The following is a 56,431-nucleotide window of genomic DNA, read 5'->3' as shown; positions in this document are numbered from 1 at the left end:
AGGCCGGCCAGGCGGGTGTGCATGTCAGCCGGGCGGGTGCTGCGACTTTCGGTCACGCACAAGGCGCCGAGGCTTTGCGGCGCAGAAGGCCAAAGCAGGCGCAGGGCCCCCTGGTAGCCGGCGAGGAAAGCCAGCCCCGGGGTCGCCGCGAGCCGGCCGCCGAGCACCGCCAGTTCGAAGGGCGAGGCCTCGCCCAGGCGCTCCAGCAGTGCGCCGTACCAGTCCTCCAGGGGGGCTGCGGGCAGGCGGTCGTTGATCTCCAGCAGGCGTTGCCAGGTCATTTCAGGCTCCTTTGGTCGCTGTCATTCAAGCATCACGGAAACGTCATGGTGGTGACACCGGGTCTCCCTAGCCTGACTTTGCACAACAAGATCGACCGGCTGCAACCGGGATCTAGCCGGCTAACGGAGGCTTTATTCATGACCCAGATCGCAATGACCCGCGACAACGCCGCCCGCGGCGAAAAAAGCCCACGTCGCCTGCAGGCCGAGCGCCTGACCGGCGTCGCCGCCCTGCGTGAAGCCCAGGCCCTGCGCTACCGCGTGTTCAGCGCGGAGTTCGATGCCAAGCTCAAGGGCGCCGAGTTCGGCCTCGACATGGACGACTACGACCCGCACTGCATGCACATCGGCGTGCGCGACCTGGACAGCGATTGCCTGGTGGCCACCACCCGCCTGCTGGACCACCGCGCCGCCAACGATATCGGCCGCTTCTACAGCGAAGAAGAATTCCAGCTGGTGGGCCTCGGCGAGCTGCAGGGCCCTGTGCTGGAGATCGGCCGCACCTGCGTCGACCCGGCCTACCGCAACGGCGGCACCATCGCCGTGCTCTGGAGCGAACTGGCCGAAGTGCTCAACGAAGGCGGCTATCGCTACCTGATGGGCTGCGCCAGCATCCCCATGCAGGACGGCGGCATCCAGGCCCAGGCCATCATGCAGCGCCTGCGCGAGCGCTACCTGTGCACCGAACACCTGCGCGCCGAACCGCGCACCCCGCTGCCGGCGCTGGAGCTGCCCGGCAACGTCATCGCCGAGATGCCACCGCTGCTCAAGGCCTACATGCGCCTGGGCGCGAAGATCTGCGGCGAGCCCTGCTGGGACCAGGACTTCCAGGTCGCCGACGTGTTCATCCTGCTCAAGCGCGACGAGCTGTGCCCGCGCTACGCCCGTCACTTCAAGGCGGCGGTCTGAGCGGAGGCGACGGCATGAGCAAACTGCGCCCGTACCTGCGCATCGCCCGCCTGCTGGCGGTGGTGGGCCTCGGCCTGCTACTGGCGTGCTGGGTGGTGGTGCTGGAACGCCTGTTCCGCGGCCGCGACATCATGGTGCGGCGCCAGCGCCTGACCCGCTGGTTCCTCGCCCGCCTGGCCGGTGCCCTGCCCTTCCGCGTGAAGGTGACGGGCGACGTACCGCGCCAGCCGATGCTGTGGGTGTCCAACCATGTGTCCTGGACCGATATCCCGCTGCTGGGCATGCTCGCGCCGCTGTCGTTCCTGTCCAAGGCCGAAGTGCGCGCCTGGCCCATCGCCGGCTGGCTGGCGCACAAGGCCGGCACGCTGTTCATCCGCCGGGGCGCGGGCGACAGCAACCTGGTGGGCCAGCAACTCGCCCGCCACCTGGGGCTGGGCCGGCAACTGGCAATCTTCCCCGAAGGCACCACCACCGACGGCAGCCTGCTGCGCACCTTCCACAGCCGCCTGCTGACCAGCGCCTGCGAGACCAGCGTGGCGGTGCAGCCGGTGGCGATCCGTTACCTGCGCAACGGCCAGCGTGACGAGATCGCGCCCTTCATCGGCGACGACGACCTGCTTTCGCACCTGCTGCGCCTGTTGGGCAACGAGGTGGCCGAGGTGGAGATCCACCTGCTGCAGCCCATCCCCAGTGCCGACCTGAGCCGCACGCTGTTGAGCCGCCAGGCCCACGGCGCGATCCAGACGGTGCTGTTCGGTGAAGAGGCCGCCGAGGAGCTGGCGGCCTGAGCCTCAGTCCCGCATCGGCGGGACGGCGAGGATGTCGCACTCGAATTCGCGCAGCGCCGCATCGGCGACGCTGCCGATCAGCACCCGCTTGATCCCGCCCATGCCCCGAGTGCCCAGCACCAGCAGGTCCGGTGGCGAGTCGGCCATGACCCGCCGCAGGATGGTCATCGGCAGCCCCTCTTCCACCCGTTGCTCCCCCACCACGCCCAGCAGGCCCTGCTCTTCGAGGAAGCCGGCCAGGTTGAGCCGCGCATTGCGCTCTTCGCTGGAGAGGTGATCGTCGAGCATCGGGGTGGTGATGCCGGCGTTCATCAGCATCACCCTGGCGAAGGGTTCGTAGGCGTGCACCGCCCGGCAACGCGCGCCATCCATCAGCCCCAGCGCCTTGGCCGCGCGTACGGCGCGGGCCGAGGTGGGCGAGAGGTCAAGGGCCAGCACCAGGTCGCGGTAGGAGGACTCGGGCTCGCGGTTGACCACCAGCACCGGTTTCTCGCAGGTGCGCACCACGCGCTCCAGGGTGGTGCCGACGAAGACGTCGCGCAGGGCGTTGCGTCGGTGAACCCCCATCACCAACAGGTCGATATCGCCCCAGCGCGCGCATTCGGCGATGCGCGGCGCCGGGTCACCGGCCTCCACCCAGATTTCCGGGGCACGCCCAGCGCGTTCGGTGAATTCGCCGAGGCGCGCCTCGAGGTCGCGGCGGATCTGCTCCACCTCCAGCTCGACGCGCAGCTGCGGCTGGTCGCTGTCCACCACGTGGAGGATGAACCAGGGGCAGTCGAACTGCCGCACCAGGCTCGCGGCGCGCAGCAGGGCACGCTCGGATCGCGAGGACAGGTCGGTCGCCAGCAGCAGGGATTTCATCGGGCACCTCCGTAACCAGTTAGCTACTGATATTGCACGCCGGTACGGGGTTGCAGCGCTTGATGCAGGTCAAGCCGGGCGGGATGCCTCGCGGGCGAAGCCCTGCAGCTCGGGGTAGAAACGACGGAAGGTTTCGCTGAGTGGCTGGTACAGCTGTTCGATCTCCTCATAGGCGCCATCCAGCAGGCCGGGCCGGGAAAAGCGTCGCGACATGCCGACCAGCACCTGCTCGATGATCGCGAAGTCTTGGTAGCTGCCGAGCCAGTCCTGGGCGGCCATGCGCGGGGCGATGAAGGCCAGCCTCTCGGGCAGCGCCGACTCCTCGGCCAGCACCCGGTAGACCTGGCCGGTGAAGGCCGGTAGCGGCACCTCGGCATAGCGCCGCCAGTCCCGCGCCAGGCAGTGGTCGAAGAACAGGTCGAGGAGGATGCTGGCGACGCGGCGGCGCGAGGCCGGGAACAGTGCCTTGGCCTCGGCGGTGAGCGGGTGGGCGTCGGTGAACACGTCGATGCGCCGGTGCAGGCGGATGCCGGCCTCGATGTCCGCCGGCCAGCGCCCGTCCAGCGGCCCCTTGACGAAATCGCCGTAGAGGCTGCCGAGCAGTTGGGCGGGCTGGTCACCGCCGAGGTGCAGGTGGGCGAGGTAATTCATTGGCCAAGCTTACGCCTCTAGCCGAGGGCGCTTCCATCAGCCGGCGTGATGAAGACTATCGGCACAAACGATCCTGTATCGTTTTTAGCCGATATATAGTTCGTCCATTCCCGATATGGCTTCACCCGGAACCACGAAGCAATGACCACGCCCATCGACATCGACGAAATCATCAAGGCCCTCGCCCACCCGGTGCGGCGCGAGATGCTGCAGTGGCTGAAAGACCCGCACAAGCATTTCGTCGAGCAGGACCACCCGTTCGAGATCGGCGTCTGCGCCGGCAAGTTCGACCAGCGCACGGGGCTTTCGCAGTCCACCGTTTCGGTGCACCTGGCGACCCTGCAGCGTGCCGGCCTGGTCACCAGCCGCAAGGTCGGGCAGTGGAACTTCTTCAAACGTAATGAAGCCGTAATCAGTGAATTCCTTCGCCAGATGAGCGACCAGCTCTAGGCCTTCGATTACCTGCCGCCACCCACAATCTTCCAGGAGCAGGCCAATGCCGACTTCGCTTCTCGTCCTCGCTTTGTCCGCGTTCGCCATCGGCACCACGGAATTCGTGATCATGGGCCTGCTGCCCGACGTCGCCGCCGACCTCGGCGTGTCGATTCCCGGCGCCGGCTGGCTGGTCACCGGCTACGCCCTGGGCGTGGCCGTGGGCGCCCCGTTCATGGCCATGGCCACCGCCCGCTTCCCCCGCAAGGCCGCGCTGCTGGCACTGATGGGCATCTTCATCCTCGGCAACCTGCTGTGCGCGGTGGCCGCCAACTACGAGCTGCTGATGCTGGCACGGGTGGTCACCGCCCTCTGCCACGGTGCCTTCTTCGGTATCGGTTCGGTGGTGGCCGCCAGCCTGGTGCCGGAGAACCGCAAGGCCTCGGCTGTGGCGCTGATGTTCACCGGGCTGACCCTGGCCAACGTGCTCGGCGTGCCCCTGGGCACCGCGCTGGGCCAGGCCGCCGGCTGGCGCTCGACCTTCTGGGCGGTGACCCTGATCGGCGTCGCCGCGCTGATCGGCCTGTGGCGCGTGCTGCCCAACCGCCATGACGAAGAGAAGGCCGACATGCGCCGCGAACTGGCCGCGCTCAACGGCGCGGGGCTGTGGCTGGCGCTGTCCACCACCGTGCTGTTCTCCGCCGCGGTGTTCTGCATCTTCACCTACGTGGCGCCGCTGCTGGGCGAAGTCACCGGCGTCTCGCCCCGTGGCGTGACCCTGAGCCTGCTGCTGATCGGCCTGGGCCTGACCCTGGGCAACGTCATCGGCGGCCGCCTGGCGGACTGGAAGCTGGCGCAGACGCTGATGGGTGTGTTCGTCGCCCTGGCCATCGCCTCCACCGTACTCAGCTGGACCAGCGCTGCGCTGATCCCCACCGAGATCACCCTGTTCCTCTGGGCCACGGCCGCCTTCGCCGCCGTGCCCGCCCTGCAAGTCAACGTGGTGGCCTTCGGTGCCGGTGCGCCGAACCTGGTCTCCACCCTCAACATCGGCGCCTTCAACGTGGGCAACGCCCTCGGCGCCTGGGTCGGCGGCCTGGTCATCGACCAGGGCCTGGGCCTGACCCGCGTCCCCCTGGCCGCAGCCGTGCTGGCGATTCTCGCCCTGGTCGCGACCGTCCTGACCTTCAGTCAACGCAAACCCGAGCTGGAAACCGCTCTCGACTAATCCGAGGTGTATCCCATGGCAACGCTTTTCGATCCCATCAAGATCGGCGAACTGGAACTCGCCAACCGCATCATCATGGCCCCGCTGACCCGCTGCCGCGCCGACGAAGGCCGCGTGCCCAACGCGCTGATGGCCGAGTACTACACCCAGCGCGCCTCCGCCGGCCTGATCATCAGCGAGGCCACCTCCGTGACCCCGCTGGGCGTCGGCTACCCCGACACCCCCGGCATCTGGAGTGACGAGCAGGTCAAGGGCTGGAGCAACATCACCAAGGCCGTGCACGCCAACGGCGGCAAGATCGTCCTGCAGCTGTGGCACGTGGGCCGCATCTCCGACCCCAGCTACCTGGACGGCGAAACCCCGGTGGCGCCGAGCGCCATCGCCGCCAAGGGCCATGTCAGCCTGCTGCGCCCGCTGCGTGACTACCCGGTGCCCCGCGCCCTGGAAACCGAAGAGATCGGTGACATCATCGAGGCCTACCGCGTGGGTGCCGAGAACGCCCAAGCCGCCGGTTTCGACGGCGTGGAACTGCACGCCGCCAACGGCTACCTGATCGACCAGTTCCTGCAGGACAGCACCAACAAGCGCAGCGATATCTACGGCGGCTCCCTGGAGAACCGCGCACGCCTGCTGCTGGAGGTGACCGATGAGCTGATCAAGGTCTGGGGCGCCGGCCGCGTGGGCGTGCACCTGGCACCGCGCGCCGACTCCCATGACATGGGCGACTCCAACCGCGCCGAGACCTTCGGCTACGTGGCCCGCGAACTGGGCAAGCGTGGCGTGGCCTTCATCTGCGCCCGTGAGAAGGTCGCCGACGACAGCCTGACCCCGAGCCTGAAGGAAGCCTTCGGCGGCGTGTTCATCGCCAACGAGCGCTTCACCAAGGAGCAGGCCAACGCTTGGCTGGCGGAAGGCAAGGCCGATGCCGTGGCCTTCGGCATCCCCTTCATCGCCAACCCCGACCTGCCGGCCCGCCTGGAACAGGACGCCCCGCTGAACGAGCCGCACCCGGAAACCTTCTACGCCAAGGGCCCGGTCGGCTACATCGACTACCCGCGCCTGTAAGCGGCAACGCTGGCGATAAAGCAAAGCCCCGGCCCGCAAAGCCGGGGCTTTTTCGTGGCTGTGGATAAGTGCGGGCAACGGAAGAGCCGCCGGCCAACACGAACCGTAGGATGGCGTAGAGCGCAGCGAAACCCATCACCACCTTTGCTGGTGACAACGGAGCGCGATGGCATGAAGAGCGGGCGAATGAATTGGCTCTGTCTGCGTTAGCTGTTGTGGTTTTAATGCAGACGCTCAAGCACGGTGATTTCCGTGCGCCCAAGGGTTCGTGCCACCTCCACCGCATGGGTTTCGCTTCGCTCTACACCATCCTACGAAAGCCGCCAGCCGCTGCGTACACCCGCAGGTGATGCGCACATCAATGTGGGGATTCGAGCGAAGAAGGTTGGAGCAGCCGCCAAACGCCCCTTTCAGGAGGCCGAGCGAATCGTCGTGGAAGGGGTTGAGCGACATGGATGTCGCGAGAGCCGCGATGGGCCAGGGATGGCCCTTCGCGGCGTGCCCCTGGAACGATGATGGAGCGAGGGAAGTCTGGCGAAGCCAGACCCGTATGCAGGGGCAAGCGTTTTTGGTTCCTTTTTTGTGGTTCGGCATCCCGACGACTGAAAAAAGGGACTCGCCCGGGTGGGCGAAACCAGAAGCACCAGCAAAGCTCGGCAATCAGCTGGGCTAAGTTCTTCTAGCAACACTTAACGCAGACAGAGCCAATGAATTCGCCCCAACAGGGTGCCCCCGGCGGCATTGCGATCCGTCGGGGCACAAAAAAGCCCCGGTCCTGGCGGAGCGGGGCTTTTCGCTAAAGCACGGATCAGCGGGCGTTGATCTGCTGCTGCAGGTTCTGCACCTGGCTTTGCAGGGTGCTGATGTTGCGGGTCATCTGCGCGCGGAAGGCGTCGAACTCGGCGGTGTTGCCGCCCACGTTCTGCGCCGGTGCCGGGCGGTTGTCGAGTTCGCTGCGCAGCACCAGCAGGTCCTGCTCCAGGCTCTTGATCGCCTGGTTGGGGTTGCCCTGCTTCTTCAGCGCGTCGATTTCAGCGGAGAGGGCCTTGAGGCGCTCGTCGACCTTGGAGGAATCACCCTGGGCGGCCTTGAGCTTGCCCTGTTCGTCGGCCAGGCCCTTGAGGCGGCCATCGAGCTGGCCGGCGGCGCCTTCCTGGGCCTTGATGTCGGCGGCGAGCTGGTCGACGCGCTTGCCCTGCCCGCCGATCTGGGTATTGAGGCTCTGCTGCTGCTTGCCCATCTCGGCGACCTTGGCCTGCAGCTGCTTGAGTTCGAGCTTGAGGGATTCGCTGCCGGTGGTGACGTTGGATTCGGTGGCGACCACCTTGCCGCTGATGTCCTGGATGCGACCGGCGGCTTCCTCGCTGATGCGGGCGAAGCTTTCCTGGGTGGCGACCAGTTGCTGCTCCATCAGGGATATCTGCTGGAAGCTCCACCAGCCGAGACCGCAGAAGGCGATCAGCAGCGCGCCGATCAGGGCCCACAGCGGGCCGGTGCTGGGCACCTTGACCGCCGCTGCATGGCCGTGGCTGGCCGCACGGGCCGGTTGAGCATGGTGGGCATGGCCCTGCTGGCCGTACTCGTCGCGATCCCGGGCATCGGTAGTCAGGCTGGGAACATCGTCCAGTTCATCGAGAGCATCGTTACGCATGGTAGACCTTCGGAAGAGAGCGCTAAGGGCCGTGGCTGGCCACAAGTGCGCGAGTATACCGCTTCGTTGGGGCGGCATCAGCGTCGCGCCAAGCTGGTGCGAATCCGCACTGCCGCGGGGCGACGCACGGTCGATCGACCCGCTGCAGGCCCCAGGGTTCCTGGGGGCGTGAACTGGTACGCACTTTGCTATCACTGCAGTGAGGTGTCTTGGGGGCACTTCAACCAGGCGGGCCCATGCAGTAGGGGCCCGACGCTCCGCCGGTCGGGGAAGACAGGGGCGGGGCTCTCTTCTGATTCATGGGGGGATTACGCGTGGAACTGACCAAAGCCGTACTGGACTGCATGCAAACCCTGCGTCGGCAGATTCGCGACGAGCAGGCCCTGGATATCCGTCTCAGCCAGCCCGACGCCATCCAGTCGATGCTCAAGGCCTGCGCCGATTCCCGGCAGGCGAACATCATCAGCCTGGGCGAACGCCTCAGCGAACTCACCGGCATCCGCGTGCAGAAGGTGCTGAGCGAGGAAGAGCTGATCCGCAAGTACACCCAATACGCCGGCCCGCTGCGCGGCTGAACCGCGCCTCAGGGCTGCTGGGCCTTCCACCAGGTGCAGAACTCGTCCAGTGCCGACCAGACGCTGGTCGTGGGCTCGTATTCCAGGTAGTGCCGCGCACGGCTGATGTCGAGGGAGAAGTCCCGCGCCATCACCGCCACGCCGAGGCGGAACAGCGACGGTTCCGGGCGCCCGGGCAGCACCTTGCAGAGCGTCTCGTTGAGGGTGGCCGCGCCATAGGCCAGGCCGAAGGGCAGGTGCCGGGTCACTGGCGGAAGGTCGAGGCGGCGCAGCACGTAGTTGACCACGTCCCACAGCGGCACCGGCTGGCCGTTGCTGATGTTGTACACCTTGCCCAGCGCCGGGCCCGCCGCCAGCAGGCCGCTGAGCAGGACCTCGTTGAGGTTGTGCACGCTGGTGAAGTCCACCTTGTTCAGGCCGTTGCCGATGATCGCCAGGCGGCCCTTGCGCTGCATGGCGATGAGCCGCGGGAAGATGCTGGTGTCGCCGGCACCGGTGACGAAGCGCGGGCGGAAGGCGATCACTTCCAGGCCGAATTCCTCGGCGGCGAAGACCTTCTGCTCGGCCAGGTACTTGGTGGCGCCGTAGTGATCGGAGAAGCGCTTGGGCACCTGCTCCTCGCGGATGCCCACATGGGAGCGCCCGTCGAAGTAGATGGAGGGTGAGGACAGGTGTACCAGGCGGCGCACCTTCTGCTTGAGGCAGGCCTCGACGATGTTCTCGGTGACCTCGACGTTGGCTTGGTAGAAGTGCGGGTAGCTGCCCCAGACGCCCACCGCGCCGGCGCAATGCACCACGGCCTCGACGTCGCGGCAGAGTTCGCGGGCCAGGTCGGGGTCGGCCAGGTCGCCCTGGACGAACTCAGCGCCACGCTTGACCAGGTGCTCCACGGCTTCCGGGCGCCGGCCGTTGATGCGCACCGACATGCCCTGCTCCAGCGCGAAGCGGGCGAAGCGCCCCCGATGAAGCCGCTCGCCCCGGTTACCAGAATCTTCATTGCCTATCCCCTGTTCTCGTTATGCCTGCGACTCTAGCAGCGCGCGCCGGATGGCGCCGTGGCGTCGCGAGCCAGCCGCCCGACCTTGAAAGCCAAGACGCCCAACCTTGGTCCGGCATCACGTGGCGCGGACCCGGCTAGTCTTGTCGGCCACGACAACGAGGGAGACGCGGCATGGGTGAAACAACCTGGATGATCTACGGCGCCAATGGCTACACCGGCCAGTTGGTGGCCGCCGAAGCGGTGCGCCAGGGCCTGACGCCCATCCTGGCCGGGCGCAACGCGAAAGAGGTGCAGCGTATCGCCGACGAGCTGTCGCTGCCCGCCCGCCCCTTCGACCTGGCCGATCCGGCGGCCAGCCGCGCGGCACTGGCCGGGGTCAGCGTGGTGGCCCATTGCGCCGGCCCCTTCTCCGCCACCAGCGCGCCGATGATCGAGGCCTGCCTGGCCAGCGGCTGTCACTACGTGGACATCACCGGCGAGATCGCCGTGTTCGAACAGGCCCGCGCCTATGACCTGCTGGCCCGCAAGGCCGGCCGGGTGGTCTGCCCCGGCGTGGGCTTCGACGTGATTCCCACCGATTGCGTGGCCGCCTGCCTGAAGCAGGTGCTGCCGGATGCCAGCCACCTGGCGCTGGGCTTCGACACCGGCAGCGGCCTGTCGCCGGGCACCGCCAAGACCTCGGTGGAGGGCCTGCGCCTGGGCGGCCAGGTGCGCCGCGATGGCGAACGGGTGGGCGTGCCCCTGGGCTACCGCCAGCGCCGCATCGATTTCGGCCGTGGCGCGAAGAACGCCGTGACCATCCCCTGGGGCGATGTCGCCACCGCCTACTACTCCACCGGCATCCCCAACATCGAGGTGTACCTGCCGGCGCCACCAGCGGCGGCCCTGGGCATGCGCCTGATCCACCCCCTGCGCGGCCTGCTGGGCGGGGCGGCGGCGCAGAAGTGGCTCAAGGCCCAGGTGGACAAGCGCGTGCGCGGCCCCGATCAGGCGACCCGCGAGCGGCTGCGCACCTGGGTCTGGGGCGAAGCGCGCAACGCCGCCGGCGAGGTGCGCACCGCCCACCTGGAAACCGCCAACGGCTACGAGGTGACCGTCCACGGCGTGCTGCTCGCGGTGAATCACTTGCTGGCCCATGACGGCCCCGGTGGCTACGGCACGCCGTCGCGGCTGTTCGGCGAGCGCTGCGTGGAGCGGCTGCCGGGCAGCGGAGCGATCCGTATCGCCTGATTCAGTCCCGCACCAGCCAGCGGTCAGCAGCACGGGCCAGGTGCTCGGTGAGCTGGCCGAGCAGTTCGCCGCCATGGCGCCAGTGGTGCCAGTAGAGCGGTACGTCGATGGGGCGGTCGGGGATCAGCTCCAGCAACTCGCCTCGCGCCAGTTGGCCCTGGACCTGGTGCTCGGGCACCAGGCCCCAGCCGAGGCCGCCTTCGGTGAGGCGCACGAAGCCTTCGGACGAGGGGCAGAGGTGGTGGGGGAAGCTGCCAGCGATCCCCAGGGATTCCATATAGCGGTGCTGCAGCAAGTCGTCCGGGCCGTAGACGATGGAGGGCGAGCGGGCCAGCGCCGCCGGGGTCACGCCACCGGCGAAATGCCGGGCGATGAAGGCCGGGCTGGCCAGGGCGCGGTAGCGCATGGCGCCCAGGGGGATGCTGCGGGCGCCGGCCACCGGGCGTTCGGCGCCGCACACGCAGCCCGCCACCTCGCCGGCACGCATGCGCTTGAGGCCCACGTCCTGATCCTCCACCACCAAATCCATCAACACGTCGTGGCGTGAGCAGAAGTCGCCCACCGCCCGCGCCCACCAGGTGGCCAGGGTGTCGGCATTGAGGGCGATCCGCAGCCGCTCGCGGGGGCCGCCTTCGTCCAGGGCCGGCACCTGGGACTGCAGGTCGCGCTCCAGCAGGCGCACCTGTTGCACATGGTTGAGCAGGCGGGTGCCGACATCCGTGGGCGTGGGCGGCGCGGCGCGCACCAGCACCGGCTGGCCGACCCGCGCCTCCAGCAGCTTGATGCGCTGGGACACCGCCGATTGCGACAGACCGAGCACCTGCGCCGCACGCTCGAAGCCGCCCTGCTCCACCACCGCCGCGAGGGCGGCCAGCAACTTGTAGTCGAACAAATCGATTTTCCTAATAGGGGATCAGCATGATTTGTTTTTCTTATACACGCCCGCACCCCAGACTCGCCACATCTCCCCTCCGCACAGGACCGCCCCCATGGCTGGCGAAACCACCCTCGCGCTGCTGATCCGCAGCATGTCCCCCGAACTGAACCCGGGCGACTACGTGTTCTGCACCCTGGCCGACGCCACCGCGCTGCAGGGGTGCGAAACCCTGGGCAGCTTCCGCGAGCGCGAGGGGCTGACCGTCATCCTGCGCCGCGAGGACGCCGACCGCCTGGCCCTGGCTTACGACTACGTAGCCGCCTGGATCACCCTGGAGGTGCATTCCTCCCTGGCGGCCGTGGGCCTTACCGCAGCCTTCGCCGGCGCCCTGGCCCAGGCGAACATCAGTTGCAACGTCATCGCCGGCTACTACCACGATCACCTGTTCGTCGCCCGCGACGACGCCGAACGCGCCCTCTCCACCCTGCGCGCCCTGGCCGCCAGCGCCGGGGAGGCCTGAGCCATGTGGCAGAGCTACCTCAACGGGATGCTGGTGGCGGCGGGGCTGATCATCGCCATCGGCGCGCAGAACGCCTTCGTCCTGGCCCAGAGCCTGCGCCGCGAGCACCACCTGCCGGTGGCCGCGCTCTGCGTGCTGTGCGACGCGGTGCTGGTGTGCGCCGGGGTCTTCGGCCTGGCGACGCTGCTGGCGCAGAACCCGACGCTGCTGGCCATCGCCCGCTGGGGCGGCATCGTTTTCCTCAGCTGGTACGGGGCCAAGGCCCTGCACCGCGCGCTGCGTCCACAGACCCTGGACCAGGCCGCCAACACCGGCCCGCGCTCACGCAAGGCGGTGCTGCTGGCGGCCCTGGCGGTGACCTTGCTCAACCCCCATGTGTACCTGGACACGGTGCTGCTGATCGGCTCCCTCGGCGCTCAGCAACCGGTGCCCGGGGCTTACGCCCTGGGCGCTGCGAGCGCGTCGCTGATCTGGTTCTTCGCCCTGGCGATCGGCGCCGCCTGGTTGGCGCCCTGGCTGGCGCGCCCGGCCACCTGGCGCCTTCTGGACCTGGCCGTGGCGGTGATGATGTTCGCCATGGCGGCACAATTGCTGAACGGTCTCTGAGCAACCCTTGTCGAATCCTTCGCGCACGGTTCAAAGGCCCTGGCGCCGGGATTTCCACACGTTTGCTGCGTGGTTATGCCGCAGGGCCGATGCTATGATCCGGGCTTCGCGGCGAAAAATAGAGTACAAACTCGCAGCCGCCCACCGGCCGCCCGTGAACGGCCTCGCGCCCCGCGCACAAATCCAGACCTGATGAAGGAGATAGACATGGCTTTTGAATTGCCGCCGCTGCCGTACGAGAAGAACGCCCTCGAGCCGCACATTTCCGCCGAGACCCTGGAATTCCACCACGACAAGCACCACAACACCTACGTCGTGAACCTGAACAACCTGGTTCCGGGCACCGAATTCGAAGGCAAGAGCCTGGAAGAGATCGTCAAGACCTCCTCGGGCGGCATCTTCAACAACGCAGCCCAGGTGTGGAACCACACCTTCTACTGGAACTGCCTGAGCCCCAACGGCGGTGGCCAGCCCACCGGCGCCCTGGCTGACGCCATCAACGCGGCCTTCGGTTCCTTCGACAAGTTCAAGGAAGAGTTCAGCAAGACCTCCATCGGCACCTTCGGCTCCGGCTGGGGCTGGCTGGTGAAGAAGGCCGACGGCTCCCTGGCCCTGGCCAGCACCATCGGTGCCGGCTGCCCGCTGACCAGCGGCGACACCCCGCTGCTGACCTGCGACGTCTGGGAACACGCCTACTACATCGACTACCGCAACCTGCGTCCGAAGTACGTCGAGGCGTTCTGGAACCTGGTCAACTGGGACTTCGTAGCCAAGAACTACGCTGCCTGAGACCCGCTCCAGCTCCACGGAAAGACCCGGCCCTAGCGCCGGGTCTTTTCATTTGCGCAGCCGAAATCAACGCGCACCGGAGCGAAGCTTGCAGTGCATCTGCCGGCAGACGACGAACGGCTGGAGACGCCGGGAGGCGCCGTCCGCCGGATCGCCGGGGCATTCGCCCAGGCTGTGCCAGAATGAAATCCGTCGAACGGCATTAAAGCGGGGAGCCAGCGCACCGACACAGTGCAGGCTGGGACAAGGTTCGTCCGAAGAATGTGCCGGCTGAGAACCGGACAAGGTGAAAATCCGCGCATTTGCGTAATGGCCCTTTGACGGCTATCTCGTGTTTGCCAATACTCAAGCGGTCTGACGCCTACCGGCATCGAACAAGGAATCCCTACTTGAAGCTGGATCTCAAACACAGCTTGTCACTGAAGTTGCTCCGCGTGGTGCTCCTGTCCGCGCTGGTGGTCGGTGTAGTGCTGAGCTGCGCGCAGATTGTGTTCGACGTCTACAAGACTCGGCAGGCGGTGGCCAACGATGCCCACCGCATCCTCGGCATGTTCCGCGATCCCTCGACCCAGGCCGTCTACAGCCTCGATCGGGAGATGGGCATGCAGGTGATCGAGGGCCTGTTCCAGCACGAGTCGGTCCGCTTCGCCGCCATCGGCCACCCCAACGAGCCCATGCTCGCCGAGAAGTCGCGCCCGCTGATGGAGCTGCCGACCCGCTGGCTCACCGATGCCATCCTCGGCAAGGAACAGAACTTCACCACCCAGCTGGTGGGCCGCGGCCCGTACAGCGAGTACTACGGCGACCTCAACATCACCCTGGACACCGCGCCCTACGGCGAGGACTTCGTCGTCAGCTCAGTGATCATTTTCGTCTCCGGGGTGCTGCGCGCCCTGGCCATGGGCCTGGTGCTCTACTCGGTCTACCACTGGCTGCTGACCAAGCCGCTGTCGAAGATCATCGAGCACCTCACCAATATCAATCCCGACCGCCCCAGCGAGCACAAGCTGCCCATGCTCAAGGGCAACGAGAAGAACGAACTGGGGTTGTGGATAAACACCGCCAACGAGCTGCTGGCCTCCATCGAGCGCAATACCCACCTGCGCCGGGAGGCGGAGAACAGCCTGCTGCGCATGGCCCAGTACGACTTCCTCACCGGGCTGCCCAACCGCCAGCAACTGCAGCAGCAGCTGGACCAGATCCTCGATGACGCCGGCCGCCTGCAGCGCCGCGTCGCCGTGCTCTGCGTCGGCCTGGACGACTTCAAGGGCGTCAACGAACAGTTCAGCTACCAGACCGGCGACCAGTTGCTGATCGCCCTCGCCGACCGCCTGCGTGGCCACAGCGGCCGCCTCGGCGCCCTGGCCCGCCTGGGTGGCGACCAGTTCGCCCTGGTCCAGGCCGATATCGAACAACCCTACGAAGCGGCCGAACTGGCCCAGAGCGTGCTCGACGACCTCGAGGCGCCCTTCGCCCTGGAACAGCAGGAAGTGCGCCTGCGCGCCACCATCGGCATCACCCTGTTCCCGGAAGACGGCGACAGCACCGAGAAGCTGCTGCAGAAAGCCGAACAGACCATGACCCTGGCCAAGAGCCGCTCGCGCAACCGCTACCAGTTCTACATCGCCAGCGTCGACAGCGAGATGCGTCGTCGGCGCGAGCTGGAGAAAGACCTGCGCGAAGCACTCAACCGCAACGAACTGCACCTGGTCTACCAGCCCCAGGTCGACTACCGCGACCACCGCGTGGTGGGCGTCGAGGCGCTCCTGCGCTGGCAGCACCCGCAGCACGGCTTCGTGCCGCCGGACCTGTTCATCCCCCTGGCCGAACAGAACGGCATGATCATCCCCATCGGCGAATGGGTGCTGGACCAGGCCTGCCGCCAGCTGCGCGAATGGCACGACCAGGGCTTCAGCGAACTGCGCATGGCCATCAACCTGTCCACCGTGCAACTGCACCACGCCGAGCTGCCACGGGTGGTGAACAACCTGCTGCAGGTCTACCGCCTGCCGCCGCGCAGCCTGGAAGTGGAAGTCACCGAGACCGGCCTGATGGAGGACATCTCCACCGCCGCCCAACACCTGCTGAGCCTGCGCCGCTCCGGCGCGCTGATCGCGATCGACGACTTCGGGACCGGCTACTCCTCCCTGAGCTACCTGAAGAGCCTGCCGCTGGACAAGATCAAGATCGACAAGAGCTTCGTCCAGGACGTGCTCGAGGACGAGGACGACGCCACCATCGTGCGCGCCATCATCCAGCTCGCCCGCAGCCTGGGCATGCAGGTGATCGCCGAAGGCGTGGAGACCCAGGAGCAGGAGGCGTACATCATCTCCCAGGGCTGCAACGAGGGACAGGGCTACCTCTACAGCAAACCCCTCCCCGCCCGCGAACTCACCGGCTACCTCAAGCAGGCCCGCCGCCTGACCAACGCCGCCTCCAACCCCGCGACGCTCTGAATCCCGACCATGAAAAAGCCCGCCTCGATGGCGGGCTTTTTCATGGTTGCCGTTCGGCTTCGTGCGTGCCCTTCCCGGGCTGAAGCCCGGGCTACGGAGCTCGTAGGTTGGCGCCGAGCGCAGCGAGGCCCAACGCAGAGGCGCCAGGCATCACACCAGCCCCGTCACCTGCAGCAGGTACACGGTGGCCACCGCGCCGATGATGCACACGGCAGCCCCGCCCAGGGCCTGCCAGTAGAAGGAGCGTGCGAGCACGTCCTCGCCATGGCTGGAGAGCAGGAAAGGCCGCGACTCGCCCGGCTTGCGCAGGTGGTTGACCGCGGGCGCGGCGCTGGTGGAGCGGTGGCGGTCCTCGGCCTCCAGTTGGGCGGCGAGGCGCACGCGGTTCCACTCGGCCTCGTCCAGCTGGCCATCGCCGTTGCTGTCGAAGCGCCGCAGCAGGCCGCTGAAGTCGCTCTTCCATTCACGGATCACCGCGCCCTGGGCTGCCGTGCCATCGAAGCCCTGGTGGCCGGCACCGGCGGTGTGGAAATCACCGATGGCATAGAGCGGGCCGCCGAGGTGCAGGCGCTCCTCGGTGTAACGGTATTCGCCGCCCCCCAGCAGCATGCCGAGGAAACCGGGCTGCGCCGCGACATTGCGCGGGTGGCGCTGGTTGCCCTTCCACACCTCGCGGGTGGAGGGGCGCACTTCGGCGCCGCGCGGGTCGATCAGGCAATCGCCGGTGCCATCGCCCAGTTGCAGCCACTGGTCGCTGGTGCCGCTCTCGATCACCCGCCAGCTCTTGTTCTTGCCGCTCTCCTGGTACTCCTCGATACGGAAGCGCCACCACAGGCAGGGCTTGCCGGTGAGCGGCGCCTGCAGCTGGCCGAGGGTGGATTCCTGGAGAACGCCATAGAGCTCGACATAGCCCTGGGCGGCGGAGCGGATCTTCGAGGTCGGCGTATCCAGCAGGAAGCGCGCCTCGGACAGGCGCTTGAGGCACCACCAGCCGCCGCCGAAGAAGGCGCCGAGGCTGAAGGCCAGGCTCATCGCGAGCCCGGCGGCATCGCCACTGACCATCAGTTGAACAGCGACTTGAGGTCGACGTCGGCCTTCTCGGCCTCGCTGAACACCAGCAGCTCGGCGGGCTTGAAGCCGAACAGGCGGGCCAGCAGCACATCCGGGAACTGCTCGATGCGCACGTTGTTGAGGTTGACCGCTTCGTTGTACAGCTCGCGCCGGTCGGCGATGCCGTTCTCCAGGCCGCTGATGCGCTGCTGGAGGAACTGGAAGCTTTCGTTGGCCTTGAGCTGGGGGTAGTTCTCCGCCAGGGCAAAAAGCTGGCCCAGGCCGGCACGCAGGCCGCTCTCGGCCTGGCCCAGGGCGCCGACGTCGCCACGCTCGCGGGCGCTGGCCACGGCGTTGCGCGCGGCGATGACGTTTTCCAGGGTGGTGCGTTCGTGCTGCATGTACTGCTTGCAGGTCTCCACCAGCTTGGGCAGCTCGTCATGGCGCTGCTTGAGCAGCACCTCGATGTTCGACCAGGCCTTGGTCACGCCGTGCTTGAGGCGCACCAAGGCGTTATAGAGGGTCACCGCGTAGGCGGCGACCAGCAGGGCAGCAACGATCAGGGCGACACTGGTCAGGGACATGCGAGCAACTCCTTGGCTTCGGTGGAACAAGACTGCTGGCATTCTAACGTCAGCCCGGCTGGCGCATAGAGACCACGGGCACATCCCGCATCCAGGGGACGCTGCATCGGGCCTTTTCAAAAATGCAAATCTTTCGCATTATGTCGCGGTTTCTCGGGCGCAATTGCGCCACGTCCCCCACAACACGCAAAGGAATTCGCCATGAGTCGTATGCCCCTGGCTACTGCCAGCCTGCTTGCCATTGCCATCACTCTCGCCGGTTGCGGCGACGACAAGGACAAGGCCGCCGCACCGCAAGCCGCCGCTCCAGCAGCCGCCAGCAGCACGCCTGCCGCGACCGTAGCGAAAGTCGACGAAGCCGCCGCCAAGGCCGTGGTCAACCACTACGCCGACCTGGCCCTGGCCGTGTTCAGCGATGCTCACAGCACCGCCGTGAACCTGCAGAAAGCCGTCGACGCCTTCATCGCCAAGCCTGGCGACGACACCCTGAAAGCCGCCCGCGAAGCCTGGCTGGCCGCGCGCACCCCGTACATGCAGAGCGAAGTCTTCCGCTTCGGCAACGCCGTTGTCGACGATTGGGAAGGCGGCCTCAACGCCTGGCCGCTGGACGAAGGCCTGATCGACTACGTCGCCAAGGACTACCAGCATGCGCTGGGCAACCCGGGCGCCACCGCCAACATCATCGCCAACAAGGAAATCCAGGTCGGCGAAGACAAGATCGACGTCACCGAGATCACCGGTGAGAAGCTCTCCAGCCTGAACGAGCTGGGCGGTTCCGAAGCCAACGTCGCCACCGGCTACCACGCCATCGAATTCCTCCTCTGGGGCCAGGACCTGAACGGCACCGGCCCGGGCGCCGGCAACCGCCCGGCTACCGACTACGCCCAGGGCAAGGACTGCACCGGCGGCAACTGCGACCGCCGCGCCGCCTACCTGAAGGCCGCCACCGACCTGCTGGTCAGCGACCTGGACTACATGGTCGGCCAGTGGAAAGCCGGCGTTGCCGACAACTACCGCGCCAAGCTGGAAGCCGAACCGGCCGAATCCGGCCTGCGCAAGATGCTCTTCGGCATGGGCAGCCTGTCCCTGGGCGAACTGGCCGGCGAGCGCATGAAGGTCGCGCTGGAAGCCAACTCCCCTGAAGACGAGCACGACTGCTTCAGCGACAACACCCACAATTCGCACTTCTACAACGGCAAGGGCATCCGCAACGTCTACCTGGGCGAGTACAAGAAGGTCGACGGCACCACCCTGACCGGCCCGAGCCTGTCGTCCCTGGTCGCCAAGACCGACGCCGCGACCGACACCACCCTGAAGGCCGACCTGGAAGCCACCGAGGCCAAGCTGCAGGTCCTGGTGGACAGCGCCAACAAGGGCGTGCACTTCGACCAGCTGATCGCCCCGGACAACGCCGAAGGCAACCAGATCGTCCGTGACGCCATCGCCGCCCTGGTCAAGCAGACCGGTGCCATCGAGCAAGCCGCTGGCAAGCTGGGCATCAGCGACCTGAAACCGGACAACGCCGATCACGAATTCTGATCGACCCGGTAACAAGCGAAGCGGATGCGGCGCAACGCCGCATCCGCTTTTTTGTGGGCGCTCGTCAGCCCGCGAAAGAGCAGCGCAGGGCCGCTCCCCATGCGGGCCCCAGCTTCTTCCCCGGGCCTTTTGACGCACCCGCCCGAGCAGCGGATCGCCCTCATGGGCAAACGCAAATCCCTCTTATTTAATGATCCTTCGCCTGCTAACATTGCCCGCCTGTTTTCAGCCGACCGGACCCCGCCAATGCCCGCTTCATCGGCCTTGCGCCGCGCATTTCCCCTGCTGCTAGTACTTGGCCTGGGCGCTTGCGACGACGCGCCACGCTTCACCCAGGCAGAGCCGGGTGAGCACCTTTCCGGCGGCGCCACCACGGTCGACCAGAGTGACCGCAACGCCTTCTCGCTGCCCTCGGCCAACCTGCCGCCGAGCCGGCGCCTGGACTTCAGCGTCGGCAACAGCTTCTTCCGCAATCCCTGGGTGATCGCGCCCTCCTCCACCACCGCCCGTGATGGCCTGGGCCCGCTGTTCAACACCAACGCCTGCCAGAACTGCCACATCAAGGACGGCCGCGGCCATCCGCCCGAGCCGGGCGCGATCAATGCCGTGTCCATGCTGGTGCGCCTGTCCATCCCGGCCGAAGCCAAGGCCGAGCACCAGCGCACCCTGGAGCGCCTGGGCGTGGTGCCCGAACCGGTGTACGGCGGCCAGCTGCAGGACGTGGCCATCCCCGGCGTCGCCCCGGAAGGCAAGGTGCGCATGCGCTATGAGACGGTGCCGGTGACCCTCGCCGACGGCACCCGTGTGGAGCTGCAGAAGCCGACCCTGGAAATCACCCAGCTCGGCTACGGCCCCATGCACCCGCAGACCATGTTCTCCGCCCGCGTCGCCCCGCCGATGATCGGCCTGGGCCTGCTGGAGGCCATTCCCGAAGCCGCCATCCTCGCCAACGTGGGCGTCTCGAAGGACAAGCCCGCCGGCATCGTCGGCCGCGCCAACCAGGTCTGGGATGACGCCGCCGGCAAGACCGTGCTCGGCCGCTTCGGCTGGAAGGCCGGCCAGCCCAGCCTCAACCAGCAGAACGCCCACGCCTTCTCCGGCGACATGGGCCTGACCACCAGCCTGCTGCCCCGCGACGACTGCATGCCCGCCCAGGTCGACTGCCTGGCCGCGGTCAACGGCGGCGTGCCCGAGGTCAGCGACAACATCCTGCGCCTGGTGCTGTTCTATGCCCGCAACCTCGCCGTGCCCGCACGGCGCCAGGTGAACGACCCGCAGGTGCTCGACGGCAAAGGGCTGTTCCACCAGGCCGGCTGCCAGGGCTGCCACGTACCAAGCTTCACCACCGGCAGCGATGCCGCCGAGCCGGAGCTTGCCAACCAGGTGATCCGCCCCTACAGCGACCTGCTGCTGCACGACATGGGCGAGGGGCTGGCCGACGGCCGTCCCGAGTTCCAGGCAAGCGGCCGCGACTGGCGCACCGCGCCCCTCTGGGGCATCGGCCTGACCGAAGCGGTCAATGGCCACACCCGTTTCCTTCACGATGGGCGCGCCCGCAACCTGCTCGAGGCCATCCTCTGGCACGGCGGCGAGGCCGAGACGGCGAAACAGACCGTCATGCGCTATGACGCTGGACAGCGAGCCGCGCTGCTGGCATTCCTGAATTCCCTTTAAGGAGCCCTGCATGTTCAGACCCAAACTGCTCTTCACCAGCCTCGCCGCCCTGGCTCTCGGCGCCTGCGCCCCACAGGACCCGCAAGCCCAGGCCACCGCTGCGCTGGCCAAGCAGGTGATCCTGCCCACCTACAGCCGCTGGGTGGAAGCCGACCGCGCCCTGGCCGCCAGCGCCCTGGCGTTCTGCTCCGGCAAGGAAGAGCTGGACAAGGCCCGCGCCGATTTCCTCGTGGCACAGAAGGCCTGGGCCGAGCTGCAGCCGCTGATGGTCGGTCCGCTGGCCGAAGGCAACCGCGCCTGGCAGGTGCAGTTCTGGCCGGACAAGAAGAACCTGGTGGGTCGCCAGGTCGAGCAGCTGGTCAAGGCCAAGCCCGACATCGACGCCGCCGGCCTGGCCAAGTCCAGCGTCGTGGTGCAGGGCCTCTCGGCCTACGAATACATCCTCTTCGACAGCAACCTGGACCTGGCCGACCAGGAACAGAAGGCCCGCTACTGCCCGCTGCTGGAAGCCATCGGCCAGCGCCAGCAGAGCCTCGCCGAGGAAATCCTCGCCTCCTGGAACAGCAAGGACGGCATGCTCGAGCAACTGAGCAAGTTCCCCAACCAGCGCTACGCGGACTCCCACGAGGCCGTCTCCGAGCTGCTGCGGGTCCAGGTCACCGCCCTGGACACCCTGAAGAAGAAGCTCGGCACGCCCATGGGCCGCCAGACCAAGAGCCAGCCGCAGCCCTACCAGGCCGATGGCTGGCGCAGCGACACCTCCCTGGCCAGCCTGGGCGCCAGCCTGCTCAGCGCCGAGCAGCTGTGGCAGGGCGCCGACGGCAAGGGCATCCGCAGCCTGCTGGGCGATGACCAGAAGGCCCTGGCGGAGAAGATCGACGCCGCCTATGCCGACGCCCGCGCCAAGCTCGAAGCCCTGGACCCGCCGCTGAGCAAACTGCTGCAGAGCGAGGAAGGCCTCAAGCAACTGAACGTCTTCTACGACAGCCTCGACGTGGTGCACCGCCTGCACTCCAACGAGCTGGCCCGCGTCCTCAACGTGCAACTCGGCTTCAACGCCAACGATGGTGACTGATATGTTCCGCCGCCAGGTACTCGCCCTCGGCAGCCTGCTGCTCGGCGCCGTGACGCTCGGCGGCTGGACCCTGAGCCGCAAAGGCCGCGACCCGCTGCTGCTCTCCGCCCGTGACGATGCCGACGGCGGCCACTACGCCGTCGGCTACCGCCTCGACGGCACCCAGGTGTTCGCCACCCGCGTGGCCCAGCGCTGCCACGACATCGTCGAGCACCCCAGCGAAGCGGTGGCCCTGTTCGTCGCCCGCCGCCCGGGCACCGAGAGCTACCTGATCGACCTCACCGACGGCAGCCTGCTGCAGACGGTGAAGTCCCTGCCCAACCGCCACTTCTACGGGCACGGCGTGTTCCACAGGAGCGGCGAGTGGCTCTACACCACCGACAACGACACCAGCGACCCGGGCCGCGGCCTGCTCGGCGTCTATGCCTACGCCGACCGCCGGCTGGTCCACCAGGGCGAGCTGTCCACCCACGGCCTGGGCCCGCACCAGGTGTCCTGGATGCCCGACGGCGAGACCTTCGTGGTCGCCAACGGCGGCATCCGCACCGAGGCCGAGAGCCGCGTGGAAATGAACCTCCACGCCATGGAGCCGAGCCTGGTGCTGATGCGCCGCGACGGCAGCCTGATCTCCCGCGAGACCCTGCCCCAGCAGATGAACAGCGTGCGCCACCTGGCCATCGCCGCCGACGGCACCCTAGTCGCCGGCCAGCAGTACATGGGCGACGCCAGCGACCACGCCGATCTGCTGGCGATCAAGCGCCCGGGCCAACCCTTCCAGCCCTTCCCCCTGGCGGACGAGCAGCGTCTGTCGATGGCCCAGTACACCGCCAGCGTCGCCATCCACGACGAGCTGCGCCTGGTGGCCCTGACCGCCCCGCGCGGCAATCGCTTCTTCATCTGGGACCTGGACAGCGGCGCCGTGCGCCTGGACGCGCCCCTGCCCGACTGCGCCGGCGTCGGCGCGGTGAAGGACGGCTTCGTGGTCACCTCCGGCCAAGGCCGCTGCCGCCTCTACGACTGCCGCAAGGCCGAGATCGCCGCCGCTCCACTGCAACTCCCCGCCGGACTCTGGGACAACCACCTGCACCTGGCCTGACCCCTGCATTTCGTCGCCGCGGCCTAAACGAATGGTCGCGGCGGCCGACCTATACTCCATCTGCAACCCATCCCTCCCACGTCCCCGAGGCGTAATCCCATGTCCCTGCAAACTTCCCTGCGAGGCCAGCTACTCGCGTTGTTGGGCGGCAGCCTGCTGCTGATCCTGGTCATAGCCTTGACCTGCTTCAACTTTCTATCTGGAGGGATCCAGTCCTACCGCAACCTGGTAGGCGGAACGCTGGAGGCGTCGAGCCTCGTCGACAGCGCCAACGTCGAATTCAAGGGCCAGGTGCAGGAATGGAAGAACGTCCTCCTGCGCGGCAAGGATTCGGCTGCCCTGTCCAAGTACTGGGGCCAGTTCGAGGACCAGGAGCGCAAGGTGCAGGACATCCTCGGCAAGCTGGTCAGCGAGGCCCGCGAGCAGGGCGACTCCAGCCTGCAGAGCCAGGTGGAGCGCCTGCGCAATGAGCACCAGAGCCTGGGCGCTGCCTACCGCAAGGGCCGCGAAGCCTTCCTCGCCGCCGGCGCCGACCCGAGTGCAGGCGACAAGGCCGTGCAGGGCATCGACCGCGCCACCAGCGAGCAGATGACGGCCCTGGTCACCCAGCTGCATGACCGCGGCACCCAGCAGTCCGCCGAAATCAGTGCCAGCGCCGCCAGCACCGTGACCACCGGCCTGGTGGTGATGCTGGTGTCCAGCGTGCTGATCGGCCTGCTGGCGATCTGGCTGATCAACCGCCGCCTGATCGACCCGATCCGCAACCTGATCGACCACATCGCCCGCCTCAGCCAGGGCAACTTCGGCGAGCGCGTCGACACCAGCCGCCGCGATGAGCTGGGGCGCCTGGCCAATTCGGCCAACGTTCTCCGCGACTTCCTCGCCGACACCTTCAACCGCCTGAAGCACAGCACCGCCGAACTGGACAGCGCCAGCGGCGAGCTCAACGCCATCGCCACGCTGATGGCAGGCGGCACCCGCGAGCAGTTCTCGCGCACCGACCAGGTGGCCACGGCGATGCACGAGATGTCCGCCACCGCCCAGGAAGTGGCGCGCCACGCCGCCGACGCCGCCCGCGCCGCCGACGATGCCGACAGTTCCGCCCAGCAGGGCGAGCGGGTGATGCAGGCGACCATCCAGAGCATCACCGGCATGCGCGGCGAGATCGACTCCACGGCCGACGTGATCCGCCGCCTGGAGAACGACAGCGGCCGCATCAGCAAGGTGCTGGAAGTGATCCGTGGCATCGCCGAGCAGACCAACCTGCTGGCGCTCAACGCCGCCATCGAAGCGGCCCGCGCCGGCGAGCAGGGCCGTGGTTTCGCCGTGGTCGCCGACGAGGTACGTACCCTCGCCCAGCGCACCGCCGAATCCACCGCCGAGATCCACCAGATCATCGACACGGTGCAGACCGGCGCGGTGAACGCGGTGCGCGCCATCGAGAACGGCCAGAACCGCAGCGAGCAGAGCGTCACCCAGGTCACCGAGGCCGGCGCCATGCTGCAGCGCATCACCGGTGCGGTGGAAGCCATCCGCGACATGAACCGGCAGATCGCCACGGCGGCCGAGGAGCAGACCTCGGTGGCCGAGGACATCTCGCGCAACCTCACCGAAATCACCGCCATCGCCGTCACCAACAACGAAAATGTGCAACGCACCGAGGCGGCCAGTACCCGCCTGCACGAGCTCTCCGGCGAGCTCAACGGGGTCACCCGCCGCTTCAGCGCCTGACGCGTTTCCCGGCACAGGGATGTGCCTTGCCCCGCCCCGGCCGGTAGCACCTGCCGCGCCAGCGCCCTGACCGGGTTGCACCCTGCGCCCACCGCCCAGCCGCCCCTGGCGTCCAGCGTGCTTTTCCACAGCAAACCGCACGGGCCCCCGGCGGCCGTTTCCAGCTGGCTGAAATGAGGCGATCCGTGGCGATCTCCGGCGATCTGCAAGCGCCCAAATGGGCATCGTGCCAGCATGTAAACTTTTGCAATTCCGCGCCTTTGACTTGCCCCCGCCAGTGGTACTAAGGTGCACCCCTCGCCTATTCCCAGGCCTCAATCTGCCTTGCCAAGGAACCGGAATATGTTGCTCCGCCGCATGCTCATCATGCTCGGCGTGGTCATCCTCGTGGTGGCTGCGCTCGCCGCTTATAAAGTCTTCTCCATCAAACAGCAGATCGCCATGTTCACGGCGCCGAAACCGGCCATCAGCGTCTCGGCGGCCAAGGCCGTGGAGCAACCCTGGCAGGAACGCCTTCCGGCCATCGGCTCGCTCAAGGCCTTCCAGGGCGTCGACCTGACCGTAGAAGTCGGTGGCACCGTGCAGGACGTGCTGTTCCTCTCCGGCGAGAAGGTCACCCTGGGCCAGCCGCTGATCCAGATGGACAGCGACGTGGAGAAGGCCAGCCTGGCCACCGCCGAGGCGACCCTGGCCCTGGCCCGCGTGGAGTTCGAGCGCGGCCGCAGCCTGGTGAACCGGCAGAACATCTCCAAGAGCGAGTTCGACCGCCTGTCCTCGGAGCTGCAGAAATCCACCGCCAGCGTTGCCCAACTGAAGGCCATGCTGGCGAAGAAGCGCATCGTCGCGCCCTTCTCCGGCACCATCGGCATCCGCCAGGTGGACGTGGGTGACTTTCTCTCCTCCGGCACCACCATCGCCACCCTGCAGGATCTCGGCACCCTGTTCGTCGACTTCTACCTGCCCGAGCAAGCGGTGCCCAAGCTCGCCATCGACCAGCGCGTGCGCATCAACGTGGCCGCCTACCCGGGCGAGTTCTTCGAAGGCACGGTCGCGGCGATCAACCCCAAGGTCGAGGACAGCACCCGCAACCTGCAGGTCCGCGCCATGCTGCAGAACCCCGACAACAAGCTGCTGCCGGGCATGTTCGCCAACCTCGAAGTGCTGCTGCCGGGCGACACCGCGCGCATCGTCGTGCCGGAAACCGCCATCACCTACACCCTCTACGGCAACTCGGTCTACGTGATCGACGCCAAGAAGGGCGAGGACGGCCAGGTGCAGAAGGACGACAAGGGCGAGCCGATGCTGGTGGTCGAGCGCCGCTTCGTCGAGACCGGAGCGCGCCGCGACGGCAAGGTCGTGGTGCTCAAGGGTCTCAAGCCCGAGGAGCAGGTGGTGACCGCCGGCCAGCTGAAGCTGGACAACGGTTCCCATGTCGCCATCGCCGATGACCAGGCCCTGCAGCCGCAAACGGACAAACAAGCCAGCGCCGGGCAATAAGGCCCGACGCCAAGGAATACCGATATGGCTTTTACAGATCCCTTCATCCGTCGCCCGGTACTGGCGACCGTGGTCAGCCTGCTGATCGTGCTGCTGGGCTTCCAGGCCTTCAGCAAGCTGGTGATCCGCCAGTACCCGCAGATGGAAAACGCCCTGATCACGGTGACCACCGCCTACCCCGGTGCCAACGCCGAGACCATCCAGGGCTACATCACCCAGCCCCTGCAGCAGAGCCTGGCCAGTGCCGAAGGCATCGACTACATGACGTCGTCGAGCCAGCAGAACCTGTCGATCATCTCGATCTACGCGCGCATCGGCTCGAACTCCGATCGTCTCTTCACCGAACTGCTGGCCAAGGCCAACGAGGTGAAGAACCAGCTGCCGCAGGATGCCGAGGACCCGGTGCTGTCCAAGGAAGCGGCCGACGCTTCGGCGCTGATGTACATCAGCTTCTACAGCGACGAGCTGTCCAACCCGCAGATCACCGACTACCTGTCGCGGGTGATCCAGCCCAAGCTGGCCACCCTGCCGGGCATGGCGGAAGCGGAAATCCTCGGCAACCAGGTCTTCGCCATGCGCCTGTGGCTGGACCCGGTGCGGATGGCCGCCTATGGCGTCACCGCCGGCGACGTCAGCGATGCCGTGCGCAAGTACAACTTCCTCTCGGCCGCCGGCCAGGTGAAGGGCGAGTACGTGGTGACCAGCATCAACGCCACCACCGACCTCAAGTCCCCCGAAGCCTTCGCCGCCATCCCGGTGAAGACCCAGGGCGACAGCCGCGTGCTGGTGCGTGATATCGCCCGGGTCGAGATGGGCGCCGAGAACTACGACTCCATCAGCTCCTTCGATGGCATCCCCTCGGTCTATATCGGCATCAAGGGCACCCCCAGCGCCAACCCGCTGGATGTGATCAAGCACGTGCGCGAGATCATGCCGGAGCTGGAATCCCAGCTGCCGCCGAACCTCAAGGTCTCCATCGCCTACGACGCCACGCGCTTCATCCAGGCGTCCATCGACGAGGTGGTGAAGACCCTGGGCGAGGCGGTGCTGATCGTCATCGTGGTCGTGTTCCTGTTCCTCGGCGCCTTCCGCTCGGTGCTGATCCCGGTGATCACCATCCCGCTGTCGATGATCGGCGTGCTGTTCTTCATGCAGCTGATGGGCTACTCGATCAACCTGCTGACGCTGCTGGCGATGGTGCTCGCCATCGGCCTGGTGGTGGACGACGCCATCGTGGTGGTGGAGAACATCCACCGGCATATCGAGGAGGGCAAGACCCCCTTCGATGCCGCCATCGAGGGCGCCCGCGAGATCGCCGTGCCGGTCATTTCCATGACCATCACCCTGGCGGCGGTGTACGCCCCCATCGGCTTCCTCGACGGCCTCACCGGTGCGCTGTTCCGCGAGTTCGCCCTGACCCTGGCGGGTGCGGTGATCATCTCCGGCGTGGTCGCCCTGACCCTGTCGCCGATGATGTGCTCCAAGCTGCTGCGCCACGAGGAGAACCCGAGCGGCCTGGCCCACAAGCTGGACATGATCTTCGAGCGCCTCAAGCGTCGCTACCAGAGCGCCCTGCACGGCACCCTCAACACCCGCCCGGTGGTGGTGGTGTTCGCGGTGATCGTCATGGCGCTGATCCCGATCCTGCTGATGATGACCAAGAGCGAACTGGCCCCCGACGAGGACCAGGGCATCGTGTTCCTCATGGCCAAGGCACCGCAGCCGACCAACCTGAACTACCTGAACGCCTACACCGACGAGTTCGTGGACATCTTCAAGTCCTTCCCCGAGTACTACTCGTCGTTCCAGATCAACGGCTTCGACGGTGTGCAAGCGGGTATCGGCGGCTTCCTGCTCAAGCCCTGGGATGAGCGCGAACGCACCCAGATGGAGCTGCTGCACGAGGTCCAGGGCAAGCTGGACCGCATCCCGGGCCTGCAGATCTTCGGCTTCAACCTGCCGTCGCTGCCGGGTACCGGTGAAGGCCTGCCCTTCCAGTTCGTGATCAACACGCCCAACGACTACGAGTCACTGCTGCAGGTGACCGAGCGCATCAAGCAGCGCGCGGAAGCCTCGGGCAAGTTCGCCTTCCTCAACGTCGACCTGGCCTTCGACAAGCCGGAAGTGGTGGTGGATATCGACCGGGAGAAGGCCGCGCAGATGGGCGTCTCCATGGAGGACCTCGGCTCCACCCTGGCGCTGCTGCTGGGTGAAGGCGAGATCAACCGCTTCACCATCGACGGTCGCAGCTACAAGGTGATCGCCCAGGTGGAGCGCGCCTACCGCGACAACCCGGACTGGCTGAACAACTACTACGTGAAGAGTGAAAGCGGCGCCATGGTGCCCCTGTCCACGCTGATCTCGGTCCACGACACCGCGCGGCCGACCAAGCTCAAGCAGTTCCAGCAGCTGAACTCGGCGATCATCGAGGGCTTCCCGGTGGTGAGCATGGGTGATGCGGTGGAGACGGTGACACAGATCGCCCGTGAGGAAGCCCCGCGCGGCTTCGCCTTCGACTACGCCGGCGCCTCGCGCCAGTACGTGCAGGAAGGCAGTGCGCTCTACGTGACCTTCGGCCTCGCCCTGGCGATCATCTTCCTGGTGCTGGCGGCGCAGTTCGAGAGCTTCCGCGACCCGCTGGTGATCCTGGTGACGGTGCCGCTGTCGATCTGCGGCGCGCTGATCCCGCTGTTCCTGGGCATCTCCAGCATGAACATCTACACCCAGGTGGGCCTGGTGACGCTGATCGGCCTGATCAGCAAGCACGGCATCCTGATCGTGGAGTTCGCCAACCAGCTGCGCCGCGACAAGGGCCTGAGCGCCAGGGAGGCCGTGGAAGAAGCCGCGTCCATCCGCCTGCGCCCGGTGCTGATGACCACCGCGGCGATGGTGTTCGGCATGGTGCCGCTGATTCTCGCCAGCGGCGCGGGCGCGGTGAGCCGCTTCGACATCGGCATGGTGATCGCCACCGGCATGTCCATCGGCACGCTGTTCACCCTGTTCGTGCTGCCCTGCGTCTATACCCTGCTGGCCAAGCCGGACCCACGGCCCGCCACCCAGCCGGAGGCAGAGCCCGCCACCAGCCATTGAGCCACGCTGAACGAAGAAGGCCCCGCAGATGCGGGGCCTTTTTCATTCAAGGGCCGTCAAAGGCGGTGCAACGCCTCCACGCGGCCGCCGAAGGCGAGCTCGTAGGCGGCCAGCAGGCAGGCCCAGTCATCCTCGCGAATGGCCGAATGACGCTTGATCTGGCCGACGTCGTTGAAGGCCGCCCGGGCGTGGGCGAAGCGACGGCGGCTCTTCTCCAGGTCGAGCAGGGCGATCTCCACCGATGCAGGGTCGCTGCCTTCCCCGAGGCGGATGAACACATGCTTGGGATAGAGGCAGCCATGCTGCCAGCCACCCCGGTGCAGCCGCGCCAGCACCTCGGCCACCTGCCCGAGTACTCGCTCGCGCTCCGCCAGGGTCTCGGGCCGCCCTTCCACCGAGGCGTACCAGCGCTCGAAGTCGATGAAGCCGTCCAGCGCCTCGGTGACCAGCAGTGCTTGCCAGCCGGCCTCGCCGCCACGCCGGGCGCCACAGAAGACCAGCCGTGGCACCCTCACACCGAGGCGCTCGAACGCGCGGATGGCGTCCCGTTCACGGAGCACCGTCGGGCGCCCGAAGGGGTGCAGCAGGCTGCGATACAGGTGGCCGCACTGGCGCTTGCTATACAGCACGGCGCCGTCCTCGCGGCGCACCCGCTCCACCCCGCTTTCGCCCCCCCGCCTCAGGTTCGGTGCCTCGACCCACTCGCCACGCCAGTCCCAGAAATGGTCGAACTGGTGGTTCGTGTCACTCGTCAATGCCATCACACCTGCCGTCATCGGTCGCTCCTTCGTTATCGCCTGGTAGGTTCCGCCATCTCGTAGAGACCGAGACCGTCCAAACGGACGAATGACTCCCACCCTTTTTTGTGTCGCCTGCGGTAACAGGAAGGTGCACCAGGTAACCCCGTGCACAACGGCAAGCCCGGGCACGCGCGCCCCAAAAGGGGCCGCCAAACCTCTATCCCGGGAGTTGCACCGAAATACCCTCTGTAATCGCCGGCTCGTGCCGGGCGAAACTGCAAGGACCGTACCGCTGAAGGCCGTTGCAGGAAGGAAACTGAAGCGGAGCGAGGCTCATCCGGCTTCCCTGTTGCGTGGAAGAACCGGGAGGAAAGAGCAGCGAAAGCGGATCGCCAGCCAATAAAAAGCCCCGCGTGCGCGGGGCTTTGACGTCTACGAGCAGCTTCTCAGCCTTGCGGCCCCATGCCCTGGGACAGGCCGAACATCAACAGCAGCAACTGCTTGTCCGGCATGACATCGGCCTTGTGGCGGGCGTTAGGCGGCAGGGGACAGTAGCCCAGGCCATTGACGCTGATGACCGACGGCGATGGCTCATGCCAGGCCGCCGCGGCGATGGAAGCGACGCCCAGAGCTCCGACGAGGAACAAAGCTCGCGTTATTTCTAACTTCATGATCGCAACCCCTTGATAGCGCTGCCAAACGCTGTGTCTTCACACTAGTTCAATAGTTCACAGTCCGCTTTTTCGAAGTGACGAATGGCATACCTGCGGTAATTCCCACCCGTCGCGGCTCTTGTCCTTAAGCAGCAGCGCACCTCTCAACCACCTGTTCGCCCTCGTGTGCGGCATCGCCGGCTTTCACAACCGTCAGTTGGCAGACGGGCGAGGCTAGCAGCGATTTATTGCAAATAAGTGTCATTTCATCGCTGGCGCCGACATTCCCGCCCAGCGGTCAGCGCCCTGCGCCTGCCCCTTGAGGTAACAGAACAGGCACGAGGTAACCCTTATGCCCACTCGTGGGGCCCGGATAGGACCACGGATAGGTCGCCAGGTTTCATGACATCCCCGGTGCAGACGCCTGCGTGCCCTCCCCCGGACATCGCCGGTGCTACCCCGGTGCAATGGGAGCCGAACACTGCAAGGTCCGTACCTTCGCCGCGCCTCACGACTGCACAGGGCCACCAGCTTCTGCCGGCAGGCGTCATGCTGCCGTGATGCCGATGTGAAAAAAGTGTCAGCCTGCAGGCGCGACCAGGTCGACGCGGAAGTGGCAGCCGCCGGAGACGGACGGCGTCAGGCTGACCACCCAGCCCTGGCTCTCGCAGATGCGCTTGACCAGCGACAGGCCCAGCCCGAGACCGTCGCCACGTTGCTCCAGGCCACGGACGAAGGGCAGGAACATCGCCTCGCGCTGCTCCTCGGGGATACCGACACCGCTGTCCTCGACGCTGAAACCGCGCGCGTCCAGGCGCATCTCGATATGCCCCGAGTCGGTGTAGTGCAAAGCGTTGCGCAGCAGGTTGCCTAGTACCGAACGCAGGAAGGCCGCGTTGTAGCGCGTATCGGCAGGGTTGCCGGGCAGGTAGTCGAAACGCAGTCCCTTGGCTTCGATGGGTTCGCGCCAGAGGGCGGCCAGCTCGTCCGCCAGGCTGCCGAGGCTGGATTGCGGCACCCCCTCGCCGCCCTCGCGCTGGGCGCGGGCGAGCATGAGGAAGGTCTGCACCAGGTCGCGCATTTCCTCGCTGGCCCGGCCGATGCGACGCACCTGTTGGCGCGAGCGTTCGTCGAGGCCGGTGTTTTCCATCAGCAGCTCGCAGGAGGTGGCGATCACCATCAACGGCGTGCGCAACTCGTGGCTGACGTCACTGGTGAACAGGCGCTCGCGGGTCAAGGCATCGCGCAGGCGGCCCAGGGTGTCGTCGAAGGCCTGGGCCAGTTGGCCCACTTCGTCCGAGGCGTAGTCAGGCGCCAGGGGCGGGGCCAGGCCCAGCAACTGGTCACGGTGACGGACCTGCCCGGCCAGGCGCACCACCGGTGCGATGACCTTGCGCGCCAGCAACCAGCCCAGTAGCGCCGAGAGCAGCACGCTGAGGATGAAGCCCACCAGCACCACGCCGTAGAGCGCCTGCTCACGGTCCTCGAAATCACTCTGGTCCTGCAGCAGCACGTAGCGGTGGCCGTCGATGTCCCGCACTAGCGCGTGGAACGAGAGCTGGCCTTCGAAGAGTTCGTGGAAGCCCGGCGCCAGCTTGGCGTATTCGGCGGGCAAGGCGTAGGGGCCGGTGCCCTCGCCGAAGTAGAAACGGGTGTCGCTGTCCAGGCTCGGCGCCCGGCCCTTGGCGAGGTTCTCGTAGAGGATGCGCTCCAGCTCGTTGTTCAGGTCGCGGGAGATCAGCTGTTCCTCGATCAGGTGCACCACTTCGATGATGCCCAGCGAGAAGGTTCCCCCCACCAGCGCCGTCATCAGGGTGAAGGCGATGACGATGCGCCGCGCGAGGCTCTGCCTAAACTCCATCGGCCGACTCCGCCAGGCGGTAGCCGAGGCCGTGCAGGGTGTGCAGCAGGGGTTTGCCGAAGGGCTTGTCGATCACCTGGCGCAGTTGGTGGATGTGGCTGCGCAGGCTGTCGCTGTCGGGGCAATCGTCACCCCAGAGCGCCTCTTCCAGGGCCTCGCGACGGACCAGGTGGGGGCTTTTCTGCATCAGCACGGCCAGCAGCTTGAGGCCGATAGGGTTGAGCTTGAGCGGCTTGCCGGCACGGCTGACTTCCAGGGTGTCGAGGTCGTAGCTCAGCTCACCCACCTGCAGGGCACGCTTGCCGCCGCCCCGGGAACGCCGCAGCACCGCTTCGATGCGCGCCGCCAGTTCGGACAGGGCGAAGGGCTTGACCAGGTAATCATCGGCGCCGGACTTGAAGCCTTGCAGGCGGTCGTCCAGCTCATCGCGCGCGGTGAGCATGATCACCGGCGTATCGCGCCGCGCCTCGTCGCGCAGCCGCCGGCACAGGGCGTAGCCGTCCAGCCCGGGCAGCATGATGTCGAGGACGATCAGGTCGAAGTGTTCGGTGGCGGCCAGGTGCAGCCCGGAAAGGCCATCCTGGGCGCAGTCGACGCTGTAGCCCTTGAGCTCCAGGTAGTCGGCCATGTTGGCCAGGATGTCGCGATTGTCTTCCACCAGCAAAATCCGCATCTGCAGCTCTCCCGCCTCATCGATTTTCCGGCCCTCTGGGGCCCTCAGGCGCCTTTGACAGTTTTTTCACCCGCGGTTCACGGAGCCACCACGGCGGCCACGGCAGATTACGCCCATTCCCTGGCCTGGCAATCCCCCGCCCCGTACTCCGGAGACACCGCATGCCCCCTTCCCTCCCCTCCCGCCCGCTCGCCTATGGCTGGGCGCTGGGCCTGCCCCTGGGGATCATCCTCGCGCTGCTGGTGATCGAGCCGACCCGGCTGGACTTCGCCCTGGCGGATCTGTTCTACCGGCCTGGAGAAGGCTTCATCGGTGCCCACAGCTTCTTCCTCGAGGACGTGATGCATGACCGCGCCAAGCAGGCGGTGATCGCGGTGGCGCTGCTGGCCCTGGCCGGGTTCGTCGCCAGTTGCCTGTATCGCCCCTGGTACGGCCTGCGCAGGCGCCTCGGCTACCTGGTCCTGGCGATGGGCCTGTCCACCGCGATCGTGACGCCGCTGAAGGCGCTGACCGCCGTGCACTGCCCCTGGGACCTGACCCGCTATGGCGGTGTGGAGACCTACACCCCGCTGCTGGCCGAACGCGCGCCCACCGCCAAACCCGGCCGTTGCTGGCCGGGCGGCCACGCCAGCAGCGGCTTCACCTTCTTCGCCCTGTACTTCCTCCTGCGCGACCGCAATCGTCGTCTCGCTCGCCTGGCCCTGGTGGGTGCCCTGGCCCTGGGCGGGCTGTTTTCCATTGGGCGGATGATGCAGGGCGCGCACTTTCTCTCCCACAACCTGTGGACGGCACTGCTGGACTGGCTGATCTGCCTGGGCTGCTACCGCTTCATGCTCTATGCGCCCGAGGTCGACGAGGCGCCACAGACGGCCACGGAATTGGCGCCTTGATGGCCGCCCGCAGTATTGGGCGGGCCCCGCCGGCGACGTTTCCACAGGCATAAAAAAGCCCCGCACAAGGCGGGGCTTCTTTCAGACCGGATGGACTGGGTGGCTTACATCATGCCGCCCATACCGCCCATGCCGCCCATGTCCGGCATGGCCGGAGCAGCTTTGTCTTCCGGCAGCTCGGCAACGATCGCCTCGGTGGTGATCATCAGGCCAGCGATGGAAGCAGCGGCTTGCAGCGCGGTACGGGTGACTTTGGCCGGGTCGATGATGCCGAACTCGATCATGTCGCCGTACTGGCCGGTGGCAGCGTCGTAGCCGTAGTTGCCCGAACCCTGCTTGACCTTGTCCAGAACCACGGAGGCTTCGTCACCGGCGTTGGTAACGATCTGGCGCAGCGGAGCTTCGACAGCGCGACGCAGGATGTTGATACCAGCGGTCTGCTCTTCGTTGGCACCGGTCAGGTCCTTGATGGCAGCCAGGGCACGAACCAGGGCCACACCACCGCCAGGAACCACGCCTTCTTCCACAGCAGCGCGGGTCGCGTGCAGGGCGTCTTCAACGCGGGCTTTCTTCTCTTTCATCTCGACTTCGGTGGCAGCGCCAACCTTGATCACGGCAACACCGCCAGCCAGCTTGGCCAGACGCTCTTGCAGTTTTTCCTTGTCGTAGTCGGAAGAGGTTTCTTCAACCTGCTTGCGGATCTGGGCAACACGCGCCTCGATGTCGGCCTGCTGACCGGCGCCATCGATGATGGTGGTGTTTTCTTTGCTCAGGACCACGCGCTTGGCGTTACCCAGGTGCTCCAGGGTGGCGCTTTCCAGGCTCAGGCCGACTTCTTCGGAGATGACGGTACCGCCGGTGAGGATGGCGATGTCCTGCAGCATGGCCTTGCGACGGTCGCCGAAGCCCGGAGCCTTGACGGCTGCGACCTTGACGATGCCACGCATGTTGTTGACGACCAGGGTAGCCAGGGCTTCGCCTTCGACGTCTTCAGCCACGATCAGCAGCGGACGGCCGGACTTGGCAACGGCTTCCAGAACCGGCAGCAGTTCGCGGATGTTGGAGATCTTCTTGTCGACAAGCAGCAGCAGCGGGCCGTCGAGCTCGGCCACCATGGTGTCCGGCTTGTTGATGAAGTAGGGGGACAGGTAGCCGCGGTCGAACTGCATGCCTTCTACGACGGACAGTTCGTTTTCCAGGCCCGAGCCTTCTTCAACGGTGATCACGCCTTCTTTACCAACCTTCTCCATGGCTTCGGCAATGATGTTGCCGATGGAGTCGTCGGAGTTGGCGGAGATGGTGCCGACCTGGGCGATGGCCTTGGTGTCGGTGCACGGCTTGGACAGGTTCTTCAGCTCGGCGACGATGGCGACGGTGGCCTTGTCGATGCCGCGCTTCAGGTCCATCGGGTTGAGGCCGGCCGCAACCGACTTCAGACCTTCGGTGACGATGGCTTGGGCCAGAACGGTAGCAGTGGTGGTGCCGTCACCGGCAGCATCGTTGGCCTTGGAGGCAACGTCTTTCACCAGCTGGGCGCCGATGTTTTCGATGCGGTCCTTGAGCTCGATTTCCTTGGCGACGGAAACGCCGTCCTTGGTGATCAGCGGGGCGCCGAAGCTGCGCTCCAGAACCACGTTACGGCCTTTCGGGCCGAGGGTGGCTTTAACGGCGTCAGCCAGGGTGTTCACGCCAACGAGCAGTTTTTTACGAGCGGCATCGCCGAATTTTACGTCTTTAGCAGCCATGTTCTTCTTCCTCGAATTCTAGGTGGGAAAGGGGGCGGTTCAGGCTTCGATGACAGCGAGGATTTCGTTCTCGCTCATGACCAGCAGTTCTTCACCGTCGACCTTGATGGCGTTGCTGCCGGAGTACGGGCCGAATACCACCTGGTCGCCCACTTTTACTGCCAGGGCACGGACTTCGCCGTTTTCCAGAACGCGACCGGTGCCGACGGCAACCACTTCACCGCGGTTCGGCTTCTCAGCGGCCGAGCCCGGCAGCACGATGCCACCAGCGGTCTTGGTTTCTTCTTCGCTGCGGCGGATTACGACGCGATCATTCAGGGGACGAAGCTTCATTGTGTAACTCTCCCAATTAGTGTTTTCCGGCGCCGGTACGGTTGACCGGCGGGTTAGCGAAATCCGGCGGAGCCGGCTGCGGGGTGCAAGGCACTCCGCTGAAGTCTGACCTTGCCCTTGAGGGCAAGGAACCTTGCGGTGACCAATACATAGGGGCGCCCAGGGGTATTTCAAGGGCGACCACCGAAATTTTTGCAGGAAGTTCCAGCGAGCCGACCGGAGGCTCAGCGGTCGCGGCGCTCGTACTCGCCCTCGATCACATTGGGGCGGGTCTGCCCGCTGCGGGCAGCGAGATCATCGGCGAAGGCACGCTGGCGCAGGGCCTGTTCCTGGGCACGCTTGAGCATGCGCCCGATCAGCAGGCGGCGGGTGAAGGGGATCAGGCAGAGCACGCCGAAGATGTCGCTGATGAAGCCCGGCAGCAGCAACAGGCCGCCGCCGACGGCGATCAGCAGGCCTTCGAGCATTTCCTGCTCGGGCATCTCGCCACGGGCGAGCTTCTCGCGGGCACGCCAGGCCGTGGCGACGCCGGCGACGCGCAACAGCACACTGCCGAGCACGCCGGTGCCGATGACCAGCAGCAGGGTCGGCAACACGCCGATGGCACTGCCGACCTGGATCAGCACGGCCAGTTCGATGATCGGGAACAGCAGGAAGAGGAACAGAAAGACACGCATCGAGGGATCCTTGACGGAAGAACGGCTTCCGATGGGAATCTAGATGAAGCCGCCCTCCCCCGAATTCAAGCCTCGGGTTCGGCGACGGACGGCCAGCTCTCCGCGCGTGCCAGCGCTACCAGGGCCTGACGGACCGAACCTGGGTTGTTACAGGATGTTGGGAAGGGCAGCCAGTGCACGTTCTGGCCGACGCGTAGGTGGAATCCTTCCGAGTCGATGCTGACCATGTCCGCCACCTCCCCCGGTAGCCCGCGCAGCGTCAGGTAATGGGCGATGGCCGACTGATGGTCGCTGTTCATGTGCTCGATCATGCTGCGCTCGGCTTCACCGGCGAAGGGGTTGGCCAGCACCACCTGGTCGATCCAGTGGATGGCACCGAAGCCGCCGATGAAACGCGCGCGCACTGGCTCCAGCACCCAGAAGTCGAAATCGTGGGTCTGGTGGTAGTCCCGGGACTGCGGGAAGAAGCGGTAGTAGCGCTCACTGGCCGCCGCGATCTCGGCCTCGTCTGTGATCTGGCGGGCTTCGGCGAGCAGGGTCAGGCGACCGACGGCCTGGATGTCATCGGCGCCGCGCTCCCCCACCAGCAAGGAGCATTTGGGGTCTTTCTGCAGGTTGTGGGTGTGCTGGGCAATACGGCTGATGAGGATCAGGGGGCGGCCGGCGGCGTCCAGGCAATAGGGTGCCACTGATCCGAAAGGGAAGCCCGGCATGGCCTTGGACAGGGTGGAGAGGACGCCGCGGTATTCCTTGAGCAGCAATTCTCGGGCATTCTTTGCGGCTTTCACGCTCACCTTTTGACTCCTTGCACAGAATCCGTCGAAAACGGACGGGCAGCCAGAATAGCGGTTCCAGGCTGCCAGCGGGGATACCGCCACTCATTTCGAATTCTTGGGGAAAAGCATGCAGCTCAAAGACAAGGTCATCATCATCACCGGCGGTTGCCAGGGCCTCGGCCGTGCCATGGGCGAGTACCTCGCCGGCAAGGGCGCCAAGCTGGCGCTGGTGGACCTGAACCAGGAAAAGCTGGACGACGCCGTGGCCGCCTGCAAGGCCGCCGGCGGTGACGCCCGCGCCTACCTGTGCAACGTGGCCAACGAAGAGCAGGTGACCCACATGGTCGGCCAGGTGGCCGAGGACTTCGGCGCCATCAACGGCCTGGTTAACAACGCCGGTATCCTCCGCGACGGCCTGACCATCAAGGTCAAGGACGGCGAGATGACCAAGATGAGCCTGGCCCAGTGGCAGGCGGTGATCGACGTCAACCTGACCGGCGTATTCCTCTGCACCCGCGAAGTGGCGGCGAAGATGATCGAGCTGAAGAACGAAGGCGCGATCATCAACATCTCCTCCATCTCCCGCGCCGGCAACATGGGCCAGGCCAACTACTCCGCCGCCAAGGCCGGCGTGGCTGCCGACACCGTGGTCTGGGCGAAGGAACTGGCGCGCTACGGCATCCGCGTGGCGGGCGTGGCCCCCGGCTTCATCGAGACCGACATGGTCGCCAGCATGAAGCCCGAAGCCCTGGAGAAGATGACCTCCGGCATTCCGCTGAAGCGCCTGGGCAAGCCCCAGGAGATCGCCCACTCGGTGGCCTACATCCTGGAAAACGACTACTACACCGGTCGCGTTCTGGAGCTGGACGGCGGCCTGCGCCTGTAAGGGCTCCGCTGCAATGAAAAAGCCCCGCTGATGCGGGGCTTTTTCTTGTCGGTTCGTTCACAGCCTGCCGCCCGGGCTTCAGCCCGGGACAGCCGGCGGGGTACTTACCAGCCCACACCGAAGCCGACGGTGTAGCGGGTCTCGTCGATCTCGCCTTCGGCGCCCTGGACCATGTCCTTCTCAGCCTTGAGATTGAGCGAGGCCCAGTCGGTGACCTTGTAGCGCAGGCCCACCTCGGCATCCAGGGAGTAGTCGGCAGCGTTGCCCAGGGGGCGGCCCACTTCGCCGACGGTGAAGAACTCGACGGTCTTGCCCACCAGGTAGCGGTTGTAGTCCCACTTCATGCTGAGCGCATAGAAGTTGTCCTTCTCGCCGTTGGAGTATTCGTAGTCGGTGCGGTTGACCAGGGAGGCCAGGGAGAAGGCGCCCAGCTCGTCGTCCCAGAACTGGTAACCGGGGCCGGTACCGAGGGTGCGCTGGCGCTCCAGCTCTTCGATCTTGTCGCGCTTGTATTCGGCGCGGCCCTGCCAGAAGAATTTGTCGGTGATAAAGCGGTCCAGGGCGTATTCCAGCTCCCAGTTCTCGGTGGTTTTCACGTCGTCCTGGAATTCACGGTTGTATTCGCCGGTGGCGTTGTGGCGCCAGCGGCCGTGACGGGCCTTGGTCTTGAAGTCGACATCGTAGTCGTCGGTATCTTTCTCGGCGCGCTTGTAGTCCAGGGCCAGGTCGACGTTGCCGGACCAGGTCAGGTCCTCGACGAAGGGCTTGGGCTTCATGATCTGCTCGATGCTGGCCAGCTCGACGGTCTTCGGTGCCTCGCCGTTGGCCAGGATCACCTTGCCGGGCTCGGCCGGGCGCAGGGTCTTGGCGCGCTCGCCGGTGACGTCGTCCTGCTTGATCATCAGCTCCTGGTCACTTTCCAGGGTGGCGATCTTTTTCCAGTCCAGCGGGATGGAGCCGCCGTATTCGGTTTCCAGCATCAGTTTGCCGCCGTCGAAGACCTTGATCTTGCCGGACAGGCGATCGCCGTTCTTCATCCACACGGTATCGGCGAGCGAGGGGGTCGAAGCAGCCGCAATGGCTAGGCACAGCAGGGTTCTGGACAACATAGGCGGATACACGGGCTCAAGTTCGCGAAAAACCGGGCATTATCCGCAAGCCCGGCGACTGAGCAAGGACTGACCGACGGACAAGCCTCAAGTTCCGCAAAAACGGACCAGCGTGCCCCTTGCCGTAGAGCGGTTGTCGCCCCGGGGCCGCCATCCTATTCTGGCAACCACCCCTGCAATCGGACCCCGTTCCGCCATGGCGACCCGCAAGCCCCGCGCCACCGCGAATCCCCTGGATGACCTGCCGACGGCCAGCCCCGAGATGCGCCGCGAGGCGCTGTACCTGACCCTCGCCCAGGTGCCGCCAGGCAAGGTGGTGAGCTACGGCCAGCTCGGCGAAATGGCCGGCCTGGGCCGTGCCGCACGCTGGGTGGGGCGCACCCTGAGCCAGTTGCCTGACGACACGCGCCTGCCCTGGCACCGGGTGATCGCCGCCGGCGGCCGCCTCAGCCTGCTCGCCGGCAGCCCTTCCGGCGATGAGCAACGGGCACGTTTACGGGCGGAGGGTGTCTTCATCCACAACGAACGGGTGGATATGCGTCGGCACGGCTGGCTTCCCATGCCACCCAAGGGTTAGAGTGCGCGCTTTGTCGCGGTTCCATCGCGTGCTCGTCGTCATGGACCGCCCCGTGATTTCTGGATTACACGCCTGATGTCCCACCGTACCTGGCGCGCCGCCCTGGCCGCCTACGCCAGCCCGGCCACCCTTGCGCTGCTGCTGCTGGGCTTTGCTGCCGGCCTGCCGTACATGCTGGTGTTCTCCACCCTTTCCGTCTGGTTGCGCGAGGCCGGGGTGTCTCGCGAGGCCATCGGTTTCGCCAGCCTCATCGGCCTGGCCTATGCCTTCAAGTGGATCTGGTCACCGCTGCTCGACCAGTGGCGCCTGCCGCTGCTCGGCCGCCTGGGCCGTCGCCGCTCCTGGCTGGTGCTGTCCCAGGGCCTGGTCGCCCTCGGCCTGGTGGGCATGGCGCTGTGCGACCCGCAGCAACACCTGACCTGGCTGATCGCCGTGGCCGTCATCGTGGCCTTCGCCTCCGCCACGCAAGATATCGCCGTCGACGCCTACCGCTTGGAAATCGCCGACGACAGCCGCCAGGCCGCCCTCGCGGCGAGCTACATGCTCGGCTACCGGGTTTCTGCGCTATTGGCCACTGCCGGCGCGCTGTATTTCGCCGAGTGGTTCGGTTCCACCACCCTGACCTACGAATACGGCGCCTGGGCCGGCACCTACCTGCTGTTCGCCCTGCTGATGCTGCCCGGGCTGATCACCAGTCTGTGGATGCGCGAGCCGCACATCGATGTGCAGGTGCAGACCCACACCTCGCGCTTCAAGCTCAAGGACCAGCTGGCCTCGGTGCTGATCCTGCTGGTGATGCTGATTTCCCTGCCGGCGATGATCACCGGCATGCTCGACCGCGCCTGGCCGCGCGCGCTGCTCTACTTCCTGTTCCTGGTGGCCTGCCTGTCGCCCTGGGGCCGCCGCCAGATCGCCCCGGTGCGCGAGCTGCTCAGTCAGCAGCGCCGCCAGTTGCTGGTGGCCGCGCGGGGCCGGGTGATCCCCAACTTCGACTTCGTCCACCAGGCCGTCTCGATGATCGTGCTGATCGTGATCCTGGTGACCACGGCCGCCGCCATCAAGGCCTATGCCTCCGGCGCCTGGCCCCGGGGCACCCTGTTCGTGCTGATCGCCATGGCCTGCTTCTCGGCACCCGGGCGCCTGCTGATGGCGCCGGTGGTGACCCCCATCAGCGAGTTCGTCCAGCGCTACCGCTGGCAGGCCCTGCTGCTGCTCGGGCTGATCGCCACCTATCGCATGTCCGACACGGTGATGGGGGTGATGGCCAACGTCTTCTACATCGACCAGGGCTTCACCAAGGAACAGATCGCCAGCGTCAGCAAGCTCTTCGGCCTGGTCATGACCCTGCTCGGCGCCGGCGCCGGCGGCCTGCTCATCGTGCGCTTCGGCATCCTGCCGATCCTGTTCATCGGCGGCGCGGCCTCGGCGGCGACCAACCTGATGTTCGTGGTGCTCAGCGACATGGGCCCGCACCTGGACATGCTGATCCTCACCATCTCCTGCGATAACTTCAGCGCGGGGCTGGCCACCTCGGCCTTCGTGGCGTACCTGTCGAGCCTGACCAACCTGAAGTTCTCGGCGACCCAGTACGCCCTGCTCAGCTCCATCATGCTGCTGCTGCCACGGCTGATCGGCGGTTACTCGGGCGTGATGGTCGACAGCCTCGGCTACCACCAGTTCTTTCAGCTCACCGCGCTGCTCGGCGTGCCGACCCTGGTGCTGATCCTGGTGCAATGGAGCCGCCAGCGCAGGCAGCACAATGGCGCCAGCGCAGCCCCGGAAGACCCCTCCCCCCAACCGCCGCGCAGCCGCCCCAGGCGCAGGGCAGTTCGGAACACCCATGAAAAAGGCCGGCGATCGCCGGCCTTTTCCGTTGCAGCAGGACCTCAGGCGGTCGTGGGCACCACCTGCACCATGCGCGGGGGCTGGGCGAGCTGTACGCCGGCCTCCTGCAGCTTGTCGCGCACCGACTCGTTGAGCATGAAGATTACGCCCCAGTAGTCGGCGTTGGACGTCCACATGCGCAGCGAAAGGTTGATCGAGGTATCCCCCAGTGCGGAGACCACCACCACCGGTGCCGGGTCCTTTTGCACTCGCGGGTCCTCGGCCAGCTTGAGCAGCACCTCGCGGGCCTTGGCCAGGTCGCTGGCGTAGTCGACCTTGACGTCGTAGAGCACCTGCCGGGTGGGCTGGTTCGAGTAGTTGGTGATGATGCCGTTGGACAGCGCGCCGTTGGGCACGATGACCGTCTTGTTGTCCCCGGTGCGCAGCACGGTGTGGAAGATCTGGATGTGGTCCACCGAGCCCATCACGCCCTGGGCCTCGATGAAATCACCGGCCTTGAACGGGCGGAACAGGAGGATCAGCACGCCGCCGGCGAAGTTCGCCAGGCTGCCCTGGAGCGCCAGGCCGATGGCCAGGCCGGCCGCACCGATGGCGGCGATGAAGGAAGTGGTTTCGATGCCGATCATCGAGGCCACACTGACCAGCAGCAGCACCTTGAGGATCATGTTGGCGAGGCTGCCGATGAAGCTGTGCAGGGTCCGGTCCACCCGGCGCAGCGCCAGCAGGTTGCTGACGCGATCGGTCACGCGGTTGATCAGCCACCAGCCGATCAGCAGGGTGAACAGCGCCAGGGTGAGCTTGCCGCTGTATTCGAGGATGATCGGCAGCCACCCCTCCGATCGGCGGATCAATTCGTCGACGGTTATATCCACACGCACTCTCCTTTCTTGCCTTCACTGAAACGAAACCGCCATGGACGAAGCCATGGCGGTAAAGTCGCTGACCTTGCATTTTGCGACGCAGGTTAGCGGCGAAGGTTCAAAAAAGCAGTGTCAGTCGCGGAAGTTGGTGTACTGCAGCGGGAAGTCCAGGGGCTCGGCACGCAGCACCGCAATGGCTTCCTGCAGGTCGTCGCGCTTCTTGCCGGTGACACGCACCTGCTCGCCCTGGATCGCGGCCTGGACCTTGAGCTTGCGCTCCTTGATCAGCGCGACGATCTTCTTCGCCAGCTCCTTCTCGATGCCTTCGCGGAAGGTCACTTCCTGCTTGACCACCTTGCCGGACGCGAAGTGATCCTTGATCTCCATGCAGTGGATATCGATCTTGCGCTTGATCAGGTTGCTGCGCAGGATGTCGAGCATCTGCTCGAGCATGAAGTCGGCTTCGGCGGTCAGGGTGACGGCTTTGTCCTTGCTCTCGAAGCTGCACTTGCCGCGCAGGTCGAAGCGGCGATCCAGTTCCTTGATCGCGTTGTCCACCGCGTTGGTGAGCTCGTGTTTGTCCAGCTCGGACACCACGTCGAACGATGGCATGGGATTCCTCCAGATAGACGGCGCGACACACATCACGTAAGGAAGGCGCCTGGCTTGACGGTAAAAAAAGCGGGCCCATTATAACTGAGCAATGGGTACCTATTTTTGCAGGATTGCATGGCAGCGACGCATTCAGCTCTAACAGGCGGACGCAAAACCTGCTGAAATAGGCACTGATAGCACCAAGCCAGTATCGCCAACCTTCGCCACTTCCTTGTGAGCCTGCCATGCCCAACCCTCATCTCAGCATCCTGGTGGTGGACGACGCCAAGTTCTCCAGCGCCATGATCGGTCGTGCCCTGACCCAGGCCGGTTATCAGGATGTCCGCTTCGCCAGTAGCGCAACGGAAGCCTTGCGCCTGCTCGAGGAGCGCCCCGCCAATGTATTGCTGGCGGACTGGCTGATGCCCGAGATCGACGGCCTCGAACTGACCGCACGGGTGCGCCAGCTGGACGAGATGATCGACCACTACACCTACATCATCCTGCTCACCGGCAAGGAAGGTGAAAACGTGCTGGGCGAAGCCTTCGACCGCGGTGTCGACGACTTCATCAGCAAGGCGGCCATGAACGAACAGCTGGTGCCTCGCGTCTACGCGGCGGACCGCCTGTGCAACACCCTGCAGCGCCTGCTCCACGAAAACCGGTTGATGACCCAGAACATCGCCAGCCTGGAGCAACGCAACCTGGTGGACTCGCTGACTGGCCTCGGCAACCCGCGCTACCTGCGCCAGAAGCTTTCCGACAGCCTGCGCCAGGTCGAGTCCCGCGGTGGCGCCCTGTGCTACCTGCTGATCGGCCTGCATGACGCCCCAGCACTGCGCGTGCAGTACGGCAGCGAGTTCTACAACGAACTGCTCCACGGCGTCGCCCGCCGCCTGCAGCAGTTGGTGCGCCCGCTGGACGTGCTGACCCGCCTGGACGACAACCACTTCGGCCTGATCACCCTGCTCGAAGACCTCCACGAGTGCTCCCCCAGCAGCTTCAAGCGCCTGCATGAAGGCCTCAACCTCAAGGCCTTCAAGACCAGCGAAGGCTTCATCACCCTCAAGGCCGGCATCAGCCTGGTGGGGATGGATGGCAAGGCCCTGCCGGTGGATGTCGAGATCCTGATCGACCAAGCCGCCAAGCTGCTGCCCGAGTCCTACGCCAGCGGCCGCGTGAGCGCGATACGCCTGCCCCTGCCATGACCTGGCACGTCCTCGGCATCGGCAGCCTCGGCAGCCTGTGGGCCATGCGTCTGGCCCGTGCCGGCCTGCCGGTGCACCTGTTGCTGCGTGACCCGCAACGCCTGGCGGCCTACCACCAGGCTGGCGGCCTGACCCTGGTGGAACAGGGCCAGGCGCAACGCCTCGAACTGCCCGCCGAAACCCTCGATGCCCCGACGCCCATCCAGCGCCTGCTGGTGGCCTGCAAGGCCTACGACGCCGAAGCGGCGGTCGCAGCGCTCCTGCCACGCCTGGCGCCCGGTGCCGAACTGGTGCTGCTGCAGAACGGCCTCGGCAGCCAGGACGCCGTCGCCGCCCGCGCGCCTCAGGCCCGCTGCATTCTGGCCTCTAGCACCGAGGGCGCTTTCCGTGATGGCGACTTCCGCGTGGTCTTCGCCGGCCACGGCTTCACCTGGCTGGGCGACCCGCACGCCACCGCAGCCCCCTCCTGGCTCGATGAGCTGGAACGCGCCGGCATCCCCCACGGCTGGACGCCGGACATTCTGTCGCGGCTATGGCGCAAGCTCGCGCTCAATTGCGCGATCAACCCGCTGACCGTGCTCAACGACTGCCGCAATGGTGGCCTCGTCGAGCACCCGGCCCAGGTGCAGCAACTGTGCGCCGAACTGGCCGAGCTGCTGCAGCTGTGTGGCCAGCCGGCCGCCGCCGAAGGCCTTCATGACGAAGTGGGTCGGGTGATCCAGGCTACTGCCGCCAACTACTCCTCCATGTACCAGGACGTGGCGGCCAAACGCCGCACCGAGATCGGCTACCTGCTCGGCTACGCCTGCGCCGCGGCCGAGCGCCATCGCCTGGTACTGCCCCACCTGCAGGCCCTGCTCAGGCGCTTGCAGGGGCACCTGGCCGAGCGCGGATTGCCGCTGGACTGACCCCGCGCTACCCTGCCGACAGCCCAACCGCCTGGATTCCGCCCCTTGAACAGCCTGCGCCAGCGCCTCGAAAACCTGTCCGTCGGCCGAAAGCTGCTGGCCGCCCTGCTGGTCCTGGTGACCACCGTTCTGCTGATCGCCAACCTGGCCTTCATCAGCGCCGCCTACTGGATCTCCCAGGAGAGCATGGCGCCCCAGGCCCTGCAGACCCTGGGGCGGCTCTTCGCCACCGCGCCGCTTTCCCGCGAGGCCCTGTCCTCTCCCGAGGCCGCTCGCGACCTGCTCAACCAACTGGACAGCTACGCCCCGCTGCGCGCCGCCGCGCTCTACGACGGCCAGGGCGAGCTGCTGGCACAGCTGATCAGCGGCAGCACCCTCAAGCTGCCGCAGCACGCCGAGAAGCTGCAACGCTGGCGCCTGCACGAATTCCGCACCAGCCAGGTGGTCGAGCTGCCCCAGGACAACGGCCCACCTGGCCACCTGCTGCTGGTGGCTTCCAGTGAGCTGCCCGGCGCCTTCTACACCGGCACCCTTACCGCCAGCCTGGCGATCCTCGCCAGCAGCGTGCTGCTCTGGCTGCTGGTGGCGCGGCAGATCCGGCGCATGGTCACCGGGCCAATCCGGCGCCTGGAAGAACTGTCGCGCCAGGTCACCCGCGAGGAGAACTACGCCCTGCGCGCCCAGCGCGGGCACCGCGACGAACTGGGCAGCCTGGCCGACGCCTTCAACACCATGCTCAGCCGCATCGAGGCCCGCGAGCAGCAGCTCAAGCGCGCCCGCGACGACTCCCAGGCCGCCGTCGACCAGGCCCAGGCACTGGCGGAGGAGACCCGCCACTCCAACCGCAAGCTGGAGCTGGAGGTGCAGGTGCGCAGCAAGATCGAGAAGAAGCTCACCGGCTTCCAGAACTACCTCAACAGCATCATCGACTCGATGCCCTCGGCGCTCATCGCCCTGGACGAACAGCTCTACGTCACCCAGTGGAACCAGGAAGCCACCGCGCTTTCCGGCACCACCCTGGACGACGCCCTGAACCAGCCGGTATTTCTTGCCTTCCCCTCGCTCAAGCCCTTCCTGCCGCAGATCAAGCTCACCGCCGAACGCCACAAGGTGGAGAAGGTCGAGCGGGTCAGTTGGCTGCTGGGCGACGAGGTGCGCCACTACGCCCTGACCTTCTACCCGCTGATGGGCGGCACCGGGCGCGGTGTGGTTATCCGTATCGACGACATCACCCAGCGCCTGTCCATGGAAGAGCTGATGGTGCAGTCGGAAAAGATGCTCAGCGTCGGCGGCCTGGCTGCCGGCATGGCCCACGAGATCAACAACCCCCTGGGGGCCATCCTGCACAACGTGCAGAACATCCGTCGACGCCTGTCACCGGAGCTGGAGAAGAACCTGGAGCAGGCCCGAGCCGACGGCATCTGCCTGGATTCGGTGAACCATTACCTGGAGGCCCGCGAGGTGCCCAAGCTGCTGGACGGCATCTACCAGGCCGGCTCGCGGGCGGCGAAGATCGTCACTCACATGCTGTCCTTCAGCCGCCGCAGCAACCGCCAACTGGCGCCCTGCCTGCTGCCGGTGCTGCTGGACCAGGCCGTGGAGATCGCCAGCAACGACTTCGACCTGACCGAGGGTTTCGACTTCAAGGGCATGACCATCACCCGCCTCTTCGACCCCGAACTGGGACCGGTGCCGGGCACCGCCAACGAACTGGAACAGGTGCTGCTCAACCTGCTGAAGAACGCCGCCCAGGCGATCCACCAGCGCGAGGACGACCTGGAAGGCCATATCACCCTGCGCACCCGCCTGGCGCCGCCCTGGGCGGAAATCCAGGTGGAAGACAACGGCGTCGGCATCCCCGAGAACGTGCGCAAGCGCATCTTCGAGCCCTTCTTCACCACCAAGGAAGTGGGCCAGGGCACCGGGCTGGGCCTGTCGGTTTCCTATTTCATCATCACCAACAACCACAAGGGCCAGATGGAGGTGCAGTCCAAGCCCGGCCAGGGCACCTGCTTTACCCTGCGCCTGCCGCTGGCCTCCAGCCCCACGGGAACCTGATATGGGCAACCGCCTTTCGAAGATCTACACCCGCACCGGCGACAAGGGTGAAACCGGCCTTTCCGGCAACCGCCGCGTGCCCAAGGACCACCCGCGCATCGAGGCCATAGGCGAGGTGGACTCGCTCAACAGCCAGCTCGGCCTGCTGCTGGCGCAACTGACCGAGCAGCACGGCGCCTGCCCGGGGCTGGGTGAGGTGAGCGAGGTGCTTGCGCCCTGCCAGCACCGCCTGTTCGACCTCGGCGGCGAACTGTCGATGCCTGAATACCAGGTGCTGGAGGAAGGCGAGGTGCAACGCCTGGAGGCGGCCATCGACCTGTGGAACGAAGAGCTGGGGCCGCTGAAGAACTTCATCCTCCCCGGCGGCTCGGCCCTGGTGGCCCAGGCCCATGTCTGCCGCTCCGCTGCCCGCAGCGCCGAACGCCGCGCCCAGACCCTCAACGCCGAGGAAGCCCTGCGCGGTGAACTGCTGGCCTACCTCAACCGCCTCTCCGACCTGCTCTTCGTCGCCGCCCGGCTGATCGCACGGCGCCAAGGCGTCGATGAAGTGTTGTGGCAGGCGGCGACGCGGGGCTGAGCTGGAAGCTGGAAGCTGGAAGCTGGAAGCTGGAAGCTGGAAGCTGGAAGCTGGAAGCTGGAAGCTGGAAAAGCCTGGGGGATCGACGGAAACCGTCAACCCTCGGGTTTATTTATTTCCTCACCCCTGACATACCCGGGAAAGCCCGAACGTAGGGTGGACCACGCTTCACCGGTCCACCGCAGCGGAGCCCGGATCGGCACCGCCGGTGGATGCAAAAAGCAGCACCCACCCTACACGCAACCCCCCGCTTCAGGCTTCAGGCTTCAGGCTTCAATCTTTAGTGGGCCAAAACGCCCTGATCCCCGCCACGCCCTGGGCGCCGGTCTGCCAGGCGCGCTGGAGGTCGTCCGGGCCGACGCCACCGAGCAGGAATACCGGCTTGTTGAAGCGACGGATCATCTCCTGGGCGGCGTCCCAGCCCAGCGGCTGGGCGTCGGGGTGGGTCTGGGTGGCCTGCAGCGGCGACAGGGTGACGAAATCCACGCCCATCTCGGTGGCCAGTTCCAGTTCTTCCGCGCTGTGGCAGGAGGCGGCCAGCCAGCGTTCCTTGGGGAACGGACGACCGCGGGGTGCATAGCGGCGCAACTGGTCGGCGGTGAGGTGCCAGCCTGCGGCGGGGAAGTCCCCCAGCCACTCCAGCGGACCCTTGAGCATCAACTGGGCGCGACGGGCGCAAAGGCCCTGGATGTCTACCGCCAGGTCGCGGTACTGAGCGTCGAACATGTTCGGCGCACGCAGCTGGATCAGGCGCGTGCCCTTGGCCAGCGCGGCGCGAACGCCTTGCAGCAGCTCCTGCGGCTCCAGTTCGTCCGGCGTGATGAGGTAGCGATCGGGCAGGCGCGCCGCCGCCAGGATCGGCTGGTTGGCGGCAGGGAATTCGTAGTCGGCCAGCTCCTGCTCGGTGGCCCAGGCCAGGGGCTGGCCTTCGGCGCCATGGGGCTCGCCCGTGAAGGCAGAGACTTCCCAGACATCCAGCAGCACCTGCTTGTCGGGGTAGTCGTGGTGCACCTGGATCAGCGGCCGCGCCGAGCTGACGCGAATGCCCAGTTCCTCCTCGAGCTCCCGCGACAGGGCGACCTGAACGGCTTCGCCCTCCTCCACCTTGCCGCCCGGGAACTCCCACAGGCCGCCCTGGTGCTTGTCGTCCGGCCGGCGTGCGATCAGCACCCGGCCGTCGGCGCCACGGATGACCGCAGCCGCCACGTGCACTCGCTTCATTCGATGATCTCCGTTTCCTGCAGGGCGGCCTGGTACCAACGCTGGAACGCGGGCCACCGGTAGATGGTGTCGACATAGGCCGCGGCTTCGGCGGGAAGCTCCACAGCGTAGCTGCGCAGGCGGCTGGCCACCGGCGCGTAGAAGGCATCGGCGATGCTGGCATGGCCGAACAGGTAGGGGCCGTCCTGGCCGAAGCGGCGGCGGCAGTCGGACCAGATGGCGCAGACGCGGCGGATGTCCTCAGCGGCCTCTTCCGGAATGCCATCGAGCGCCTGGTTGCGCTTCAGGTCCATGGGCATGTGGCTGCGCAGGGCGACGAAGCCGCTGTGCATCTCGGCACAGATGGAGCGGGCATGGGCACGGGCCGCCTGGCCGAAGGGCCAGAGGTGGGCTTCGGGGAAACGCTCGGCGAGGTATTCGGCGATGGCCAGGGAATCCCAGATGACGCCGTCGGCTTCGGTTTCCAGTACCGGTACCTTGGCTGTGGGCGAACGCGCCAGCAGGCGTTTGTGGCTATCGGCGGCGTAGAGCGGGATACGCAGTTCCTCGTAGGGGGCGCCGGTCAGCTCCATGGCCAGCCAGCCGCGCAACGACCAGGAGGAGTAGTTCTTGTTGCCGATAACCAGGGTGAGTGCCATGCGTTTCTCCTTGAGCCCGATGGTTTGTCCAGGCGGGTCGATGGACCTTAAAAGGCGCATGCGGGGATGGCAAATTCCCATTGCTCATGGGGCCATGAACGCCGGGAATGCCAGGGACGAGTATCAGCGCAGCCGCAGGCGAACCTGCGGCTGCGTCGGGCTCAGGTGCGGTATTCCGCGTTGATCTTGACGTACTCGTGGGACAGGTCGGTGGTCCAGATGGTTTCGCTGCAACCGCCACGACCCAGCTCGATACGGATGCCGATCTCTTCGCGGGCCATCACGGCGGCGCCCAGGTCCTCGGTGTAGGTGGCCGCGCGGCCGCCCTTGCTGGCGATGCAGACATCACCGAGGAACACGTCGATCTTGCTCACGTCCAGCTGCGGTACGCCGGCACGGCCGACGGCGGCGAGGATGCGCCCCCAGTTCGGGTCGGAGGCGAACAGCGCAGTCTTGATCAGCGGCGAGTGGGCCACGGCGTAGGCGACGTCCAGGCACTCCTGGTAGGTACCGCCGCCATTTACCTGCACGGTGACGAACTTGGTGGCGCCTTCACCGTCACGGACGATGGCCTGAGCCACTTCCATGGAGACTTCCAGCACGGCCTGCTTGAGCGCGGCGAACAGCTCGCCGCTGGCCTGGGTCACTTCCGGCAGTGCGGCCTGGCCGGTGGCGACCAGCATGCAGCAGTCGTTGGTGGAGGTGTCGCCATCGATGGTGATGCGGTTGAAGGACTTGTTGGCGGCATCGCGCAGCAGGTCCTGCAGCACACCCTGGGCGACCTTGGCGTCGGTGGCGATGTAGCCGAGCATGGTGGCCATGTTGGGCTTGATCATGCCGGCGCCCTTGCTGATGCCGGTGACGGTGACGGTGACGCCGTCGTGCACGAACTGGCGGCTGGCACCCTTGGGCAGGGTGTCGGTGGTCATGATGCCGGTGGCGGCAGCAGCCCAGTTGCCTTCGGCGAGGTCGGCCAGGGCATCGCCCAGGGCGGCTTCGATCTTCTCGACCGGCAGCGGCTCGCCGATCACACCGGTGGAGAACGGCAGCACGGCGGTGGCATCGACGCCCGCCAGCTCCGCCAGGCGCGCGCAGGTGCGCTCGGCGGCAGCCAGGCCCGGCTCGCCGGTGCCGGCGTTGGCATTGCCGGTGTTGGTCAAGAAGTAGCGCACGGGACCGAGGACGCGCTTCTTGGAGAGGATCACCGGGGCTGCGCAGAAGGCGTTGAGGGTGAACACGCCGGCGACGGTGGAGCCTTCGGCGCAGCGCATGACCACTACGTCCTTGCGGCCTGGGCGCTTGATGCCGGCAGAGGCGATGCCGAGTTCGAAACCGGGAACCGGGTGCAGGGTGGGCAGGGGGCCGAGACCAACAGCCATGGAAGCGCTCCTTGTCGTGTCGTCAGGTGAAGCGGCGGTGCCGGAGCGCCACCGTTCTGGGGATGTCGAGTTGAAAACGCCGCGAGCGGCTGAGCCGGTCGCGGCGTGGGGAACTACAGCTTAGCCTCAGCTGATCTGGCCGTGGCAGTGCTTGTATTTCTTGCCGGAGCCGCAGGGGCAGGGCTCGTTGCGGCCGACCTTGGGCTCGGTGCGGACCGGCGCAGCGGCAACGGCTACGTCGCCCTCTTCGCCCAGCTCCTGGGGTTCTTCGAGACCCGGGGCTTCGGCGTGCTGGAACTGCATGCGCTTGGCCAGTTCCTCGGCCTCGCGGCGCAGGCGGGCCTCTTCCTCGGCCGGGTCTTCACGACGGACCTGGACATGGGACAGCACACGGATGGTGTCGCGACGGATGGAATCCAGCAGCTCCTGGAACAGGGTGAAGGATTCGCGCTTGTATTCCTGCTTGGGGTTCTTCTGTGCGTAACCGCGCAGGTGGATACCGTGGCGCAGGTGATCCATGGTGGACAGGTGGTCCTTCCACAGGTCGTCCAGCACGCGCAGCAGCATCTGCTTCTCGAAGGAGCGCAGGGCTTCGGCGCCGGCGAGCTCTTCCTTCTCGTTGTAGGCGATGGTGAGCTGCTCGAGGATCTTCTCGCGCAGGGTGTCTTCGAACAGCTTGTCGTCTTCGTCCAGCCACTGTTGGATCGGCAGCTTGATGCCGAAGTCGCTGTAGAGCGCCATTTCCAGGCCGGTGATGTCCCACTGCTCGGGCAGGGATTGCGGCGGGATATGGGTGTCGATGGTGCGACCCAGCACATCTTCGCGGAACTCGGCGATGGTCTCGCCGATGTCGTCGGCGGCCAGCAGGCTGTTGCGCATGTGGTAGATCACCTTGCGCTGCTCGTTGGCCACGTCGTCGAATTCGAGGAGCTGTTTGCGGATGTCGAAGTTGCGGCCTTCGACCTTGCGCTGGGCCTTCTCGATGGCGTTGGTGACCATGCGGTGCTCGATGGCTTCGCCGGACTGCATGCCCAGGGCCTTCATGAAGTTCTTCACCCGGTCGGAGGCGAAGATGCGCATCAGGCTGTCTTCCAGCGACAGGTAGAAACGGCTGGAGCCCGGGTCACCCTGGCGACCGGCACGGCCACGCAGCTGGTTGTCGATACGGCGGGACTCGTGACGCTCGGAGGCGACCACATGCAGGCCGCCGGCTTCGATCACCTGCTGGTGGCGCTTCTGCCAGTCGGCCTTGATCTGCGCGATCTGCTCTTCGGTGGCGTTCTCCAGGGCGGCGACTTCGACCTCCCAGTTGCCGCCGAGGAGGATGTCGGTACCACGACCGGCCATGTTGGTGGCGATGGTCACGGCGCCCGGACGACCGGCCTGGGCAATGATCTCGGCTTCCTTCTCGTGGTACTTGGCGTTCAGTACCTTGTGCTCGATGCCGCCCTTGACCAGCAGCTGCGAGACGTACTCGGAGCTTTCGATCGAGGCGGTACCCACCAGCACCGGACGACCATTGGCCTGGCAGTCCTTGATGTCGGTGATGATGGCGGCGTACTTCTCTTCCTGGGTCAGGTAGACCAGGTCGTTGAAGTCCTTCCGGGCGATCGGGCGGTGGGTCGGGATCACCATCACTTCGAGGCCGTAGATCGAATGGAATTCGAAGGCTTCGGTGTCGGCGGTACCGGTCATGCCGGACAGCTTGGAGTAGAGGCGGAAGTAGTTCTGGAAGGTGGTGGAGGCCAGGGTCTGGCTCTCGGCCTGGATGTTCAGGCCTTCCTTCGCTTCGATGGCCTGGTGCAGGCCTTCGGAGAGGCGGCGGCCGGGCATGGTGCGGCCGGTGTGCTCGTCGATCAGCAGGACCTGATCGTTCTGCACGATGTATTCGACGTTGCGGTGGAACAGGGTGTGCGCGCGCAGGCCGGCGTAGACGTGGGTCAGCAGGCCCAGGTTATGCGCGGAGTACAGGCTCTCGCCTTCGGCCAGCAGGCCGGCCTGGGTGAGCATGTCTTCGATGAACTGGTGGCCCTGCTCATTGAGCTCGACCTGGCGGGTCTTCTCGTCGACCGAGTAGTGGCCTTCCTGGACGACGTTGCCCTCTTCCGGCTCGACGTGCTTCTTGAGCCGCGGGATCAACGCGTTGATCTGCATGTACAGCTTGGAGCTGTCTTCGGCCTGGCCGGAGATGATCAGCGGGGTACGCGCTTCGTCGATGAGGATGGAGTCCACTTCGTCGATCACGGCGAAGTTCAGCTCACGCTGGAATTTGTCTTCCAGGCTGAAGGCCATGTTGTCGCGCAGGTAGTCGAAACCGAATTCGTTGTTGGTGCCGTAGGTGATGTCGGCGGCGTAGGCGGCGCGCTTTTCTTCCGGCGGCTGGAACGGGGTGACGATGCCGAGGCTGAGGCCGAGGAATTCGTACAGCGGACGCATCCAGTTGGCGTCGCGGCGGGCCAGGTAGTCGTTCACCGTGACCACGTGCACGCCCTTGCAGGACAGCGCGTTGAGGTAGACCGGCAGGGTACCCACGAGGGTCTTGCCCTCACCGGTACGCATCTCGGCGATCTTGCCTTCGTGGAGGGTCATGCCGCCGATCAGCTGCACGTCGAAGTGGCGCATGCCCATCACGCGCTTGCCGGCCTCGCGGGCCACGGCAAAGGCTTCAGGCAGGATCTGGTCGAGGGTTTCACCTTTGGCCACTCGCGCCTTGAACTCTTCGGTCTTGGCCCTGAGCTGCTCGTCGGACAGCGCGACCATCTGCTCTTCCAGGGCGTTGATCGCCTGGACAGCCTTGGCCATGCGCTTCACTTCGCGCTCGTTCTTGCTTCCAAAGAGTTTCTTCAACAAAGGCGCAAACATATCGACAGGATCTTCCACATATATGGATGGGGGGCGGCCCCGGAGTCGCCCACGCAGCCTTCATGGCTGCTTGCGAAGGGGGCATTCTACCCGGATTCGTTGTAGAGAAAAGTAGCGTTACTCCGCTGCTGCGGAACGAGCTATATAGAGGGCCGGGTTGACCACCTCACCGCCCCGGGTGACCTCGAAATGCACGTGGGCACCCGTGGATCGGCCACTGCTGCCGACTTCGGCGATGGCCTGGCCACGCTGCACCAGATCACCGACCTGCACCAAGTTCTTCTTGTTGTGTGCATAGAGGGTGCGATAGCCATCGGCATGGCTGATCTCGACCATGTTGCCGTAGCCGGTCTTGCGCCCGGACCAGGTGACGACACCTGCACCGACCGCCAATACATCGCTGCCAGCCTTGGCGGCGAAATCCACGCCCTTGTGCCGGCTCAAACGCCCCGTGAGGGGATCGGTGCGCACGCCGAAAGGCGAGGAGATGTAGCCCTGCAACACCGGGCGCCCGGCCAGGTGCTCAGCCGCACTGATGCGCCGTTCGCCCAGCAGTTGCTCGAGGACTTCCAGCTGCTGCTCGCGGCTTTCGAGGCGTTCGGTGAGGCTGTCCAGCACATCCATGAAGGGCGGGGCCTGGTAGGCGGGCGCGTCGAGGGGGTCTTCCGGGCCACCCTGGCCGACATTGAGGGAGAAGTCGAACTCGCTGGAGTCCAGCTCAGCCAGTTCGGCGACACGCTCGCCCAGCGCATCGAGCCGGGTGAGGCGGGCCTGGAGATCAGCGATATGCGCACCAAAAGCGTCAAGCTGGCGCTGGGCATCGGCCCGCGCCTGGCTCACCTGGCTGCGCTGCTCATCGAGCGCGAGGGTCATCTGCTGGCTGTCTTCGGCGCTGGGCGCGGCCGGTTTGATCCAGGCGCCCAGGGCGATCCCCGATGCGAGAACCAACGCCAGCAGCACGCCACCGAGCGCCAGGAGAACGCGCAGGTCGAGGCTCAGCGAACGCGCTGCCCCATGCCGGCGGCTCAGAAGAATGATGTGCATGACTTCCCCAATTGATCGAGCATTACCCGGTGCAGCCTTCTGCTACCATGGCCACTCTGTATTCTTCAGGCGTCCTGCCATGTCTTTTCGTCCCTTGCCGGCCCGGTCCCCCGCCGCACTGCTGCGTGAGGAAAAACCGCTCAAGGCCCTGTTCAACCAGGCCCAGCGCATCGACCATCTACAGCATCTGCTGGAAAGCCAACTGCAACCTGCAGCGCGCGAGCATTGCCGTGTCGCCTCGTGGCGAGAGGGCTGCCTGATGCTGATCATCAGCGACGGCCATTGGGCTACGCGCCTGCGCTACCAGCAACGTCGACTGCAGCGCCAGCTTCAGGCACTCGGAGAGTTCGCGACCTTAACGAAAATCATCTTCAAGGTGCAACCTCCCCAAGGCTCGGCACGTGCACCAGGCCGCACCATCGAACTGTCGGCCTTCGCCGCGGAAAGCATCCAGGCAACCGCCGAAGGCATCGAAGACCCGAAGCTGCGCGCCGCCCTGGAGCGCCTTGCCGAACGCGGCCGCAAAAACCGCGACGACTGATCCTCCGCGACAATCCGCCGCTCTGCCCTCCCCTTTTTCCAGCACAAAAAAAGAGGCCACCCAATGGGTGGCCTCCAAAGAAAGGAAAGAGGTATTGCTTACACGGCCGCTACCGGGCGCATGTAAGAGATGGGTGCGGTCTTGGCGTCTTCGAAGGTGACCACTTCCCAGGCATCCTTGTCGGCGATCAGTGCACGCAGCAGGCGATTGTTGAGTGCATGACCGGACTTGTAGCCACGGAACTCGCCGATGAGGCTGTTGCCGAGCAGGTAGAGGTCGCCGATGGCATCGAGGATCTTGTGCTTGACGAATTCGTCCTCGTAACGGAGGCCGTCTTCGTTCAATACGCTGTCCTCGTCAACCACGATGGCGTTCTCGACACTGCCGCCCAGGGCCAGATTGTGCGAGCGCAGGAATTCCAGATCACGCACGAAACCGAAGGTACGGGCGCGGCTGACTTCCTTGACGAAGGTGGTGCTGGAAAAATCGACAGACGCTTTCTGAGTGCGACCGTTGAC

Annotated in this window: 49 protein-coding genes and 4 pseudogenes (2 of these 53 running past the window's edge); 28 read left to right on the top strand and 25 right to left on the bottom strand. The window is 66.2% G+C overall.

Annotation, left to right across the window (positions count from 1 at the left end; translation table 11 throughout):
- Positions 1-281, bottom strand: the 5' portion of a protein-coding gene (locus PSm6_RS16610; RefSeq protein WP_265167785.1) for an acyl-CoA dehydrogenase family protein. 604 nt of this gene lie to the left of the window's left edge; 281 of the gene's 885 nt are visible here — the first part of the coding sequence; it begins with the start codon at positions 279-281; its stop codon lies beyond the left edge, outside the window.
- A gap of 138 nt (positions 282-419) precedes the next feature.
- Between PSm6_RS16610 and olsB the strand changes: the two genes are divergently transcribed.
- Positions 420-1,190, top strand: coding sequence for an L-ornithine N(alpha)-acyltransferase (gene olsB / locus PSm6_RS16605; protein WP_021217564.1), 771 nt, complete (start codon positions 420-422; stop codon positions 1,188-1,190).
- Between the two features lie 14 nt (positions 1,191-1,204).
- Positions 1,205-1,978, top strand: coding sequence for a lysophospholipid acyltransferase family protein (locus tag PSm6_RS16600; RefSeq protein ID WP_265167782.1), 774 nt, complete (start codon positions 1,205-1,207; stop codon positions 1,976-1,978).
- A 3-nt stretch (positions 1,979-1,981) separates the two neighbouring features.
- Here PSm6_RS16600 and PSm6_RS16595 read toward each other — a convergent pair whose 3' ends face one another.
- On the bottom strand, positions 1,982-2,842 hold the full coding sequence (locus PSm6_RS16595) for a universal stress protein (RefSeq protein ID WP_265167781.1): 861 nt from the start codon (positions 2,840-2,842) through the stop codon (positions 1,982-1,984).
- A 69-nt stretch (positions 2,843-2,911) separates the two neighbouring features.
- Positions 2,912-3,493 (bottom strand): acyl carrier protein phosphodiesterase, encoded by a 582-nt coding sequence (locus PSm6_RS16590; RefSeq protein WP_265167780.1) that lies wholly within the window; start codon positions 3,491-3,493, stop codon positions 2,912-2,914.
- A gap of 141 nt (positions 3,494-3,634) precedes the next feature.
- Between PSm6_RS16590 and PSm6_RS16585 the strand changes: the two genes are divergently transcribed.
- The 3 genes from PSm6_RS16585 to PSm6_RS16575 are packed head-to-tail and all read left to right on the top strand — an operon-like array spanning position 3,635 to position 6,218.
- Positions 3,635-3,943 (top strand): ArsR/SmtB family transcription factor, encoded by a 309-nt coding sequence (locus PSm6_RS16585; protein ID WP_021217560.1) that lies wholly within the window; start codon positions 3,635-3,637, stop codon positions 3,941-3,943.
- Between the two features lie 46 nt (positions 3,944-3,989).
- Complete coding sequence (locus PSm6_RS16580; protein WP_184488740.1) at positions 3,990-5,153, top strand: MFS transporter; 1,164 nt, start codon at positions 3,990-3,992, stop codon at positions 5,151-5,153.
- A gap of 15 nt (positions 5,154-5,168) precedes the next feature.
- Positions 5,169-6,218, top strand: coding sequence for an alkene reductase (locus PSm6_RS16575; protein WP_021217558.1), 1,050 nt, complete (start codon positions 5,169-5,171; stop codon positions 6,216-6,218).
- Between the two features lie 808 nt (positions 6,219-7,026).
- Here the strand turns inward: PSm6_RS16575 and PSm6_RS16570 are convergent.
- Positions 7,027-7,869, bottom strand: a complete 843-nt coding sequence (locus PSm6_RS16570) for an ATPase (protein WP_265167779.1) — start codon at positions 7,867-7,869, stop codon at positions 7,027-7,029.
- Between the two features lie 314 nt (positions 7,870-8,183).
- Here PSm6_RS16570 and PSm6_RS16565 point away from each other — a divergent pair, with 314 nt between their 5' ends.
- A complete protein-coding gene (locus PSm6_RS16565) occupies positions 8,184-8,444 on the top strand; it encodes a hypothetical protein (protein WP_021217930.1) in 261 nt (86 codons plus the stop codon).
- Between the two features lie 8 nt (positions 8,445-8,452).
- Here the strand turns inward: PSm6_RS16565 and PSm6_RS16560 are convergent.
- Positions 8,453-9,441: pseudogene (locus PSm6_RS16560) on the bottom strand (NAD-dependent epimerase/dehydratase family protein).
- Positions 9,442-9,615: 174 nt separating this feature from the next.
- Between PSm6_RS16560 and PSm6_RS16555 the strand changes: the two are divergent.
- On the top strand, positions 9,616-10,674 hold the full coding sequence (locus tag PSm6_RS16555) for a saccharopine dehydrogenase family protein (protein ID WP_265167777.1): 1,059 nt from the start codon (positions 9,616-9,618) through the stop codon (positions 10,672-10,674).
- A gap of 1 nt (position 10,675) precedes the next feature.
- Here PSm6_RS16555 and PSm6_RS16550 read toward each other — a convergent pair whose 3' ends face one another.
- The gene (locus tag PSm6_RS16550; RefSeq protein WP_265170537.1) at positions 10,676-11,572 is read right to left on the bottom strand and encodes a LysR family transcriptional regulator ArgP; all 897 of its coding nucleotides are present in this window, start codon (positions 11,570-11,572) and stop codon (positions 10,676-10,678) included.
- Between the two features lie 91 nt (positions 11,573-11,663).
- Between PSm6_RS16550 and PSm6_RS16545 the strand changes: the two genes are divergently transcribed.
- The 4 genes from PSm6_RS16545 to PSm6_RS16530 all read left to right on the top strand — a co-directional run bounded on the left by PSm6_RS16545 (position 11,664) and on the right by PSm6_RS16530 (position 15,922).
- Positions 11,664-12,071 carry an ACT domain-containing protein gene (locus tag PSm6_RS16545; RefSeq protein WP_265167776.1) on the top strand — a complete coding sequence of 136 codons (408 nt, stop codon included), beginning with the start codon at positions 11,664-11,666 and terminating at the stop codon, positions 12,069-12,071.
- A gap of 3 nt (positions 12,072-12,074) precedes the next feature.
- Entirely contained in the window at positions 12,075-12,677 is a 603-nt protein-coding gene (locus PSm6_RS16540) for a LysE/ArgO family amino acid transporter (protein ID WP_043241216.1), read from the top strand.
- A 207-nt stretch (positions 12,678-12,884) separates the two neighbouring features.
- Positions 12,885-13,466, top strand: coding sequence for a superoxide dismutase [Fe] (gene sodB / locus PSm6_RS16535; protein WP_111263062.1), 582 nt, complete (start codon positions 12,885-12,887; stop codon positions 13,464-13,466).
- A 389-nt stretch (positions 13,467-13,855) separates the two neighbouring features.
- A complete protein-coding gene (locus tag PSm6_RS16530) occupies positions 13,856-15,922 on the top strand; it encodes a putative bifunctional diguanylate cyclase/phosphodiesterase (protein ID WP_043241223.1) in 2,067 nt (688 codons plus the stop codon).
- A 150-nt stretch (positions 15,923-16,072) separates the two neighbouring features.
- Here PSm6_RS16530 and PSm6_RS16525 read toward each other — a convergent pair whose 3' ends face one another.
- Both PSm6_RS16525 and PSm6_RS16520 read right to left on the bottom strand, forming a co-directional pair.
- Positions 16,073-16,984 carry a GIDE domain-containing protein gene (locus PSm6_RS16525; protein ID WP_265167775.1) on the bottom strand — a complete coding sequence of 304 codons (912 nt, stop codon included), beginning with the start codon at positions 16,982-16,984 and terminating at the stop codon, positions 16,073-16,075.
- Positions 16,984-17,556 (bottom strand): LemA family protein, encoded by a 573-nt coding sequence (locus PSm6_RS16520; protein ID WP_043241229.1) that lies wholly within the window; start codon positions 17,554-17,556, stop codon positions 16,984-16,986. Before PSm6_RS16520 ends, PSm6_RS16525 begins: the two co-directional genes overlap by 1 nt.
- Positions 17,557-17,757: 201 nt before the next feature.
- Here PSm6_RS16520 and PSm6_RS16515 point away from each other — a divergent pair, with 201 nt between their 5' ends.
- From PSm6_RS16515 to PSm6_RS16485, 8 genes and pseudogenes are all read left to right on the top strand, one after another.
- On the top strand, positions 17,758-19,095 hold the full coding sequence (locus tag PSm6_RS16515; protein ID WP_265167774.1) for an imelysin family protein: 1,338 nt from the start codon (positions 17,758-17,760) through the stop codon (positions 19,093-19,095).
- A gap of 246 nt (positions 19,096-19,341) precedes the next feature.
- A complete protein-coding gene (locus tag PSm6_RS16510) occupies positions 19,342-20,769 on the top strand; it encodes a di-heme oxidoreductase family protein (RefSeq protein WP_043241236.1) in 1,428 nt (475 codons plus the stop codon).
- A gap of 10 nt (positions 20,770-20,779) precedes the next feature.
- Entirely contained in the window at positions 20,780-21,844 is a 1,065-nt protein-coding gene (locus PSm6_RS16505; RefSeq protein ID WP_043241239.1) for an imelysin family protein, read from the top strand.
- Between the two features lies 1 nt (position 21,845).
- A complete protein-coding gene (locus PSm6_RS16500) occupies positions 21,846-22,940 on the top strand; it encodes a DUF1513 domain-containing protein (protein ID WP_043241242.1) in 1,095 nt (364 codons plus the stop codon).
- 99 nt (positions 22,941-23,039) lie between these two features.
- Positions 23,040-23,738, top strand: a pseudogene (locus PSm6_RS30525) (methyl-accepting chemotaxis protein); the annotation flags it as partial.
- Between the two features lie 165 nt (positions 23,739-23,903).
- A complete protein-coding gene (locus tag PSm6_RS30520; RefSeq protein WP_371877132.1) occupies positions 23,904-24,671 on the top strand; it encodes a methyl-accepting chemotaxis protein in 768 nt (255 codons plus the stop codon).
- A 342-nt stretch (positions 24,672-25,013) separates the two neighbouring features.
- On the top strand, positions 25,014-26,168 hold the full coding sequence (locus PSm6_RS16490; protein WP_043241246.1) for an efflux RND transporter periplasmic adaptor subunit: 1,155 nt from the start codon (positions 25,014-25,016) through the stop codon (positions 26,166-26,168).
- A gap of 24 nt (positions 26,169-26,192) precedes the next feature.
- Entirely contained in the window at positions 26,193-29,258 is a 3,066-nt protein-coding gene (locus PSm6_RS16485; protein ID WP_043241249.1) for a multidrug efflux RND transporter permease subunit, read from the top strand.
- Between the two features lie 56 nt (positions 29,259-29,314).
- Here PSm6_RS16485 and PSm6_RS16480 read toward each other — a convergent pair whose 3' ends face one another.
- The 4 genes from PSm6_RS16480 to PSm6_RS16465 form a co-directional block, all read right to left on the bottom strand.
- A complete protein-coding gene (locus tag PSm6_RS16480; protein ID WP_031287189.1) occupies positions 29,315-30,019 on the bottom strand; it encodes a lipopolysaccharide kinase InaA family protein in 705 nt (234 codons plus the stop codon).
- 425 nt (positions 30,020-30,444) lie between these two features.
- Positions 30,445-30,669 carry a hypothetical protein gene (locus PSm6_RS16475; RefSeq protein WP_043241251.1) on the bottom strand — a complete coding sequence of 75 codons (225 nt, stop codon included), beginning with the start codon at positions 30,667-30,669 and terminating at the stop codon, positions 30,445-30,447.
- 562 nt (positions 30,670-31,231) lie between these two features.
- On the bottom strand, positions 31,232-32,512 hold the full coding sequence (locus PSm6_RS16470; protein WP_021222425.1) for a sensor histidine kinase: 1,281 nt from the start codon (positions 32,510-32,512) through the stop codon (positions 31,232-31,234).
- Positions 32,502-33,185 carry a response regulator transcription factor gene (locus tag PSm6_RS16465; protein ID WP_043241257.1) on the bottom strand — a complete coding sequence of 228 codons (684 nt, stop codon included), beginning with the start codon at positions 33,183-33,185 and terminating at the stop codon, positions 32,502-32,504. The genes PSm6_RS16470 and PSm6_RS16465 overlap by 11 nt, the downstream gene beginning before the upstream one ends.
- Positions 33,186-33,346: 161 nt before the next feature.
- Here PSm6_RS16465 and PSm6_RS16460 point away from each other — a divergent pair, with 161 nt between their 5' ends.
- Positions 33,347-34,075 carry a phosphatase PAP2 family protein gene (locus PSm6_RS16460; RefSeq protein WP_021222427.1) on the top strand — a complete coding sequence of 243 codons (729 nt, stop codon included), beginning with the start codon at positions 33,347-33,349 and terminating at the stop codon, positions 34,073-34,075.
- 104 nt (positions 34,076-34,179) lie between these two features.
- Here the strand turns inward: PSm6_RS16460 and groL are convergent, their stop codons facing one another.
- The 4 genes from groL to PSm6_RS16440 form a co-directional block, all read right to left on the bottom strand.
- Positions 34,180-35,820, bottom strand: coding sequence for a chaperonin GroEL (groL, locus tag PSm6_RS16455; RefSeq protein WP_043241261.1), 1,641 nt, complete (start codon positions 35,818-35,820; stop codon positions 34,180-34,182).
- 39 nt (positions 35,821-35,859) lie between these two features.
- Positions 35,860-36,153, bottom strand: a complete 294-nt coding sequence (locus PSm6_RS16450; RefSeq protein ID WP_021217406.1) for a co-chaperone GroES — start codon at positions 36,151-36,153, stop codon at positions 35,860-35,862.
- 224 nt (positions 36,154-36,377) lie between these two features.
- Positions 36,378-36,830 carry an FxsA family protein gene (locus PSm6_RS16445; RefSeq protein ID WP_263400501.1) on the bottom strand — a complete coding sequence of 151 codons (453 nt, stop codon included), beginning with the start codon at positions 36,828-36,830 and terminating at the stop codon, positions 36,378-36,380.
- A 65-nt stretch (positions 36,831-36,895) separates the two neighbouring features.
- On the bottom strand, positions 36,896-37,624 hold the full coding sequence (locus tag PSm6_RS16440) for a HugZ family pyridoxamine 5'-phosphate oxidase (RefSeq protein WP_265167773.1): 729 nt from the start codon (positions 37,622-37,624) through the stop codon (positions 36,896-36,898).
- Between the two features lie 109 nt (positions 37,625-37,733).
- Between PSm6_RS16440 and PSm6_RS16435 the strand changes: the two genes are divergently transcribed.
- Positions 37,734-38,492 (top strand): SDR family oxidoreductase, encoded by a 759-nt coding sequence (locus PSm6_RS16435; protein ID WP_265167772.1) that lies wholly within the window; start codon positions 37,734-37,736, stop codon positions 38,490-38,492.
- 104 nt (positions 38,493-38,596) lie between these two features.
- On the opposite strand, the gene PSm6_RS16430 is transcribed toward PSm6_RS16435, so the two are convergent.
- Entirely contained in the window at positions 38,597-39,601 is a 1,005-nt protein-coding gene (locus PSm6_RS16430) for a DUF481 domain-containing protein (RefSeq protein WP_265167771.1), read from the bottom strand.
- A gap of 196 nt (positions 39,602-39,797) precedes the next feature.
- On the opposite strand from PSm6_RS16430, the gene PSm6_RS16425 reads away from it, so the two are divergent.
- Both PSm6_RS16425 and PSm6_RS16420 read left to right on the top strand, forming a co-directional pair.
- Complete coding sequence (locus PSm6_RS16425) at positions 39,798-40,178, top strand: MGMT family protein (protein WP_021217411.1); 381 nt, start codon at positions 39,798-39,800, stop codon at positions 40,176-40,178.
- A 75-nt stretch (positions 40,179-40,253) separates the two neighbouring features.
- Positions 40,254-41,978, top strand: a pseudogene (locus tag PSm6_RS16420) (AmpG family muropeptide MFS transporter); the annotation flags it as partial.
- 86 nt (positions 41,979-42,064) lie between these two features.
- Here the strand turns inward: PSm6_RS16420 and PSm6_RS16415 are convergent.
- Together PSm6_RS16415 and PSm6_RS16410 are read right to left on the bottom strand one after the other, a co-directional pair.
- Positions 42,065-42,901 (bottom strand): mechanosensitive ion channel family protein, encoded by an 837-nt coding sequence (locus PSm6_RS16415; protein WP_263400504.1) that lies wholly within the window; start codon positions 42,899-42,901, stop codon positions 42,065-42,067.
- A 114-nt stretch (positions 42,902-43,015) separates the two neighbouring features.
- A complete protein-coding gene (locus tag PSm6_RS16410) occupies positions 43,016-43,495 on the bottom strand; it encodes a YajQ family cyclic di-GMP-binding protein (RefSeq protein ID WP_021217414.1) in 480 nt (159 codons plus the stop codon).
- A 218-nt stretch (positions 43,496-43,713) separates the two neighbouring features.
- Here PSm6_RS16410 and PSm6_RS16405 point away from each other — a divergent pair.
- The 4 genes and pseudogenes from PSm6_RS16405 to PSm6_RS16390 all read left to right on the top strand — a co-directional run.
- A pseudogene (locus PSm6_RS16405) lies at positions 43,714-44,685 on the top strand (GGDEF domain-containing response regulator); the annotation flags it as partial.
- Positions 44,682-45,593: a putative 2-dehydropantoate 2-reductase gene (locus PSm6_RS16400; protein WP_021217416.1), complete on the top strand. Its 912-nt coding sequence runs from the start codon at positions 44,682-44,684 to the stop codon at positions 45,591-45,593. The pseudogene PSm6_RS16405 and the gene PSm6_RS16400, both read left to right, overlap by 4 nt.
- A 45-nt stretch (positions 45,594-45,638) precedes the next feature.
- The gene (locus tag PSm6_RS16395; RefSeq protein ID WP_265167770.1) at positions 45,639-47,651 is read left to right on the top strand and encodes a sensor histidine kinase; all 2,013 of its coding nucleotides are present in this window, start codon (positions 45,639-45,641) and stop codon (positions 47,649-47,651) included.
- A gap of 1 nt (position 47,652) precedes the next feature.
- Positions 47,653-48,228 (top strand): cob(I)yrinic acid a,c-diamide adenosyltransferase, encoded by a 576-nt coding sequence (locus PSm6_RS16390; protein WP_021218404.1) that lies wholly within the window; start codon positions 47,653-47,655, stop codon positions 48,226-48,228.
- A gap of 273 nt (positions 48,229-48,501) precedes the next feature.
- Here PSm6_RS16390 and PSm6_RS16385 read toward each other — a convergent pair whose 3' ends face one another.
- The 5 genes from PSm6_RS16385 to PSm6_RS16365 form a co-directional block, all read right to left on the bottom strand.
- Positions 48,502-49,449 (bottom strand): Nudix family hydrolase, encoded by a 948-nt coding sequence (locus tag PSm6_RS16385; RefSeq protein ID WP_021218761.1) that lies wholly within the window; start codon positions 49,447-49,449, stop codon positions 48,502-48,504.
- On the bottom strand, positions 49,446-50,087 hold the full coding sequence (locus tag PSm6_RS16380; RefSeq protein ID WP_263400510.1) for a glutathione S-transferase family protein: 642 nt from the start codon (positions 50,085-50,087) through the stop codon (positions 49,446-49,448). The genes PSm6_RS16385 and PSm6_RS16380 overlap by 4 nt, the downstream gene beginning before the upstream one ends.
- 161 nt (positions 50,088-50,248) lie before the next feature.
- Complete coding sequence (gene argJ / locus PSm6_RS16375; protein ID WP_021218763.1) at positions 50,249-51,466, bottom strand: bifunctional glutamate N-acetyltransferase/amino-acid acetyltransferase ArgJ; 1,218 nt, start codon at positions 51,464-51,466, stop codon at positions 50,249-50,251.
- A gap of 126 nt (positions 51,467-51,592) precedes the next feature.
- Entirely contained in the window at positions 51,593-54,328 is a 2,736-nt protein-coding gene (gene secA, locus PSm6_RS16370; protein WP_031287482.1) for a preprotein translocase subunit SecA, read from the bottom strand.
- A 117-nt stretch (positions 54,329-54,445) separates the two neighbouring features.
- Positions 54,446-55,372, bottom strand: coding sequence for a M23 family metallopeptidase (locus PSm6_RS16365; protein WP_021218765.1), 927 nt, complete (start codon positions 55,370-55,372; stop codon positions 54,446-54,448).
- Between the two features lie 79 nt (positions 55,373-55,451).
- Here PSm6_RS16365 and PSm6_RS16360 point away from each other — a divergent pair, with 79 nt between their 5' ends.
- Entirely contained in the window at positions 55,452-55,913 is a 462-nt protein-coding gene (locus tag PSm6_RS16360) for a DciA family protein (protein WP_021218766.1), read from the top strand.
- A 98-nt stretch (positions 55,914-56,011) separates the two neighbouring features.
- Here PSm6_RS16360 and lpxC read toward each other — a convergent pair whose 3' ends face one another.
- On the bottom strand, positions 56,012-56,431 hold the end of the coding sequence (lpxC, locus tag PSm6_RS16355; protein ID WP_021218767.1) for a UDP-3-O-acyl-N-acetylglucosamine deacetylase. It continues 492 nt past the right edge of the window; only the last 420 of its 912 coding nucleotides appear in the window; its start codon lies beyond the right edge, outside the window — the gene reads right to left on this strand; the stop codon is at positions 56,012-56,014.

Source organism: Pseudomonas solani (genome assembly GCF_026072635.1).
Classification (GTDB): domain Bacteria; phylum Pseudomonadota; class Gammaproteobacteria; order Pseudomonadales; family Pseudomonadaceae; genus Metapseudomonas; species Metapseudomonas solani.
The sequence above is the reverse complement of the archived record's forward strand: the minus strand, read 5'-3'. Positions and strand labels throughout refer to the sequence as shown.

Bases quoted from the DNA above. Each gene is read 5' to 3' on its own strand.
- olsB (WP_021217564.1), top strand. From the start codon at position 420: ATGACCCAGATCGCAATGACCCGCGACAACGCCGCCCGCGGCGAAAAA.
- PSm6_RS16600 (WP_265167782.1), top strand. From the start codon at position 1,205: ATGAGCAAACTGCGCCCGTACCTGCGCATCGCCCGCCTGCTGGCGGTG.
- PSm6_RS16595 (WP_265167781.1), bottom strand. From the start codon at position 2,842: ATGAAATCCCTGCTGCTGGCGACCGACCTGTCCTCGCGATCCGAGCGT.
- PSm6_RS16590 (WP_265167780.1), bottom strand. From the start codon at position 3,493: ATGAATTACCTCGCCCACCTGCACCTCGGCGGTGACCAGCCCGCCCAA.
- PSm6_RS16585 (WP_021217560.1), top strand. From the start codon at position 3,635: ATGACCACGCCCATCGACATCGACGAAATCATCAAGGCCCTCGCCCAC.
- PSm6_RS16580 (WP_184488740.1), top strand. From the start codon at position 3,990: ATGCCGACTTCGCTTCTCGTCCTCGCTTTGTCCGCGTTCGCCATCGGC.
- PSm6_RS16575 (WP_021217558.1), top strand. From the start codon at position 5,169: ATGGCAACGCTTTTCGATCCCATCAAGATCGGCGAACTGGAACTCGCC.
- PSm6_RS16570 (WP_265167779.1), bottom strand. From the start codon at position 7,869: ATGCGTAACGATGCTCTCGATGAACTGGACGATGTTCCCAGCCTGACT.
- PSm6_RS16555 (WP_265167777.1), top strand. From the start codon at position 9,616: ATGGGTGAAACAACCTGGATGATCTACGGCGCCAATGGCTACACCGGC.
- PSm6_RS16545 (WP_265167776.1), top strand. From the start codon at position 11,664: ATGGCTGGCGAAACCACCCTCGCGCTGCTGATCCGCAGCATGTCCCCC.
- PSm6_RS16540 (WP_043241216.1), top strand. From the start codon at position 12,075: ATGTGGCAGAGCTACCTCAACGGGATGCTGGTGGCGGCGGGGCTGATC.
- sodB (WP_111263062.1), top strand. From the start codon at position 12,885: ATGGCTTTTGAATTGCCGCCGCTGCCGTACGAGAAGAACGCCCTCGAG.
- PSm6_RS16525 (WP_265167775.1), bottom strand. From the start codon at position 16,984: ATGGTCAGTGGCGATGCCGCCGGGCTCGCGATGAGCCTGGCCTTCAGC.
- PSm6_RS16520 (WP_043241229.1), bottom strand. From the start codon at position 17,556: ATGTCCCTGACCAGTGTCGCCCTGATCGTTGCTGCCCTGCTGGTCGCC.
- PSm6_RS16515 (WP_265167774.1), top strand. From the start codon at position 17,758: ATGAGTCGTATGCCCCTGGCTACTGCCAGCCTGCTTGCCATTGCCATC.
- PSm6_RS16510 (WP_043241236.1), top strand. From the start codon at position 19,342: ATGCCCGCTTCATCGGCCTTGCGCCGCGCATTTCCCCTGCTGCTAGTA.
- PSm6_RS16505 (WP_043241239.1), top strand. From the start codon at position 20,780: ATGTTCAGACCCAAACTGCTCTTCACCAGCCTCGCCGCCCTGGCTCTC.
- PSm6_RS16500 (WP_043241242.1), top strand. From the start codon at position 21,846: ATGTTCCGCCGCCAGGTACTCGCCCTCGGCAGCCTGCTGCTCGGCGCC.
- PSm6_RS30520 (WP_371877132.1), top strand. From the start codon at position 23,904: ATGGCAGGCGGCACCCGCGAGCAGTTCTCGCGCACCGACCAGGTGGCC.
- PSm6_RS16490 (WP_043241246.1), top strand. From the start codon at position 25,014: ATGTTGCTCCGCCGCATGCTCATCATGCTCGGCGTGGTCATCCTCGTG.
- PSm6_RS16485 (WP_043241249.1), top strand. From the start codon at position 26,193: ATGGCTTTTACAGATCCCTTCATCCGTCGCCCGGTACTGGCGACCGTG.
- PSm6_RS16480 (WP_031287189.1), bottom strand. From the start codon at position 30,019: ATGGCATTGACGAGTGACACGAACCACCAGTTCGACCATTTCTGGGAC.
- PSm6_RS16475 (WP_043241251.1), bottom strand. From the start codon at position 30,669: ATGAAGTTAGAAATAACGCGAGCTTTGTTCCTCGTCGGAGCTCTGGGC.
- PSm6_RS16470 (WP_021222425.1), bottom strand. From the start codon at position 32,512: ATGGAGTTTAGGCAGAGCCTCGCGCGGCGCATCGTCATCGCCTTCACC.
- PSm6_RS16465 (WP_043241257.1), bottom strand. From the start codon at position 33,185: ATGCGGATTTTGCTGGTGGAAGACAATCGCGACATCCTGGCCAACATG.
- PSm6_RS16460 (WP_021222427.1), top strand. From the start codon at position 33,347: ATGCCCCCTTCCCTCCCCTCCCGCCCGCTCGCCTATGGCTGGGCGCTG.
- groL (WP_043241261.1), bottom strand. From the start codon at position 35,820: ATGGCTGCTAAAGACGTAAAATTCGGCGATGCCGCTCGTAAAAAACTG.
- PSm6_RS16450 (WP_021217406.1), bottom strand. From the start codon at position 36,153: ATGAAGCTTCGTCCCCTGAATGATCGCGTCGTAATCCGCCGCAGCGAA.
- PSm6_RS16445 (WP_263400501.1), bottom strand. From the start codon at position 36,830: ATGCGTGTCTTTCTGTTCCTCTTCCTGCTGTTCCCGATCATCGAACTG.
- PSm6_RS16435 (WP_265167772.1), top strand. From the start codon at position 37,734: ATGCAGCTCAAAGACAAGGTCATCATCATCACCGGCGGTTGCCAGGGC.
- PSm6_RS16430 (WP_265167771.1), bottom strand. From the start codon at position 39,601: ATGTTGTCCAGAACCCTGCTGTGCCTAGCCATTGCGGCTGCTTCGACC.
- PSm6_RS16425 (WP_021217411.1), top strand. From the start codon at position 39,798: ATGGCGACCCGCAAGCCCCGCGCCACCGCGAATCCCCTGGATGACCTG.
- PSm6_RS16410 (WP_021217414.1), bottom strand. From the start codon at position 43,495: ATGCCATCGTTCGACGTGGTGTCCGAGCTGGACAAACACGAGCTCACC.
- PSm6_RS16400 (WP_021217416.1), top strand. From the start codon at position 44,682: ATGACCTGGCACGTCCTCGGCATCGGCAGCCTCGGCAGCCTGTGGGCC.
- PSm6_RS16390 (WP_021218404.1), top strand. From the start codon at position 47,653: ATGGGCAACCGCCTTTCGAAGATCTACACCCGCACCGGCGACAAGGGT.
- PSm6_RS16385 (WP_021218761.1), bottom strand. From the start codon at position 49,449: ATGAAGCGAGTGCACGTGGCGGCTGCGGTCATCCGTGGCGCCGACGGC.
- PSm6_RS16380 (WP_263400510.1), bottom strand. From the start codon at position 50,087: ATGGCACTCACCCTGGTTATCGGCAACAAGAACTACTCCTCCTGGTCG.
- argJ (WP_021218763.1), bottom strand. From the start codon at position 51,466: ATGGCTGTTGGTCTCGGCCCCCTGCCCACCCTGCACCCGGTTCCCGGT.
- secA (WP_031287482.1), bottom strand. From the start codon at position 54,328: ATGTTTGCGCCTTTGTTGAAGAAACTCTTTGGAAGCAAGAACGAGCGC.
- PSm6_RS16365 (WP_021218765.1), bottom strand. From the start codon at position 55,372: ATGCACATCATTCTTCTGAGCCGCCGGCATGGGGCAGCGCGTTCGCTG.
- PSm6_RS16360 (WP_021218766.1), top strand. From the start codon at position 55,452: ATGTCTTTTCGTCCCTTGCCGGCCCGGTCCCCCGCCGCACTGCTGCGT.